At 59.8% G+C, this 49,355-nt stretch carries 48 protein-coding genes and 2 pseudogenes; 27 read left to right on the top strand and 23 right to left on the bottom strand.

Annotated features, from left to right (window positions below; translation table 11 throughout):
* Window positions 1-208: 208 nt before the first annotated feature.
* A pseudogene (locus FJ979_RS33245) lies at window positions 209-532 on the top strand (ISNCY family transposase); the annotation flags it as partial.
* Window positions 533-1,018: 486 nt separating this feature from the next.
* Here FJ979_RS33245 and FJ979_RS30705 read toward each other — a convergent pair.
* The gene (locus FJ979_RS30705) at window positions 1,019-3,643 is read right to left on the bottom strand and encodes an EAL domain-containing protein (RefSeq protein WP_140584553.1); all 2,625 of its coding nucleotides are present in this window, start codon (window positions 3,641-3,643) and stop codon (window positions 1,019-1,021) included.
* A 155-nt stretch (window positions 3,644-3,798) separates the two neighbouring features.
* Here FJ979_RS30705 and FJ979_RS33240 point away from each other — a divergent pair.
* Window positions 3,799-3,995, top strand: a pseudogene (locus tag FJ979_RS33240) (IS630 family transposase); the annotation flags it as partial.
* A gap of 370 nt (window positions 3,996-4,365) precedes the next feature.
* Here the strand turns inward: FJ979_RS33240 and FJ979_RS30695 are convergent.
* From FJ979_RS30695 to FJ979_RS30630, 14 genes are all read right to left on the bottom strand, one after another.
* Window positions 4,366-6,015 carry an efflux RND transporter periplasmic adaptor subunit gene (locus tag FJ979_RS30695; RefSeq protein ID WP_210241487.1) on the bottom strand — a complete coding sequence of 550 codons (1,650 nt, stop codon included), beginning with the start codon at window positions 6,013-6,015 and terminating at the stop codon, window positions 4,366-4,368.
* A gap of 515 nt (window positions 6,016-6,530) precedes the next feature.
* Complete coding sequence (locus FJ979_RS30690; protein WP_181181825.1) at window positions 6,531-7,334, bottom strand: HlyD family efflux transporter periplasmic adaptor subunit; 804 nt, start codon at window positions 7,332-7,334, stop codon at window positions 6,531-6,533.
* Between the two features lie 380 nt (window positions 7,335-7,714).
* Window positions 7,715-9,037, bottom strand: coding sequence for an IncP-type conjugal transfer protein TrbI (trbI, locus tag FJ979_RS30685; protein ID WP_140584543.1), 1,323 nt, complete (start codon window positions 9,035-9,037; stop codon window positions 7,715-7,717).
* 12 nt (window positions 9,038-9,049) lie between these two features.
* Window positions 9,050-9,514, bottom strand: a complete 465-nt coding sequence (gene trbH, locus FJ979_RS30680; RefSeq protein WP_140584552.1) for a conjugal transfer protein TrbH — start codon at window positions 9,512-9,514, stop codon at window positions 9,050-9,052.
* A gap of 2 nt (window positions 9,515-9,516) precedes the next feature.
* Window positions 9,517-10,347: a P-type conjugative transfer protein TrbG gene (gene trbG / locus FJ979_RS30675; protein WP_140584542.1), complete on the bottom strand. Its 831-nt coding sequence runs from the start codon at window positions 10,345-10,347 to the stop codon at window positions 9,517-9,519.
* Window positions 10,348-10,367: 20 nt separating this feature from the next.
* Window positions 10,368-11,030 carry a conjugal transfer protein TrbF gene (locus tag FJ979_RS30670; RefSeq protein WP_140584541.1) on the bottom strand — a complete coding sequence of 221 codons (663 nt, stop codon included), beginning with the start codon at window positions 11,028-11,030 and terminating at the stop codon, window positions 10,368-10,370.
* 30 nt (window positions 11,031-11,060) lie between these two features.
* On the bottom strand, window positions 11,061-12,251 hold the full coding sequence (gene trbL / locus FJ979_RS30665; protein ID WP_140584540.1) for a P-type conjugative transfer protein TrbL: 1,191 nt from the start codon (window positions 12,249-12,251) through the stop codon (window positions 11,061-11,063).
* A 7-nt stretch (window positions 12,252-12,258) separates the two neighbouring features.
* Window positions 12,259-12,456 carry a hypothetical protein gene (locus FJ979_RS30660; protein ID WP_140584539.1) on the bottom strand — a complete coding sequence of 66 codons (198 nt, stop codon included), beginning with the start codon at window positions 12,454-12,456 and terminating at the stop codon, window positions 12,259-12,261.
* 4 nt (window positions 12,457-12,460) lie between these two features.
* Window positions 12,461-13,294 carry a P-type conjugative transfer protein TrbJ gene (gene trbJ, locus FJ979_RS30655; protein WP_140584538.1) on the bottom strand — a complete coding sequence of 278 codons (834 nt, stop codon included), beginning with the start codon at window positions 13,292-13,294 and terminating at the stop codon, window positions 12,461-12,463.
* A complete protein-coding gene (locus tag FJ979_RS30650) occupies window positions 13,269-15,707 on the bottom strand; it encodes a conjugal transfer protein TrbE (RefSeq protein WP_140584551.1) in 2,439 nt (812 codons plus the stop codon). Before FJ979_RS30650 ends, trbJ begins: the two co-directional genes overlap by 26 nt.
* A 16-nt stretch (window positions 15,708-15,723) precedes the next feature.
* Window positions 15,724-16,023, bottom strand: a complete 300-nt coding sequence (locus FJ979_RS30645; RefSeq protein ID WP_140584537.1) for a conjugal transfer protein TrbD — start codon at window positions 16,021-16,023, stop codon at window positions 15,724-15,726.
* Window positions 16,016-16,393 carry a TrbC/VirB2 family protein gene (locus FJ979_RS30640; RefSeq protein ID WP_140584536.1) on the bottom strand — a complete coding sequence of 126 codons (378 nt, stop codon included), beginning with the start codon at window positions 16,391-16,393 and terminating at the stop codon, window positions 16,016-16,018. Before FJ979_RS30640 ends, FJ979_RS30645 begins: the two co-directional genes overlap by 8 nt.
* Window positions 16,383-17,354, bottom strand: a complete 972-nt coding sequence (trbB, locus tag FJ979_RS30635) for a P-type conjugative transfer ATPase TrbB (RefSeq protein ID WP_140584550.1) — start codon at window positions 17,352-17,354, stop codon at window positions 16,383-16,385. Before trbB ends, FJ979_RS30640 begins: the two co-directional genes overlap by 11 nt.
* Before the next feature lie 42 nt (window positions 17,355-17,396).
* A complete protein-coding gene (locus FJ979_RS30630; protein ID WP_140560153.1) occupies window positions 17,397-18,026 on the bottom strand; it encodes an acyl-homoserine-lactone synthase in 630 nt (209 codons plus the stop codon).
* A 205-nt stretch (window positions 18,027-18,231) separates the two neighbouring features.
* Between FJ979_RS30630 and FJ979_RS30625 the strand changes: the two genes are divergently transcribed.
* Entirely contained in the window at window positions 18,232-18,948 is a 717-nt protein-coding gene (locus FJ979_RS30625; RefSeq protein WP_140500821.1) for an autoinducer binding domain-containing protein, read from the top strand.
* A gap of 136 nt (window positions 18,949-19,084) precedes the next feature.
* Here the strand turns inward: FJ979_RS30625 and FJ979_RS30620 are convergent, their stop codons facing one another.
* Window positions 19,085-21,475 (bottom strand): 1-deoxy-D-xylulose-5-phosphate synthase N-terminal domain-containing protein, encoded by a 2,391-nt coding sequence (locus FJ979_RS30620; RefSeq protein ID WP_140584535.1) that lies wholly within the window; start codon window positions 21,473-21,475, stop codon window positions 19,085-19,087.
* 128 nt (window positions 21,476-21,603) lie between these two features.
* Between FJ979_RS30620 and FJ979_RS30615 the strand changes: the two genes are divergently transcribed.
* Window positions 21,604-22,077, top strand: coding sequence for an Lrp/AsnC family transcriptional regulator (locus tag FJ979_RS30615; protein WP_140500822.1), 474 nt, complete (start codon window positions 21,604-21,606; stop codon window positions 22,075-22,077).
* Window positions 22,078-23,194: 1,117 nt separating this feature from the next.
* A complete protein-coding gene (locus FJ979_RS30605) occupies window positions 23,195-23,602 on the top strand; it encodes a MucR family transcriptional regulator (protein WP_140584534.1) in 408 nt (135 codons plus the stop codon).
* 68 nt (window positions 23,603-23,670) lie between these two features.
* Here the strand turns inward: FJ979_RS30605 and FJ979_RS30600 are convergent, their stop codons facing one another.
* Together FJ979_RS30600 and FJ979_RS30590 are read right to left on the bottom strand one after the other, a co-directional pair.
* Complete coding sequence (locus FJ979_RS30600) at window positions 23,671-24,039, bottom strand: nuclear transport factor 2 family protein (RefSeq protein ID WP_140584533.1); 369 nt, start codon at window positions 24,037-24,039, stop codon at window positions 23,671-23,673.
* Window positions 24,040-24,803: 764 nt separating this feature from the next.
* On the bottom strand, window positions 24,804-25,049 hold the full coding sequence (locus FJ979_RS30590; RefSeq protein WP_140584531.1) for a hypothetical protein: 246 nt from the start codon (window positions 25,047-25,049) through the stop codon (window positions 24,804-24,806).
* 155 nt (window positions 25,050-25,204) lie between these two features.
* On the opposite strand from FJ979_RS30590, the gene FJ979_RS30585 reads away from it, so the two are divergent.
* From FJ979_RS30585 to FJ979_RS30555, 7 genes are all read left to right on the top strand, one after another.
* A complete protein-coding gene (locus FJ979_RS30585) occupies window positions 25,205-25,525 on the top strand; it encodes a hypothetical protein (protein WP_140584530.1) in 321 nt (106 codons plus the stop codon).
* 250 nt (window positions 25,526-25,775) lie between these two features.
* Complete coding sequence (locus tag FJ979_RS30580; protein WP_140584529.1) at window positions 25,776-26,090, top strand: hypothetical protein; 315 nt, start codon at window positions 25,776-25,778, stop codon at window positions 26,088-26,090.
* Between the two features lie 76 nt (window positions 26,091-26,166).
* Window positions 26,167-26,508: a hypothetical protein gene (locus tag FJ979_RS33235; protein WP_348640288.1), complete on the top strand. Its 342-nt coding sequence runs from the start codon at window positions 26,167-26,169 to the stop codon at window positions 26,506-26,508.
* 48 nt (window positions 26,509-26,556) lie between these two features.
* Window positions 26,557-26,847 (top strand): hypothetical protein, encoded by a 291-nt coding sequence (locus tag FJ979_RS33230; RefSeq protein ID WP_224706181.1) that lies wholly within the window; start codon window positions 26,557-26,559, stop codon window positions 26,845-26,847.
* A 653-nt stretch (window positions 26,848-27,500) separates the two neighbouring features.
* Window positions 27,501-27,722 (top strand): hypothetical protein, encoded by a 222-nt coding sequence (locus tag FJ979_RS30565; RefSeq protein ID WP_140584528.1) that lies wholly within the window; start codon window positions 27,501-27,503, stop codon window positions 27,720-27,722.
* 64 nt (window positions 27,723-27,786) lie between these two features.
* Window positions 27,787-28,443, top strand: coding sequence for a thermonuclease family protein (locus tag FJ979_RS30560; protein WP_246678973.1), 657 nt, complete (start codon window positions 27,787-27,789; stop codon window positions 28,441-28,443).
* A 282-nt stretch (window positions 28,444-28,725) separates the two neighbouring features.
* A complete protein-coding gene (locus FJ979_RS30555) occupies window positions 28,726-29,175 on the top strand; it encodes a hypothetical protein (protein ID WP_140584527.1) in 450 nt (149 codons plus the stop codon).
* Window positions 29,176-30,533: 1,358 nt separating this feature from the next.
* Here the strand turns inward: FJ979_RS30555 and FJ979_RS30550 are convergent.
* Window positions 30,534-31,457 carry a nucleotidyltransferase and HEPN domain-containing protein gene (locus FJ979_RS30550; protein WP_140584526.1) on the bottom strand — a complete coding sequence of 308 codons (924 nt, stop codon included), beginning with the start codon at window positions 31,455-31,457 and terminating at the stop codon, window positions 30,534-30,536.
* Between the two features lie 348 nt (window positions 31,458-31,805).
* On the opposite strand from FJ979_RS30550, the gene FJ979_RS30545 reads away from it, so the two are divergent.
* Together FJ979_RS30545 and FJ979_RS30540 are read left to right on the top strand one after the other, a co-directional pair.
* Window positions 31,806-32,339, top strand: a complete 534-nt coding sequence (locus FJ979_RS30545; protein WP_140499779.1) for a MucR family transcriptional regulator — start codon at window positions 31,806-31,808, stop codon at window positions 32,337-32,339.
* Between the two features lie 427 nt (window positions 32,340-32,766).
* Window positions 32,767-33,267, top strand: coding sequence for a thermonuclease family protein (locus FJ979_RS30540; protein WP_246679392.1), 501 nt, complete (start codon window positions 32,767-32,769; stop codon window positions 33,265-33,267).
* A 39-nt stretch (window positions 33,268-33,306) separates the two neighbouring features.
* Here the strand turns inward: FJ979_RS30540 and FJ979_RS30535 are convergent, their stop codons facing one another.
* Both FJ979_RS30535 and FJ979_RS30530 read right to left on the bottom strand, forming a co-directional pair.
* Window positions 33,307-33,768, bottom strand: a complete 462-nt coding sequence (locus FJ979_RS30535; protein WP_140584525.1) for a hypothetical protein — start codon at window positions 33,766-33,768, stop codon at window positions 33,307-33,309.
* Entirely contained in the window at window positions 33,765-33,977 is a 213-nt protein-coding gene (locus FJ979_RS30530) for a hypothetical protein (protein ID WP_140584524.1), read from the bottom strand. The genes FJ979_RS30535 and FJ979_RS30530 overlap by 4 nt, the downstream gene beginning before the upstream one ends.
* A gap of 121 nt (window positions 33,978-34,098) precedes the next feature.
* Here FJ979_RS30530 and FJ979_RS30525 point away from each other — a divergent pair, with 121 nt between their 5' ends.
* Together FJ979_RS30525 and FJ979_RS30520 are read left to right on the top strand one after the other, a co-directional pair.
* Window positions 34,099-34,686 (top strand): hypothetical protein, encoded by a 588-nt coding sequence (locus FJ979_RS30525; RefSeq protein WP_140584523.1) that lies wholly within the window; start codon window positions 34,099-34,101, stop codon window positions 34,684-34,686.
* A gap of 15 nt (window positions 34,687-34,701) precedes the next feature.
* Window positions 34,702-34,965, top strand: coding sequence for a hypothetical protein (locus FJ979_RS30520; RefSeq protein ID WP_140584522.1), 264 nt, complete (start codon window positions 34,702-34,704; stop codon window positions 34,963-34,965).
* 20 nt (window positions 34,966-34,985) lie between these two features.
* Here FJ979_RS30520 and FJ979_RS30515 read toward each other — a convergent pair whose 3' ends face one another.
* Window positions 34,986-35,579, bottom strand: a complete 594-nt coding sequence (locus FJ979_RS30515; protein ID WP_140584521.1) for an SOS response-associated peptidase — start codon at window positions 35,577-35,579, stop codon at window positions 34,986-34,988.
* A 736-nt stretch (window positions 35,580-36,315) separates the two neighbouring features.
* Between FJ979_RS30515 and FJ979_RS30505 the strand changes: the two genes are divergently transcribed.
* From FJ979_RS30505 to FJ979_RS30455, 11 genes are all read left to right on the top strand, one after another.
* Complete coding sequence (locus FJ979_RS30505; protein WP_181181028.1) at window positions 36,316-37,002, top strand: response regulator transcription factor; 687 nt, start codon at window positions 36,316-36,318, stop codon at window positions 37,000-37,002.
* A 225-nt stretch (window positions 37,003-37,227) separates the two neighbouring features.
* Complete coding sequence (locus FJ979_RS30500; RefSeq protein ID WP_140499766.1) at window positions 37,228-38,109, top strand: GHMP kinase; 882 nt, start codon at window positions 37,228-37,230, stop codon at window positions 38,107-38,109.
* Window positions 38,110-38,187: 78 nt separating this feature from the next.
* Window positions 38,188-39,198, top strand: a complete 1,011-nt coding sequence (locus FJ979_RS30495; RefSeq protein WP_210240542.1) for a pyridoxal-phosphate dependent enzyme — start codon at window positions 38,188-38,190, stop codon at window positions 39,196-39,198.
* A gap of 249 nt (window positions 39,199-39,447) precedes the next feature.
* Window positions 39,448-40,614 carry an MFS transporter gene (locus tag FJ979_RS30490; protein ID WP_181171897.1) on the top strand — a complete coding sequence of 389 codons (1,167 nt, stop codon included), beginning with the start codon at window positions 39,448-39,450 and terminating at the stop codon, window positions 40,612-40,614.
* Window positions 40,611-41,177, top strand: coding sequence for a GNAT family N-acetyltransferase (locus FJ979_RS30485; protein ID WP_181181824.1), 567 nt, complete (start codon window positions 40,611-40,613; stop codon window positions 41,175-41,177). The genes FJ979_RS30490 and FJ979_RS30485 overlap by 4 nt, the downstream gene beginning before the upstream one ends.
* A gap of 74 nt (window positions 41,178-41,251) precedes the next feature.
* Window positions 41,252-42,598, top strand: coding sequence for an MmgE/PrpD family protein (locus FJ979_RS30480; protein ID WP_140499760.1), 1,347 nt, complete (start codon window positions 41,252-41,254; stop codon window positions 42,596-42,598).
* Window positions 42,599-43,041: 443 nt separating this feature from the next.
* Window positions 43,042-43,476 carry a peptidylprolyl isomerase gene (locus FJ979_RS30475; protein ID WP_140499758.1) on the top strand — a complete coding sequence of 145 codons (435 nt, stop codon included), beginning with the start codon at window positions 43,042-43,044 and terminating at the stop codon, window positions 43,474-43,476.
* Between the two features lie 716 nt (window positions 43,477-44,192).
* Window positions 44,193-44,420: a hypothetical protein gene (locus FJ979_RS30470; RefSeq protein ID WP_140499756.1), complete on the top strand. Its 228-nt coding sequence runs from the start codon at window positions 44,193-44,195 to the stop codon at window positions 44,418-44,420.
* 63 nt (window positions 44,421-44,483) lie between these two features.
* A complete protein-coding gene (locus FJ979_RS30465) occupies window positions 44,484-44,675 on the top strand; it encodes a hypothetical protein (protein ID WP_140499755.1) in 192 nt (63 codons plus the stop codon).
* Window positions 44,676-45,188: 513 nt separating this feature from the next.
* Window positions 45,189-45,887 carry a DUF4142 domain-containing protein gene (locus FJ979_RS30460; protein ID WP_246679391.1) on the top strand — a complete coding sequence of 233 codons (699 nt, stop codon included), beginning with the start codon at window positions 45,189-45,191 and terminating at the stop codon, window positions 45,885-45,887.
* Between the two features lie 22 nt (window positions 45,888-45,909).
* Entirely contained in the window at window positions 45,910-46,506 is a 597-nt protein-coding gene (locus FJ979_RS30455) for a general stress protein (RefSeq protein WP_140560122.1), read from the top strand.
* A 273-nt stretch (window positions 46,507-46,779) separates the two neighbouring features.
* Here the strand turns inward: FJ979_RS30455 and FJ979_RS30450 are convergent, their stop codons facing one another.
* Complete coding sequence (locus FJ979_RS30450; RefSeq protein WP_140584517.1) at window positions 46,780-48,231, bottom strand: trehalose-6-phosphate synthase; 1,452 nt, start codon at window positions 48,229-48,231, stop codon at window positions 46,780-46,782.
* Window positions 48,232-49,355: the final 1,124 nt, after the last annotated feature.

Genomic DNA, 49,355 nt, shown 5'->3' with positions numbered 1-49,355 from the left:
TGCACCCTGCCCTTTGGAACGGCCAATGCGACATTTCTACTTTGCAGAACCGGCGACATTTCTACATCGCCGCCACATAAGCTGTAGCAGCTAAGTTAAAATGTCGGGACCTGGCAAAGTAGGAATGTCGCTCCTGCCTTGCCAATCCTGCCTGCGATCGGCAGATTGGGACTGGTTCTGATGAGCGAACGCGAGCAGGTGTGTCGAAGAGATCCGGCGGCTGTTGAAGACGTTGCAGGCGCATGGCGCTGCGGCTCTCCGGCACAAGGCGCGTGGCCGGCGCTCCAACAATCACATTGTCGATGGCGTTCGCGACTTCGTGCTGGAGCTGATCCGGGAAGACTACGTCGACTTTGGACCGACGCTTGCGCGCGAGAAGCTGGTCGAACGGCTCGCGGTCAGCAAGGAGATGCTGCGCAAATGGATGGCGGAGGCTGGGATTTGGACGTCGCGCCGTGAGCGCAAGCGCCGGTTGCATCAGCCACGGGGCCGGCGCCACCGCATCGGCGAGCTGGTCCAGATCGATGGCTCGCACCGTGAAGGAATTGCGTCTGCGCGGCATCAGCACGATCGAGGCATCCGATGCCTATGCGGCCGAGTTCCACCGCTGATTTCAAAGCTCGTTTCGGCAAGGAACCGCGCAGTTCCGAAGGACATGCATTCGTCCCCTCGCCGATCATGAGAACCTGGAAGAACCTACCCGGCCTGTCGTATCCGAAGTGAGCCGCGAGCCTTCGGTTCTGCTTCCTTCCCTTCCAGAAGCTTAAGGATGTGACCAATCTTCAAAAGCTTGCCAGTGACGCCAGCGGCTATCGCCTGCGTCATGCGGCGCGAGGCATCAGTGCGTCGCTCAATTGTAATACCTGAAATGGAGGCCACCCGGCTGGCGTGAGCCTCTGCCTTGTTAGAAAAGCCATTGGTCTGGCGCGTGAAATGGCGCTAGTACATCCGCTTGGTCATGCGCAGGGGCCGCAACGGGGGTTGGCGGGCGCCGATGCTCGTCGCGCGCGCGTTGATCTCACGATGCTGCGAGCATTCGCCGGTTGTTTAACAACTTCATGATGCCGTGTGCGGTCATTGGTCGGCTCAGCGCATAGCCTTGCAAGATGTCACAGCCCAAATTCTTGAGGACCTTGGCCTGCTGCATCGTCTCGACACCTTCGGCGATGACCTCCACGCCCAAGGACCGGCCAATCTGCACAATCGATCGTACGACCTCTCGCTGCTGGGCTGACCTGGCGATTGGACCAATTAGCTGGCGTGCAATTTTCAACCGTCGCGGTTGAAGCTTGAGCAAGCTGACAATCGACGCATGGCCGGTGCCGAAATCGTCAATTTCGATGTCGATTCCGAGTTCCTTGATCTGGTTGACGTTCCAGATCATAAGCTCATCGTTGTCGTCGAGGAAGATTGACTCTAGAAGTTCGAACGAAACGGTTCCTGGTTTTATCGAAAGTGACGTCAGGCTGTTGATCAGCTCCTCGTCCTGAAGCCGTCTCGCAGAGACGTTCACCGAAGCGCGCGGAACCAGGAGGCCGGCCCTCTGCCAGCGATCAAAGTCGCGGAGGGTTTGTTCCAGTACTAGTCGGTCAATAATTGAAACGACATTCAACTCTTCAGCAATCTTGAGGAACCCGGCTGGCGTCTGAAGTCCGTCGGCGGGATGGTTCCAGCGCGCCAGCGCCTCAACGCCCGCAACCTCCAGCGTTTTGGCATCGAACTGTAGCTGGTAATGTGGAACAAACTCGTTGCGTTCCAACCCTGCGAGGATCTCGTCGGCTACCCGTTTGGTCCGAATGATCTCAGACTGGAGGTCTTGGGTGAAGAACTCATATCGATTGCGTCCCCGACTCTTGGCCCGGTAAAGGGCTATATCCGCGTTGACCATCAGGCGTGGGCCGTCGATGGGACCGTCCGCATCGACTGCAATCCCGATGCTAACGCCGATACGGCATTGATGGTCCTTGTAGGGAATCGGCTGCCGCAATCTATGTATGATACGGTCGGCCAGCTGTTTAAGCTGATCAGTTGAGATATCGCGTCTGCAGACTACCACAAACTCATCGCCTCCGACTCGGGCAACGAAGTCTGATGAGCGAACAGTTGATGTCAGCTCCTTTGCGGTATGGATCAGCACGGCGTCGCCGATGGCATGGCCGAGCGTGCCATTTATCTGTTTGAAACGATCGAGATCAAGATGCAGAAGCGCGGCGCCGCTGCCAGGCGTTGAGCCTGTGGCGGCATAGCTATCGAGCATCGTGTCGAGGTGGCGGCGATTCGGAAGGCCGGTCAGTGAGTCGTGAAGCGCCGTATGCTCATTGCGCGCTGTCGCCGCCTCAAGCTCAGCACTCCTCGTTTCGGCGAGATCCTTTGCCCGTTCCAGTTCCCGTGTCTGGATCACATCCGCCGTCACGTCCCATTCCGCGCCAACCATTTTGTAGTCGGTGCCGTCCCTGTAAGTCTTGGCACGCACGCGGACGTGTCGGACAACTCCATTGGGAAGCACCACACGATATTGCGAAGAGTATATGCCGGTTGCGATCCCTTGCGCGAAATCCCGCTTAGCCTCGTCGAGATCGTCAGGGTGGATCGATCTTGACCACTCTTCGAAGGTCCTTGGTTCGCCATCTGCTGACTTGCCATAGATTTCGTTCAGGCGGTCGTCCCAGAATATAATGTCCGAGTCGAGATCCTGCTCCCAGACGCCAATTTGCGAGGCGTCAAGCGCAAGCTCCAGCCTCTCTGAAAGCTGTGCCAGTCGTCGTTCGCCGCGGCGCAGATCGGCGTAATGCTTATACCGCTGATCGAGAAGCCGCCCCGCCAAGACGATCGGAACCACGACCAGGGCGCCGCCGATGAGCATTGTTAGTCGCAAAATCCAGGCGTTGCGAGGCGTGGTGTTCCAGCCACCCTTGGGAATCGCAGAAATCTGCCAAGACCCTGTCGGCAACCGCACCTCGGAAGTGACGGGATCTTGTTCCGTCACGTACGCGGGACCGTAAAATCGCGCCCCGCTTCTCCCGAGAGCGTCCTTACCGATCAGAGCGATTTCGATTGGCAGGTTCTTGTCTAAAAGACCGCTGTCCGCGTACAGCTTCTGAACGTCGATCACGGCGGCCACTATGCCCCAGAAGGTCTCGCGAGGGCCGTCACGGTCAAGGAAGACAGGAAATCGCCCGATGAATGCCTGACCTCCTTGTTTGAGTTCTACCGGCCCGGCTAATACCAGTTGCTTGTTATCGCGTGCCCGAAGTACTGCCTCGCGCAGCCTTTCGTCTTCGCGGAAGTCCAGCCCTATCGCTTTTTCATTGCCTTCCCTCGGATACATCAACGAGACGACCAGGTCAGGGGCCCCGGCAATGTTTCTGATCTGTGTCTTCTCGCGAAAGAGGCTCTTTGCCAGTTTGGCAAAGCGAGCTTGGCTCATGTTCGGTTCAGTAACGATCGTCGCGACCAGACCACGCGCCAGTTGAAGGTCTCCGTTGACATTACCCTCAAGTTTGGCGCGAACGAGGTTCATCTCCTTCGCAACGTCAACGCGCAATGCCTGCTCGGTGACAATGCTATTTTGATGGTCGGCAAAAATTCCGGCAGTTAACAGCACCGCAAGGGCGATCACTGCCGGAAGACTGGTCCAGGACATCAAGGTGCGGAAGCGCTGATGAATAGCAAATGGCAAGATGGAATCTCGGTCGCCCTGATTTCCAGTTGGCGCAGGATATCGGAGCCGACTTAATCGAATCTCTTCGCCTCTACTCAAAATTTATAAAAGACACCTGGAAGACTAACGCGTATCTGGCGCGCGCTGGTCTCGCCAGCAGGCGCTTGCGTTTGCGATCCTCGCAGACCGGCCTCGATCCCCAGTCCCTGTTCGATGAGACGTGGATCAAGGCCAACATGGCTCGCTGCCATGTTGGCGGCCGAAGTGGCAGCGGCTGTGCGCCCTGGCTCCGCGCGGCCATTGCCGCACCCTGACCTTCCGTGGCGCGCTGCGCTGTATGGGTGCGCGGCTGCTCCACGAATATAAGGCGATCAGCGCTGCCGGCATGGACTAAGCGGCGCCCCGCAGCCAACGCCGGCGTGGTTTTTTCGGTTGTAGACAACGATGGATCTATTGCATCAACACGCTTTCGCTGGTCCGTCATTCATGGGCAACGATGTTGCATCGACGGGCTGACGTCTGCGGAAATGCCTCTCGGGCTCCGACGAACTCTTCGAACCCGTTGGGCACATATCGGCGCCGGCACGCAGCAGTTAGGAAACTAGACGCGGCGCCTGAACGCGGTTGTGTGCGTCAAGTTCTGCAAAAAGGCGCGGAGAGCTCAACGTGCGGGCGGTAGGCCGGACAGCTGCTGTTCGGCAAATTCAAAATCCGCTTTCGCGGATGATGACGCCGGCAATCTTGCGCCAAATCTGGCCGGCAATGGAGGCGCGGCGGGCTGCGACGATCGCGGTCCCCGTCATGATATGCTGGAGCGGGGCCGGCCCAGTCACACCCATGGTGACGCGATAGAGCGACATTTCCGGAACCAGCTTCGCGTTCGGTCCTTGCCGCGTTGCGATCGGACCACCGTGGGCGGAGGCGAGCTCCACATCGGGCAGTGTCTCTATTGCGGCGCTATCGATGGCGATCACGCGGGCCGTCAGACGCGGTGAGGCAAGGTCAATGGGAACAAATGAGCCGGCGCTGCCGACCTCGATGCGCTGGAGGTCGGCCTCCACGACATAGGCATGGACGCGAGCAGCCGAGCGATCCGCAACCAGACCGACGGATTCGCCGGCCTTGACCCATTCGCCGACTGCGAGGGGCTCCGCAAGCTGCACCACAATCCCTGACGCGGGCGCGAGGATAACGAGCCGTTTCCGCTCGAACTCGGCGGCGGCAAGCTCCGCTTTGGCTCCCTCCAATTCACGTTCCAGCAGCTGCGCATCGGAGCGCAGAGCCGGATCCTGCGCTGCCGCGCGGATTCTCTTTACCAGATCATCGACGTTCAGCTTGGCCTGCTCGACCTTGAAGTCGATTTCGGGCGAGGTGAATTCAACGAGGGGCTCGCCCTTTTCCACCTGGTCGCCGACCCTCACATGGATCACCGATACGCGTCCCGGCATTTGCGAGAACAGCTCGACCTGGGTAGAGGCTGCAAGGATCCCCGGTGAATGAACCGAGCCGCGCCAGGGAATGATCAGCGCAACGAAAATGCAGGCGAAGACGGTCGAAGTGAGAACGGTTCTGGCGTTCAACGGCCTGCTTCTGCGCCTTTTCCCCCATTCGACCAGCTCGCGGAAGATTGGACGTGCGAGGAACCACCACAGCTCCACAGCGAACAGCAGGATACCAAGCGCTTTGAAGAACATGTGGTAGACCACGAGCGCGATGCCGAGGAACAGAAAGAAGCGGTAGAGCCAGGTCGAGACAGCATAGATCGTAAGGATACGACGCATCCCTGCCGACCAGGCCTCGGGTGGCGGAGCGCCAAAGTCGAACAGCAACTCCCGAAGCTTGTGCCGGGCGAGCGCGAAGGAGCGTTCCTGCAAGTTGGGAACTTCTATCAGGTCCGAGAACAAGTAATAGCCGTCGAACCTCATGAAGGGTGACATGTTGACGAGCACCGTCAGCACCCATGCGGTGGTCGCCCAGACAAATACCACGCTGCGGATTATCCCGTCGGGAAGGAAGTTCCACAGCAGCAAAGCATAGGCCGCGAGGCAGCATTCGGCCGCCACACCGGCGCAGCCGATCGCGAGCCGCTGCCGGCGGTCCTTGAGCCGCCAGGCGGCGCTCGTGTCAGTATAGAGGACCGGCGCCATAACGAGGAGCGCCACACCCATGCTTGGAACGCGGCAGCCGTAGCGCTTGGCCGTGAGGCCATGGCCAAGCTCGTGAAGGGCCTTGGACGTGAGTAGCGCTGCTCCGGCCAAAGCCGCGCCTTCCAGCGAGAAGAACCAGGGCAAAGACGCCTTGAACATATCCCATTGCCGCACGGCGAGATATAGGCCCATCAGCCCGGCAAACATCGTGGTTGCGAAAAAACCATAGCTGTAGACCCATCCCAGTCGTGGCAGCAGGGCCTCGAGAATCCGGTCCGGCCGCAAGAGCGGAATGCGAATGAACAGATAGTGGTGGAGCAGCCAGGTGAGCCATCCGTGCTTCCTGGCCGCCTTGTGCTCGAGGAGACGCCACGTCCCTTCGGGCCTCGCCTCGCGCAGCAGGTGGGCGCTGGCAAGGAAACGGAAGAACTGCTCGACATCGGTTTTTGTGGGCCGAAGCGTTGTGTCGCGGCCGATCTGGTCAGCGATCTCTTGCATGTCGCCGAGGTGCCAGCGGCACAGCATTTCGAACTCCAGCCAGCCGAGGCGGTAGAAGCGGTTGGCGGCCGGATCGTAAAGCGTCCAGCTCGGCGCCCCGCCACTGACCCGGCCGGCCGGCTCCAGGACAAGCTCGTCGCGAAGTGGCGGAAGGTCGGACGGCGCGGTCGCGGCAGCAGCGCTGTTCGGCACTGGGCGCCTGGTTGGCGCGCCCCCGCCGAGGCTCAGAACCCCAGCCATTGCCGCGCTGCCGATATCGGTCGCCGGAATATCGCATAGGCCAGTGGCACTTGCTGACCATAGAGCTTTGCGGTGCCCTTGAGTCCGATCCGCGGCAATTGCTCGTCTCGGGCAAGCCGTGCCTTCACGCGATAGGCAAGCACCCCGTCGGCACCTTGCTGCGCCTTGTATGAGACGAAGGTCAGGACAGCATCCAGCGGCCGCCCGGGCTCGATGTTCAGGAAGAGCCAAACCGGTCCGCCGATTTCAAGGTCGATCGCATCGGCAACCGGAAGGCGCGCCTCGGCCTCGACCTTGTCCGGATCGGCAATCAGCATCATGCGCTCGCCAATGGCCACGGGCCGGCCGATCCAGTCGTTCGGGTCGTCGTACACCGCTATTCCGGAGCGTGACGATTTGATCTCGGTCTGGCCGAGCTGTTCGGTAAGATAGGCGACCTCGGCCTTCTGCTGGTCAAGCTTTCCCTGGAGCACCGGCAGTGAGGCGCGGACCTTCTGGTCAACGACCGCGAACTGCTTCGCCTGGCGCAGCTCGGCTTCCGCCGACTCCTCAGCGCGGGTCGCCACCTCGAGCTGGTTGCGCAGCTTTCTCGGATCGAGGGTGACAACGGTCTGCCCTTGCACCACGGTTTCGTTGGGCTTGACAAGGACGTTCTCGACGACGCCGTCGAGCGGCGCACGGACCATGAAGGATTCACGCGGAGCGATCTCGGCCTGCGCAAGCACCGACTGGCGAACCGGCAAAAAACCGATGCCGATGAGCAGCGCTAGCGCGAGGGCAGCGGCCACGCTGCGCCGGCCCCTTCGTGCGAATGTTATCTTTTCGCGAAGAGGCCGGCCTTTGAGCTGCGCCTTCCACGCATGGCCATAGGCATCCGCCATTAGTGCCAGCAGATTCCGCTCTCCCTCGTTCAGCGGTGTCTCCCGCGCCAGCACGAGCGCACCAAGCGGAGGCGCGAGTGGAATCCATACCAGGTAGGACGGCAGCCACTCCGACCAGTCGACTGCAATCGCCGGATCGATGTCGGCGGCAACGACTTCGCGTATTCCCTCGCGACTCTGCGCATCAAGATGGGAGCAGAGCCGGCCCGCCCACACGACATGAAGCAGTGAGCTGTGTGCTCCTCCCTTCGTTTGTCGTCTTCTCTGGTCGACCCGACGCTTATGGTTCAGGATGAATAAGCACGGGGGAAGACGATGTCCTGATCAACCAGAATGTTGAACTTATAGCCAGGCCGGATTTCGAGCGTCGGCTGCACGTCGATGTTCTTCGAAATCGCCCGCTCGGCAACGCGGCCAAAGGTTTCTGCGAAAGATCGTCTTGCCGAATTTTCGGCACTGTTTTCGGAGCCAAGTGCATTGCGATCTTCCGGTATCGCCATGTCTACGCCGGCACCGATCGCCGCGATCAGGATCGCAGACCCGAATGTCCTGAGATAGTGATTGTTCACTCTGTCCTTGAAGCCGCCGTGACCTTGGGCATCGGTGCCGGCCATGCCTTCGATCTGCAGGGTCGCACCGTTCGGGAAAATGACCTCGGTCCAGACGACGAGCACGCGGCGCTGGCCGAAGGTGACGCTCGAATCGTACCTGCCGAAGAGCTTCGCGCCTTGGGGAACGAGCAAATGGTGTCCAGTGGCGCTGTCGAAGACGTTTTGAGAGACCTGTGCTGTAATGCGGCCTGGCAGGTCAGAATTCACACCCGTTATCAGCGTCGCGGGAATGACCGACCCCCGTTTGAGTTCATACGGGGACAATTGGGGAACGACACGGTTCGGTAGGTAGCCGAGATCCTTGATATCCTGATTGAAGAAGCCGGCTTTATCGCCTTGCCGGTTCGCGTCGGATCCGGCCTGGCCGGCCAGTCCAGCGCGCATCGCTGCGGCGTAAAGGTCAGTTGCGCCGGCTCGCGATGCATTCGCGCTCACCGTATCGGGAGCGCTCCCTTTGTCGCCATCCAGCTTACGTTGATCGCCGATACCGACGCTGATCGGAGAATCGTACGCTGCGTCATTCGCCTGAAGCCGGGCCATCCGCTGGCGATGCCGCTCGCGCAGATATTGCTCTTCCTGTTCACGCTGGAGGCGCGCGCGCCAGATGCGTTCCGGCTCGACCGCCGGTTCCGGCACGGCGGTGGATTGACTTGTCGTGGGTGCCGGCTTGAACGGATTGGCTGGAAGCGGCGCGGCGGTCGCCGGTGGTGGTGACGGCCGAAACACGGAGGGTTCGACGGGCGCCTCGATGACGCCGTCCGACACGCCGCGCTTGAGTTGGTCGGCGAAGTCGCGCGCGGGCGGAGAGTTCGAAGCCGAGCCGATGCCGTCACCGCCGCGAAAATACAGGCCGCGTTGCGACAATCCGTAGATGATGACGCCGAAGAACAAGATCGCGAGCGCAATTGCTGCGATGACCGGCAACCTGTTGAGGCGGCGAATGCGGGGAGCGCCATCACCGTCGCCGGATGGCTTTGTTGAAATATCGAGTGAGGACATTCGCGCCTCCTCTCAGCCGCGCCGCATGATGGACAGCGGGCTCGAAGGGGTCGCGCCTGATTTCGTGACCGCATAAGCCCTGCCAAGATCAATGGTCGATGTCGACAGACGGGCGAGCACGCTGCCTTCGAAACTGTCAACGACATAGGCGAGATGGATCAGCTTGCTGCCGTGCGTCTTCTGATCTGCCATCGCCACTGCGTAGCCCGAGCTCTTCAAGGACAATTTCATGGCCTCGCCGAAGGGAGAACCATCGGACTTGAGGACAATGGTTCCGGTGCCAGGTCCGACGACGTCCGCGAGCTTGCTCACCATGTCACCGGCGATCGCATTGGCAGCCGTTGAAGAGAGCTCCGCCTTGTCGACGCTTGCCGTGAGATCGCCCTCGCCCGGGGTCTGGCAAGCAGTGGCGCAGGCGCACATTACGGAAACAGCCGTAATCCGGGCTAGTGGTGCTAACGATCGAAAGCTGGCCATGGTCACCCTCCCCTCTTGATGGTGATCTTCTCCTGCTTCCAGCCGACGCCGGAAACGAGAACCGCGCGGTCCACCATGTAGTCGACGATCATCATCGTGCCTTTCACCCGATAGTTGACGATCCGGTTCTCGCCACCCGAGACGACGAACAGGACCGGCGCGTCCTGCCCGGCAAAAGAAGACGGGAACTGGATGTAGGTCTTGGTTCCATCCGAATAGACGCGTGTCGGCTTCCAGCGAGCGCGGCCGCTCGTCCGATAGCCAAAGTTTAGATTTTCGGCGGGCACGCCGGCGCCCGGGATCGTGGTCGCTTCCATCCGCGCGTTAATCTCGGCGAACTTCTGATTGACCTCGTCCGGATATTCGAACCCGACGCGGGCCATGTATTGTGTTTGATGCGACTTGAGCTGGATATGATAGGTGCGCCGCGACGTCGTCACGACCATCGATGAGACGAGGTCGGGTTCAGATGGCTTGAGGATCAGATGGACCGCCTGGTCACCCACCGCGCCGGATGTGGCCGGCTCGACCTTCCAGCGAACGGTGTCGCCAACCAGCACGTCCCGAACGACCTCACCGGCCTGGAGTTCTACGTCACAGACTTGGAGCGGTGAGCAAACTATGGACGGCTGCACCTCGCCATAGAGGAAGACCACCTTGCCATCGGCGCCCTTGGTGATGAGACCTCGTGACCCTCGCCATTTCCCCGAAATGCTGGTTCCTTTCGTCTCATTGGCGCTCATCTCCTGGGCCGCCGCCGAGGCCCAGATCGATGCTGAGGCTAGAGCGAGCACCGCAACGCAGGCACTCGCTCGCATGGATAAGGGGATCATGGTGTAAAACCTCAAGGACATCATAGTTGCGCGGTCCAATCGAAATCGCGAAGATACAATCCGATCGGGTTCAAGCGGATGATTTCCTCATCCTGCGGCGGGGTAAGCGTGACGGTGGCAATGCCTCGAAAACGGCGGGTCGCCGTTTCCTTGCCTTTTCGATTACGCTCGAATTCCGTCCAGTCGATCTGGTAGCTCTGGTTCGACAAGGCGACGACGTTGTTCACTTCGGTCGCGACCGTTGCGGCCTTGGCTTTCTCGAACGGCGAATTGCCCCGAAACCAGCTATTGATCTTCTCGGTTGCGGGATCAGAGGTCCGAAGAAGCGCGTAGGTGCGATCGATATACTGCTTCTGGACGACCGCATCGGGCGTGACCGACCGGAAGGAAGTGATGAAGCCGCCCAGGGCTGCGCGAACCACGCGAGGATCGGCGTACTCGATCTGTTGCGGGAAGCCGGCAACAGCCGCGGCGCCCAGCTTGTCGACCTCGACGATGTAGGGCACCAGCTTCACCTGCGTACTCTGATAGAGTGCGTAGGAGAAGCCGATCACCGCTATGGTCATGCCAGTGATGCCAACGACGCGCCAAGCGCTCGCAGACTTCACATAGCTTCCATAGCGCTCGTTCCACTCCTGGCGAGCGGCGAGATAGGGGTTGTCGGGATGGTCTCGTCTTGCCATCTGCGCTGGTCTCGATTGACTGGGAGGACGTTATTTCTTGGGTGCTGAGCTGGTTTTGCCAGAACCGGAACGTTGTTTGGGGATGGAGCGGGGCGCGTCGAGCTTGGCGTTGGCCAGACCAAGAGTGGAGGTTCCGTAAGATCCCGGTGCGCCGATCGCCTGGTCCCTCGCGGCGGACGCCAGGGCACTGCCGGCCGATCCGACACCCGAGAAAGCCCCCTTCATCGCGGCAGATCCGAACGATGCGCCCGATTGCCGGGCTTCGGAGTAGGCGGAAATACCGACCCTTGTCCCTCCATAAGCAAGGGTGCCGGCGCCGAGGCCCGCCGAAATCGCTTGACCGCCGTGGCGGATCGCTTCCATGCCGCCGGTGACAGAGACGCCCTGGACGACACCCTGCACAATGGTCGGCACGTACATGGCAACCATGAAGATGATCACCGCAATTCCAGCTATTGCGGTCGTGGCGTAGGCTGATTCTTCGGTCATTGGATCGTCAGCAATCCCGACCAAGACATCTGATCCTATGTTGGCGATCATGACGAGTGCCATCAGCTTCATACCGACGCCGAAGGCGTAGATCAGGTATCGGATTGCGAGGTCCTTTGTGAAGGACGACCCACCGAAGCCCAACATGATCATGCCGGCAAGGAGGCCGACATACATCTCAGTGATCACAGCGATAAATATTGCGGTGACCAAGCCGAAACAGATAACCACAACAACCATTGAAAATACTGCCGCCGTCGCGAGGGCGTTATCTTCGAATAGGCCGAAAGACACCTTTTCGGAGAGCGACGCACCTACCTTGAGACCAGCGTCAAAGACGTCCGCGGGCGAAACCGAGCCTGAACCTCCGCCAATCTGAAACAGGCTGTTGACCACATCTTTGGCTAGCTGCGGGCCTGTGGTAAGCACAAACAAGAAGAAGCCAATGAACAGAATGCGCCTGGCCAGTTCACCGAACCAGGCTTCGAGAGTCGCGGAATTAATCGCAAGCCACACAGCACAAATACCGACCTCGATCAAAGCGAGCAGCCAGAACAATGAGGTTGCGGCCTGAAGGATCGTTGTCTCCCAGCTCTTGGCAGCGTTCGTGATCCGGTCTTGGATCGTATCAACAACGTTGTTGAACGATTGCGCGACCACGGGTTCGGTGGTGACGAGGCACGCGGAGGTCACGCCGATCAGAACCCAACAAGGTACGAGTTGCCTACTCATCCTATATTCAATCCCAATCCGGCTTGAACGCCTTGCCATCGTCGGTGCGTGGCTTTTCGGGAAGCGCGAGGAAATCGCGATCGTCGGTCGCTGAGGACGGCTCAATCTGAGCTTGTTCTTCGCGCGGGAGCATAATAACCAGCGTTGAGATCAAGGCCGCAAGAACAACGATTCCGGTGCCGGCAATAATCGCGAGGCGTTTCATTGTTTCACCAGTTCGGCCGGAACTGCTGACCATCAGTCGTGGAGGGACTTTCCGACCGCTTGAAGAACTCCGCGCGCCGCGCCTGAGCCAGATCGTCCTTTGCCTGCTCGGACTGATACCAAGTTCCCATCATGGTCGTCTGCTGAGCCAGCAGGCCGCGCAGTTTCTGGGTCTGGGCTACCTGCTGGGTGGCGATCTGATGCCCAACCTGAAGGGCCTTCATCTGTCCGTCCGCCGACTCCGACATAGAACGGAGCTGGCGCATGGTGGCCTCTTCGCTGGAGAATTGCTCCGCGGTCAGGTTCGCCGCTTTGAGTGTGCCGGCTACGGTGTCGCGGTTCGTATCGGACCAACTTTGCCATGCGCTTGCAAAGTCCTGCCCTTCGGGCAGTTTGGATTTGAAATCGGCATAGCTTTGGAACCGCTGCTTCAGGACATCGTCGATGTTGCCCATCGAGAAGGCGATCCCCTGTCCCTGGCTGACGATCTCCTGGAGCTTTCCGAGATCGCTCTCGACTTGACCCCAAACGTGGGAAGGAAGCTTTGCCGTATTTTGCAGCATGTTCTCGTAAATGCGCATCTGGTTCTGGATCTGCTCGGCAAGCTGGGTGATTTGCTTGACTTGGTTCTGAATTTGCTCGGCAGACTGGCCGACAAGGCCGACGAGTTCTGAGTTATTGAGCAACTGGGTCCATTCGGTCGCATTGCCCGTGGCAGCACCCGCGTTGGCAGGCGTCAGCGCAGCAGGCATCAACGCGCTCGTTGCCAGCGCCGTAATCAATGGAGCAAGTGAGCCTCGCCGGATGCCGCGACTACGATTGGAGGCCTGTGTCGGCATTGTTTATTCCTCTCTCCTTGAGCCAAGCTGCGGGCCAGCCCTGGCCGTGAACGTCTCGCAATTCCTGAATGCGCCTGAGGTCATCCTTGCCGGTAGCGCCGACGAAGGAGAGCGTTGCGGGTCCGAGCGCCATGTCGAACAGCCTGCGTCCCTCGGGCGAGACGACGTAGTATTCACGCTTGGGGAGCGCCGTCGCCACGATCTCGATCTGGCGTTCGTTGAAGCCGATCCGTTCGTAGAATTCGCGTGTGCCGGGCTCCCGGGCGGCTCCGTTCGGCAAGCAGATTTTCGTCGGACAGGATTCTTTCAGCACGTCGATGATGCCGGACTGCTCGGCGTCCGAGATCGACTGCGTTGCGAGGATAACCGCGCAGTTGGCCTTGCGCAGGACTTTGAGCCACTCTCTGATCTTGTCGCGGAACACGGGGTGCCCGAGCATCAGCCAGGCCTCGTCGAGGATGATAAGACTGGGCGATCCAGTGAGGCGCTTTTCAATACGGCGGAACAGGTAGAGCAGAACCGGAATGAGGGTTCGGTCACCCATATTCATCAGCTGCTCGATTTCGAACGTCTGGAAGGACGACAGCGTCAGACCGTCGGCTTCGGCGTCGAGCAGGTGCCCCATCGGACCGTCGACCGTGTAATGCTGGAGAGCCTCCTTTATCTCACGCAACTGCACGCCTGACACGAAGTCGGAGAGGGACTTCCCTTGGGACATCGCCATGAGGGCCAGCTGCCGGGCGATGGCGTTGCGATGGTCTGGCGTGATTTTCACGCCTTGGAGCGCGATCAGCGTCTCGATCCACTCAGCAGCCCAGGCCCTGTCGCCATCGGACCCAAGTTGGGAAAGCGGGCAGAAGGAAAGCCCCTCGCCTGCCCCGACATCATGATGATCGCCGCCGACACCAAGCGTCAGCGGTAGCATTGACAATCCCTTGTCGAAGGCGAAGAGCTGCGCGCCCTGGTATCTTCGGAACTGCGCTGCTATCAGGCCGAGAAGCGTCGACTTTCCAGAACCGGTCGGGCCGAAGATCAGGGTGTGACCGACATCGCCCGAATGAAGGTTGAGCCGGAATGGTGTCGAGCCGGACGCGACCTGGCAGAGCGGCGGGGAATTCTCCGGGTAGAACGGACACGGTGCAACAGCACTGCCCGACCACACCGCATTGAGCGGGATAAGATCCGCGAGATTTCGCGTGTTGATCAGCGGCTCGCGGACATTAGCGTACCAGTTGCCTGGTAGGCTGCCGAGAAAGGCCTCCGTCGCGTTGAGTGTCTCGATGCGGGCCCCGAAGCCTTCGGCCTGAACAAGCCGGCGCACAGCTTCAGCCTTGTCGCGAAGGCGCCGCTCGTCCTGGTCGAACATCACGATAGCCGGCGTGTAGTAGCCGTGGGCAACGAGCTGCGACGACGATTCCGCAATCGCATCCTCGGCCTCGGCCACCATCATGGCGGCGTCCTGGTCGATCGACCGGGAGTTCGTCTGAAAGAGTTGGTCGAAGAAGGGGCGAACTTTCTGCTGCCACTTCTTGCGGGTTCGTTCGAGCTTCTGACGCGCCTCGACGGCATCGAGAAACATGAAGCGCGACGACCAGCGGTAGGTGAGAGGCATCAGATCGAGAGAGTTAAGAATGCCCGGCCAGCTGTCGGCCGGAAAACCGTCGATCGCCACCACGGCGAGGTAACGGCTGTCGACGAGCGGCGAAAGACCGTGATGGAAATCGGCAGTTACCAGGAAATCGAGATACATCGGGATCGCTGGCAGCCTGATCGGATGGTTCTCGCCTACGATGCAGAAGCGGACGAACTGCAGAAGCTCGTCATACTTCGCCGTGCGTGTTCCGCCGCGCTCAACTGTTTCCCGCGTGACCATGCGCCGTATCGACAGCACGTTCGCCAAATACTGTTCGAACTCGCGGATTGCGTTCCGAAAATACTTCAACACCGTATCAGCGAAACGTTCGTTGCGGGAGGCGTCGTCGGAATAGACATATTTTGCCAGCGCCGATTTGTGCTTCTGGGCCGGACGGTAGGTGAGAAGGATTGCGTGCTGGCTCTCGAAATGGCCGCTTTCGGCCTCGAAATGCCTTCGGCGCTCATCGTCGATCGCAGCACTCACCGGGTCTGGAAAATGGCCGTCCTCACACGGGGGGTAGGCGGTGGTCGGTACACGCACCGCTTCCACCTGGATCATCCAGCCGCTGCCTAGACGAGCAAGGATCGCGTTGATCTGTCGCGAGACTTCGTTGCGCTCGAAATCGGTCGAGCTTTCGGAATCCGGGCCGGCAAAATACCATCCAGCGAGCAGTGATCCGTCCTTCAGCAGCAGGACGCCGTTGTCCACCAGCCCTGCATAAGGAAGCAGGTCGGAAAACGAGGGGTCGGCATGCCGGAATTTCTTGAGTGCGACCATCATCAGCCGTCCGTATTTAGTAGGCCCGCCAGGGCGTCGATGTCGGCCGGTAATGGGCTCTGTAACGGATGTGTCGCAGATACACCGTCCGCATCATCGGGTCGGTCTTTGCCATCAGCCTGAGCAACCCGACGATGACGACCCAAATCGCGATGCCAAGCAGCGCAGAGAACCAGGTCAGGACAACGAAAATCAGAACGACGCTTGCCAAGCCCGTCACGAGCACCAGTTCCCGATCCGCGCCAAACAGAAGGTTCGGCCGGGAAAGCGCGCGATGGATCCTGACGCTGTGAAGTTGGCTGGAACGCTCAGCCATCGATGAGAACCGCGGGAGATTGGGTCGCTCTGCCCTCGACGGCTGGCTCCGTGCCGATCGACGCTCCGCCGGCCCCGAACAGCCCCACGATCTGGGTTGCGCCGAGAAGGATGCCTGCAACCAGCACGACATAAACCAGTCGCCGTGCGAAATCGTTCAATTCACCGCCGAAAATCAGCATGCCACCGGCGATCGCCACGGCCGCCAGTGCGATTGTACCGGCGACCGGTCCGTTTATCGACTGCTGGATCTGTTGAAGCGGACCCTCCCAAGGCAATCCGCCCCCACCGCCGGCGGCTAGCGCCGAGTTGTTCGACAGGACAAGAGAGGCCGTCAATCCAACAGAAGTCCTGATCGCCCTATGCGACATGGCGGTGCCCCTCTTCGCTGCCGTGGGATTCGATGCGGTAACGGCCGTCGCGATAGCCCTCGACAACCAGCAGTTCACGAACGCGCCGACCTTTCGGCGTGCGTTCGATGGAGATGACCATGTCGACCGCCTCACCGATGATTTCGGGCATCGGGTTGGAACTGACTTCGGCCGTCAGCTGCTCGAGGCGGGTCAAGGCCGAGAGCGCGCTGTTTGCGTGGATCGTGGCGATACCGCCGGGATGGCCGGTGTTCCACGCTTTCAGCAGCGTGAGTGCGGCGCCGTCGCGAACCTCGCCGACGATGATCCGGTCGGGTCTCAGACGCATGGTGGATTTGAGCAGTCGGCTCATGTCCACCGCATCAGTCGTGTGGAGCGCGACGACATTTTCTGCCGCGCATTGGATCTCGCCCGTGTCTTCGAGAATAACCAGGCGGTGTTCCGGCATCAGGCTGACGATCTCGCCGATGACCGCGTTGGTGAGCGTTGTCTTGCCCGTCCCCGTGCCACCAGCGACGACGATGTTCATCCGGTTCTCGACAGCGTTGCGAATGACCGAAGCCTGGTATGGGGTCATGATCTTGTCGCGCACATAGCTGTCGAGCGGGAAGAGCCGCGTGGCGCGCTTGCGGATCGTGAAGACGGGTGCCGCGACCACCGGTGACAACAGGCCCTCGAACCGATGTCCGCCGATCGGCAGCTCGCCAGAGATGATGGGCCGGTTGAGGTTCACTTCCGTTCCGAGCGCGTGAGCGACTGTGCCAATGATCGTCTCGGCCGCCTGCGGCGCCAACCTGCCTGCCTGCGTGATCGGTTCGCCGATGCGTTCGACGAAGAGCTGCCCGTCTGGATTGAGCATGATCTCGACGACGAGCGCGTCGTCGAGCGTGTTGCAGATCGTGCTGCCCATGGCCTCGCGAAGTTTTCGCACGAGCCGATGGTGTGATTGCGAAGTGGGCATCATTTGAGGATCATCTTGGATGCATCTTGGATCAATCCGCCGTCACGCTGCGAGTGGGCGCGCGTCCAGGGAGAAGGGCTGATATCCGTTCGCCCGAACGCGAAGCGCATTTTGAAGGGTGGCTGGAACGATGCCGGCAACCGCGATCGTGTTGCCGATCGGATGGGGCGAGCCGAGGCGATTGAAAGGTAGCCCTGCCCTGCCAAGGATCTTCTCAAAACGGATGTCGGTGACGGTCGCTACTTCGCAATAGCCGTTGACCAATGACCATTCCAGGATGCCTGCGAACAGCGCCATCGTCGTCTTGTGGAGGCCTCTGGCCGCGTTCCTGGATCCAAGCTCCGTGTCCACGCAAAACCGGGAACTTTCGATCAAGCCTGAATGGCATGGCATGGGATCGCTACCGAGAAGGACCGGAAACGTCTGGCCCAGCATTGTCGGACCGGTGGCCGGAAGAAGGCGTGCGCAGCCAGCGACATTGCGTAAATCGTCGGTCACAGCGAGGAGATAGGTCGGATCGAGCGCATCGTATTCATCTGTTTCGCGCCCGGACTTGACCGTCACGTTCCAGCCGAGGCGGTCTCTGAACACCCGCGCGCGCAGCGCGTGCATTTGATCAATCAGCCCATCCCCTGCGCTGCTTTCTCCATTCCTGACCGCAACTATCTGCATGCCTTTTTCTCCGCGCTGTTTCGATAGTGCGAAAGAAACAGCGTTCGAGCAGGCGGACCATTACGGGTTTCCGAAGGTCGGCCAGGTAAATCCGAAGATTCACCCGTCTGCTAGCGATGGTTGCATTTTTGAGGTTGATCTCAACCGCCTGAACCTCAATATGAGACGCACCTTTTTGCGGCTGGGGCAGTAAGAAGGAGTGCCGATGAAGTCTCTGAAGCCACAGTTTGAAATGCTGCGGGACTGGTTGAAACTGGCGCCCGACAAGCCTGCCATCGATCAGGCCTTGCGCAGGTTCGCCAACGCGCAGGGGTTTGAATGGTTCACCTATCTCTCGGTACACGAGGCGGACGTGTATGGGATGTCGAACTATCCGGTGGCGTGGCAGAAGCACTATCTCGACAGCGGGCTGGCCAAGGTGGATCCTGTCGTTGAAGCGGTTTCTCCAAGACGCGGTGCCTACGCCTGGTGGGAGAGCGGCTTGCCCGTTCCAGCGAGAAAGCATCACCGGACGTTCTTCGGCGAAGCCCGGAATTTTGGCATCCGCTCGGGGATCTCTATCCCTATCTTCGATGGTTTTGGAAGGCGGGCTCTCTTCACCTTCTCGTCGCGCGAGCGCAAACCCGACACCACCATGTTGGCCGACCCCTATTCGGTTCTGACGCTTGGTGCCTTTGTCGATGGCTATCTGCAGAGCCGCGATGATCAGCAGCTGATGAGCGCAGCCGCCTCTCCTTTGACGAGCTATCAGCTCGAGTGCCTCGCATGGCTCCTTGCGGGCAAGACCAACGACGACATTGCGACGCTGCGCAACGTCAGCCGGCGAGCCGTCGAGTTTCAGCTGCAGAACATTCGCCGCAAACTCAACGTCCTAACCACCTATCAGGCCCTCGGCATCGCGATAAAGCGCAAGTGGATCTGAGCTTGCGGAAGGACCGCTCGCTGATTTGGTGTTCTGGCGGAGAGTGGATCGTTTCCCAGATATTCTGATGACCGAGACCCGACGGGCTCGCCAACGAAGAAAATGCTAAACCTGGCGGCGCCAGGCTGAGATAATATCACTCCAGCGCGCGCAAATGGCGCACCGGCCGGCTATTGATGATCCGGTCACCCGCTGTCGCTATCGAATTCGAGTCGATGCCGAAATGCCGGTAGAGATCATCGATGGTCCCCGATTGGCCGAAGTGTTCGACGCCAAGGCTGCGCGTTCGGTGGCCGGAGACCGAGCCAAGCCAGCCTAGTGCCGCCGGGTGGCCGTCGGTGACGGTAATGATCGCACAATGGGCTGGAAGGTCGGCAAGCAGCCTTTCGACATGGCTTCTTGCATGGATGAGGCCGCGCTCGCGTGCGCGGCTTGCCGCGGTCCAGCCGGCGTTCAACCGATCGGCTGATGTCACTGCCAGGAGACCGATATCGCGACGGTCCTCAGCCATCAAACCGACCGCTTCGATGGCTTCCGGTGCGACGGCGCCGGTGTAGGCGACGATCAGCTCGGCATTCGGGCCTGGACGTCTTAGCCAATAGGCGCCGTCGACGATGTCGCGTTCGAGTTCCGGCGTCATGACGCGCGCAATCTGCTCGACGGGACGTGTCGAAAGCCGCAGATAGACCGACCCGCCGGTCTCGTCGCGTAGCCAGGTACGCTCCGATTGCACCGCGTCCCCATCGCGTTGCATGTAATCGAGTGCGAAGCGCATAATGACGCTCAGCTCGTCGACAAAGGCCGGCTCGTAGGCGGCAAGCCCATCCTGCGCCATTCCGATCAGCTGGGTGGCGATCGACTGGTGCGCTCCGCCCTCCGGTGCCAGCGTAATGCCTGACGGCGTGGCCACGAGCAGGAATCGCGCATCCTGATAGCAGGCATAGTTGAGCGCATCGAGACCGCGCTGGATGAACGGATCATAAAGCGTGCCGATCGGCAGCAGCCGCTTGCCGAAGATCGAATGCGACAGTCCGAGCGCCGACAGCAGGATGAACAGATTATTCTCGGCGATGCCAAGCTCGATATGCTGGCCGGACGTGCCGAACTCCCATTTCTGCGCCGAGGCGATACGTTCGTTGCGGAATGTGTCCGCCAGCGATTCCCTGGCGAAGAGGCCGCGACGGTTCACCCATGGGCCGAGATTGGTCGAGACCGTGACGTCCGGAGATGTTGTGACAATCGCATCGGCAAGCGGCCCACCGGCGCGCGCGATCTCGTCCAGGATCCGGCCAAAACCGATCTGCGTGGAGACGATGCCTTTGGCCTCCGAGACAAGATGACCAGGAACGAGCATGCGCTGGGCGTGACGGCGCCGTTTGCCCTTCGCCGCGAATGGAACAGCATCGAGAAACCGTTGAAGATCCAGTTCGCCCATATCCAATCCTTCGAAGGCGTTCCACTCGCGCCCCTCGACGACCGACATCGACGCACGAAACGTTGCCATCTGGTCCTTGGTCATCAGGCCGGCATGATTGTCCTTGTGACCGGCAAGCGACAGCCCAAAACCTTTGATGGTGTAGGCGATGAAGCATGTCGGCCGCTCGTTGCCGCGCGCCGTGTCGAAGGCATCGAGTAGGGAGGGCAAATCATGACCGCCGAGATTGGTCATCAGCGCGGCCAGATCGGTATCGGAGCGGCGATCGAGCAGTGACGCGACTTCCGGCTCTTCGCCAATGTCGGCCAGCAGGCGTTTGCGCCAGGCGCCGCCGCCTTGAAAAGTCAGCGCCGAGTAGAGTTGGTTGGGGCAAGCATCGATCCAGTCGCGCAGCGCCCCGCCGCCTGGCTCGGTGAAGGCGGCATGCTGGAGGGACCCGTACTTCAGGATGACGACGTCCCAGCCGAAGTTGCGGAAGATGCTTTCGAAGCGCTCCCACAGCCCCTCGCGCAGGACGGCATCGAGGCTCTGGCGGTTGTAGTCAACGATCCACCAGCAATTGCGCAGGCCATGTTTCCAGCCCTCCAACAGCGCCTCGAAGATGTTGCCCTCATCCATCTCGGCGTCGCCGATCAGCGCCACCATGCGGCCCTGGGACATGCTTTGGTCACGGGCCAAGAGATAGTCCTGCACGAGCGAGGCGAACAGCGTCTGTGCAACACCCAGCCCCACCGAGCCCGTGGAGAAATCGACATCGTCGACGTCCTTGGTCCGCGATGGATAGCTTTGCGCTCCGCCAAAGGCGCGGAACTGCTCGAGTTTTTCCCTGGTCTGGTTGCCGAGAAGATACTGAATAGCGTGAAAGACAGGTGATGCATGCGGTTTGACCGCAACGCGATCTTCCGGCCGCAGCACTGAAAAATAGAGGGCCGTCATGATCGTCACCAGCGAGGCGGATGATGCCTGATGCCCGCCGACTTTCACTCCGTCAGTGCTTTCGCGAAGATGGTTGGCGTTGTGGATCGTCCACGTCGACAGCCACAGCACCTTTTTCTCCAGCGCCGAAAGCGCATCCAATTCCCGTTCGTCCAATTGCCCAGCCTCCTGGTGAACCGATCGAAATCATAGGCCGAGGTAAAAGCCAGTTGTCGCTAAACTTGCCTGATTATGGCGCCTAGTTTAGCTGCTTTGATCAAGATCGATGATAGGAGTGTTGATCTGTGCCAAAAATCCGACTGGACGATATCGACCGCAAGATCATCGCCGCGCTTCAAATCGATGGCAGAATGACGGCGCAGCAACTTGCCGATCAGGTCGGCCTCTCAGCCTCGCCCTGCGCGCGCCGCGTCCGCATGATGGAGGATAGGGGCGTTATCACGGGCTACGCCGCGCTCATCGACCAAGATCTCGTTGATCTACCAATCTCGGTGTTCGCCTCGATCAGGTTAGAGCGTCAGCGAGAGAACGAACTGGAGCGGTTCAATACGGCCATCGGCCGCTGGCCGGAGGTCGTCGACTGCTATCTGATGACCGGGCAGCGCGACTATCTGCTGCGCATCGTGGTGCGCGACCTGCAAGCCTATGACCGCTTCCTCAAGGAAAAGCTGACGCGGCTCGATGGCGTTGCCTCGATCGAATCCAGCTTTGCCCTTGCCCAGATCAAGCGGTCCAACCGGCTCCCGATCGACACGTGAGCCTATGGTCTGGCCAGGCAATGCTGAGTCTCAGGCATGGTCAGAGACGCGTTTGATCCCGCTGTTTGAATGCTGATCCGCTCGGTCCCTGCCACAACCGAGTTCCGAAAAAACTGTGCACCAGAAGCGGTAGTCGCCCGTGCGGCCATCGAAATGGGCTGTCAGCGCGCAATGTGCCGCGGCAGTCGACGCATTCGATCCATAAAGCTAGATAGCTGCCCGAGCCATGGCATCCGGGTCGGCCAGCTCCCAGAGCGTCAAGTCGCCAAAACCTGCACTGTCGCCACGGCGATCGGATTGAATTTTGGGCATAGCATAACCTCCCGCGGGTTGGGGTCCAGCGAGGGCAGCGGTGCGCTGCGAGGCCGGACGTTGGGAACCCACGTGGAGTGAGCCACGATCCAAGGGCGTTACGCCCAGGATATTCGTCGTGTCGTCCCTGGCCTACGGCATCTTCGCAAGGCGGTGGTAGCCACCCGCAGAAGGTTGCGCATGACAAATTTATTGCAGAGCGCTGTCTGGAAAACAATCTGTGTTGATGGGTGCGAGTATGATCAGTCTGTGCCCGCTGGTGATGATCGTACGGCGATCGCCGCCACTGGGCGGCGGCCTCGTCCAGAGGAATGGCGAGCTGGCGCTGATTGCCGACTGGCGTCGGCGATCGTCAGTGGGCGTGGACCATGCGTAAACGGCAGCGCAGCGGCAAACCAATTCGTCGAACGTTCGTATAAGCCTTCGACGACACGCTCATTGGACCTCGGGTTGATCCATGGACTTCCTGTGGTCCGTCCAGTCCATCATGGGTGCCACGGCCACTCCTTGGCCTTGATTCATCATTTTTCTTTAAAATCAAATCGTTAACCTGCCGAGTGCATACGAATTTTCGCCAGAATACCCCCCTTTTTCGCCACGTTTTGATCTCTCAGTGCACACGGAGCGCACACGAAAAAATGGCCAACTACACAGAACTCCCGTGCGGCTCCTAGCGTGTCCAAGTCCGTCGCAAATGTCGCTACGTCAGCGAGACTTTCCTGCGCCGAGACGACGCACATACCGATAAGCAATAGGAGTTCCAAAAATTGCCAGGGCAGATCAATAGCGCCCCGAGGTTGTTGAATTGGCCGCTGATGTTGTTGCCGCGTATGTCAGCAATAACCCGGTGCCAGTCAGCGAATTGCCAAGCCTCATTGTGTCGGTTCACCGGGCATTGTCTGACCTTAGCGGGCCTGTGGCAGCCGCTGCCGCAGAGCTATTACCCGCCGTCAATCCAACGAGGTCGGTCACGCCGGACTTCATCATCTGCGTTGACGACGGCAAGAAGTTCAAATCGCTGAAGCGCCACCTTCGTCAGCTTGGCATGACGGCCGATGAATATCGCCCTAAGAGGAACCTACCTGCCGACTATCCCATGGTGGCGCCGAACTATGCCGCGACGCGATCAGCACTGGCCAAGGCGTCGGGTCTTGGGCGCAAGCCGGTTCCGCAGAAGAAGGCTCCTGCGAAACGCACGGCCAAAGTCGCCTGACGCGAACTAATCCTGCCCTGTACTGGGCAGGCCACTGCCGGTATCACGATGTGGTCATCAGTTGTCGCTCACTCGCCAACATCGCTGCAATTGAGACTGCACATCCGGACCAACCAGCCTCCACCAGCCTGACGCTCAAAGACGCTGAGTGATGTTCCGTTTCCCGTCGCTTCACCTTCTGAGTAGGCCGCAAGACACCAGGCGAGGTCGCCAGAGCTCCCCGCCTCCGTTACGGCAAGCGTCTTGTTGGTGCCTGCGCCTTGTGTCCATACGGCGTGCAGCGACTCTATCGCCGCGCGGCCGCGGGCCGGGGGCGCATAAGGCGAATGGACTTCCCCGTCAGGTGCGAATATGGCTGCGCAACCGGCGGCGTCGTTCGATCGGTATGCAGCGACATAGATGTCCAAAAATTCCTGCAATTCATCGCGGATCGACATCTCTAGAGTTCTCCTTCGTTGCCAAGCTTACGCGGCAGTTCCGGCCGTAACTCATCTCTGAGAAGTTCGATTAGCCTTCCAGCATCACTCTCAGTTAGCTTCGGCAACTCCTCACACACACGATACCAAGGCAACTGAGTGTCCGTGTAGATATGCCTGGTGACCCTGGCCTCGGCCGGCCTGTCCAAGGTGCCCACCGTGATATTCGTCAACCAGTCATCCTTCCACCTGGATGCCTGCCATACGATCCGAGACCCGCAATGCCCACAAAACCCACGTTTCCCGTCATCCGACGAAATATAGTATTTTGGGCCATTTTTCAAATATCTGAGAGTGCCGGCCTTTACTAAGACCGTAATCTCAGCCGGGTGGCCTGTGCTGCGTTGGCAAATGGTGCAGTGGCAGATATAGCCGTTCTGAAGATAGACCTCTGCTTCATATCGAACGCTGCCACAAAGACATCCTCCAGTGACTTTCGTTGTTTCGTGCCTCACCTGTTGCCTCCTGTGAACGGGTCCCTGTGTTTCGCCGCAAAAGTCAGAGCGGCGGTCGCGCTCTAGAATATTAGCCACATCTTGATGAGCGGGCATCCACCTCAAAAACCCTTGGATGAGACAGGATCAGCCGCCGAAAGCCCGCGCCTCGGCGGAGGACGCGGGCCCGATCGGGGGGCCGATCTTCAGCAGGCGATGGAGGGCACCACCTGCCGCACACGTCAATCGTTAGCGATAGCTAATGTTCCGTCCGGACTGGGCTGGTCTTTGTCATCCCCGAAACCGCTCGGTGTGCCAGATGATCTTGCCATCAACCGTCATCGGCTTATGGATCACCAGGCGCTTCGGCAAATGCTCAGGATGCAGTTCCAGCAATGTGATCGTCACCTGCGGCTTGCACCGGCTGCAATCGAACTTCAGTGACAGCGGGTCGATGCCACCGCCGTAGACCATCATCGAGTCGGCTGAACGGCAGTAGCGGACGTTGCCGCAGCTGCATTCCGCCTTGACGAGCATTTTGTGCCGGGTCGCCTTGCCCAGTGTGTCACTCGTCAAGAGGCTCTTGACTCTAATGTTCTCTTTTTGTTCACTGCCGCAGGATAACCAAAGGAGCATGATGTGGACCTCGTTCTGTCAGTTCCGGGCGCGTCGCCCGAGGAATTTCGCCAGGTTTGGCGGCCGCAGAGGAAGCACTTGCGCGCGCTGGCTTCACCCCTGAGGAAGCCGCTTACGGCGCCTTCGCTGTTGAGGGTTGGGATATCAACGGTGCGCCCGAAGATGGTCCCGACCATTCGACGTCGCGCGCCGCAAGTGCTTGGGGGCAAGCCCATGCGGCAGCAATGGAGGCCTGTTGTGACGGCTGGCCGGAGAGCCGCAAGGCCATATCGATCAGCCTGGAGTTGCTGACCGATCCCGAGACGCATTCGCAGACCGTTCAACAGCGCTGGCAATGCTTCGCGAACATCTCCAGCAAGATGGCAAGGACACGTTGAACGGGGAGGACGCTATTCTGGGTTGGCGGGTTGCTGCCGAGGTTGTTGACCAGCTTTCAATGCGCGACCTGATTGGCGACTGTATATGGCTTTTACCGCCCTATCCCTTCCCCATCTCCGACCGGATGAGCCGACCGAACCGAAGCGCCGAGCTGTGCGCGACGCAATCAACGCGCTGGAGGCAGCAACCGAGAAGCCGACCTCACACTGATGCCGAAACGCAATCGCGTCACGCCGGCGCCATCGGTTATTGACCGGGATTGGCCGTCCCAAGGTAGCGTTGCCGGATGACATCTGCACCGACCGGAACCTGACTTTGATCACGCAGTTCTGCCAGGACGCCAACATCAAGCCACAGATCGGGCACGGGCAAGCGATATGGCCGAGCGGCAAATATGAGGACTATCACATCCACTGCTTCGCCGACCCCGCCGCGGCCAAGGCGTTCCTTGACCATTTTGGCGGCGAAATGTTCGATCCGAAACGCGATCGGGAGGGTGGAAAATCCGCGGTGTCTGGCGTCGCACGGGCGAATACAAACGCATCCTCGACCTTGGACCTTTGAGCGTTCCCGAGATCCTGCGCAACTCGGGGGGCAAAACATGTGCAAGCTCTAAAATCTCACCACCAGCCAAGAGGCCATACCCCAATGGACGCATGTCCTCCGGGACGTCCTCGGCAACCTGGAAGCGTCGATCGACATCTATCCGAACAGGCCTGGCCCGGTAGTTCGCAACGCGCAGGATGGTCAGCGCGAGTTGGCCAATCTCCTTTGGGGGATGCCGACGCCGGCCGAGCGCGTGAAAGGTGCCGCCGACTTCGGCACCACGAACATACGAAATCCGCAATATGGCCACTGGCAACAATATGTCAGGATCGAGCATCGCTGCGTGGTTCCCGTAACCAGCTTCGCCGAGCCCTCCCCGACCCCTGGCGACAAGGACCCCGAAACCGGCGTTCAGCGGAACTACTGGTCGCGCTGAACGAGGAACGTCCTTTGTTCTTCTTCGCAGGCCTATGGACGCCCTGGCATGGCGGAGCTTGTCGACACCCCGCCCGAGGGTGACGACTGGTTGCACGAGGTCAAATTCGACGGCTACCGCACAGGTTATCAAGGACGCCGGCGGCAGCTTTGCGCAACCGTGACCAAGCGATCCGACCTCGGCCCGCCCAAGTCCGGCCATCGGCATGGTGGCGATCCGGCTCGCCAAGAGGACAACTTCTATACCTGCAAAATCTGCGGCCAGAAGGTCGACATGCGCGACCTGCGCCAGGCCATGTGGCATGAACAGCCCGACCACGAGCCGCTTGAGATCGACTAGTCGAGACCAGCGCCGCCATCTCTCGCGCAGACGTTCCGCTATCGCGGAACATCGAATCTCAATTTTTGCTGATATTCTATTTGTGGCGGACCCCAACCGCCAGGCCGGCGTCTCACCAAGGCAGGTTACCCCACCCACCCCCCAAAGTAAGGCGCCGGCCACCTTGGCTCTGCACGACACCAAGTACGTCGTTGTACAAGCCGCAGCCCTATATCGAGCCTCTGTACTGGGTAGCCTCAACCCATAGTGCAATCGCGATCGCCGGCGACCGCCCCTTTACTTCCATATCGCGACCTCTATGGCCGCCAGCCGCGATCCATACCGTCTTTGAACGCTGATAGATTTTAACGCCCCGTGCGCTCGCCCAAGCGCCCAATGCTGCGCCATTTCGACCGAAAAGATGGGTCGATGCTGTTCCTTTGTAAGAACGCTGCATGTCCATAGTCCCCTGCTCATACTGTCCCACGGAATGAATAATCAGATTACTCCGTTACAGTTATGTGTCGGCGGAAGCGCGATCAGGTATCTATCATTAGAAGACCCGTCACTAAGAAGCAGTGACGGGCTTTGGTCGCGAACGACTGTCGGTAGGCGACGACCTGAGGTCGCCGCCATTGTTTGCCCTGCTGGCGAAATCGGTGCACGATGCTTGAATGGACGTCGAAAAGCTCGATCTGTTGGCCGGCCTTGAAGGTGAGTTGACGCTATGGGAACTTGCCGACACCAGACGCATGGCGCAGGCGGCCGTTGAGCTTTATGGGTCGAGCGCGGCGACTGCGGCAGCACACTGCGCGCTACATGCACATTTTGACGGTCGCGAAAGTGACTATCGCTTCTGGTGCAAAGTATCCCACGGATTAGCAGCGAATGCTTAGGCCCCGACAGGCGCTTCTGGACTCCAAGCCAAAATAGCCGCATCCTCTCATCGGGGAGTGGGGTTTGGACAAATATCGACACGACAATCGGCCTGCCCAATGGCGCAATCGGACCAGCGCCAAGCTGCGACGTGCCCGCCAATTGGCGGCCATTCCGAAGCGGCTGATCTTCGTGACCGTGGCTGCGATGGCAGCCTTCGTGGCGCAGTTCGTCATGCAGCACAGCGACCGCATGCCCGAGCTCAATTTCCCGAACTGGACCGGCCCGGGCCCGGGCCCGGCGTCGATCGCCGGCGTCGCTTCGGTCATCGATGGCGACACGATAGAGATCCACGGACGCCGCGTAGGCGTGAACGGCATTGACGCGCCTGAGTCAGCCCAACGATGCCATGACGCCAAGGGCTTTCGCTACCAGTGCGGCGCCAATGTCGCGGCAGCACTCGACGGATTCTTGGCCGCATCGAGGCCGGTCACATGCACTTTCGTGGCGTGGGACCGCTACAACCGCTTTGTAGCCAACTGCCAGCGTGCGGACGGACCGACGTCGCCGCATGGATGGTCGAACATGGCCAGGCGCTCGACTGGCCCAAATACAGCGACGGCACGTATGCAGGGCAGCAGGCAAAGGCCGAGGCGGCGAAGATCGGTCTGTGGGCCGGATCGTTTCAGGCGCCGTGGGAATGGCGCGCTGGGCCTGGAGATAATGCTCGGCAGGCTATGACCCAACCGCTAGGCATCACTAGCCGTCAACAAGTAGCGCAAAGCTATTCCTGTCAGCCGCGGCGGAAATGCTCTCAAATCAGCTCGTGCGACGAGGCTCGATGGTATCTCGGCAATTGTCCGTGGGGCGGCAAGCTGGACCGCGATGGGGATGGCCTGGCGTGTGAGACGCTTTGTTAGCGAATAACAGTACGCGGGGATTTCGCGGACCGGACTATTTCTGGGGGTGAGGGGCAAGACGATGGGATTGGGTCGACGAGCCGCAGTTTCGGCTGCGGCAGTCTTGGCGCTTGCAAGCGCCTCATGCACGACCTCGCAACAAACGCTCAGTAAGAATCCGAGTGCTGTCAGCGCTTCAGCTCTTTGCAGGACATTGGCATCAACGAAAGATGCCAAATTTCAGCAGGATCTCTACGCTGAACTGACGCGCCGATCGATGACCGTTAGCCAATGCGCCGACATGATTAGGAAGCAGAACCAGGCGATAGCGGCAGGCATTGCGATCGTGGCCGTAGGTGCCGCCGTGGCTGTCTGCGCGAACAACAACTGCCGAGGGGGCGGGTACGCCAGGCCGAACTACTACCAGGGCGCGGATTGGGACGAATTCTATAACCAGTATCGCCAACTTGTTTGGGCTTGCCGCGACATCGCTACCGGCCAGTTCGTCGACTACAGCAACTGCTACGGAAAAGCCCAGACGGATTGGCGCTGGCCTGCAAAATACGCGTACTGAAACAGATCGGCCGTCACGAGCTTGGAGAGAGGGATGGACTAGTACATTTATGAGAATTGGGCCCACGATCGAGGGCGCATCCATCGAGCCGATTGTGGTTTCTGCAACGGGGGTCATGGCACACAGGCAGGAGGAGGCTATAGGAATGGCCGATGGCACGGCCCATTTGACAGAGACACAGCAGTCGCAACAGCTACCCAACTCAATCGCGCTGATATGCGCGCATGCTCAATATGTGATCCGTAGGCAGTCGGCGGGCGGGCCACGTGCTTTCATTGGGGCGCCCCGCCGGGGGAGCGAATACTATCGGCCGCGGCGTCGCGTCGGTCATGGCATTCACTCCGGCCCGTTTGGCGAGCACCGCAGCAATTGCGGCGATGATGATCCCAAGCAACCCCCGACCTAACTCCTGGGCACTCCCCTCTCGGCACCGCAATCTGCGATGCAGTAGTGCCCTCCCTCGGGCCGACACATAACCGTCCAGCGCGACATGAGCACTCGTCCTGTACTTTTTAGTTTCCTCTCGAGCGCCTCGTTATGGATCCCTAATTTTGGTACGAGGGACCTGCCTACCGAGCGCCTTCACGGGTCAATCCCTCCTTTCAGTTCTTATTTAGAGTGGTTAGTCCGCGTCGAACCGGCGTCATTCGGTTTAGTTGTCGGAGTCTGGCAATGTTTATGAGCGCCACCATCCCTGCTGACATGCTTTCCAAATCACGTAGTCAACCGTCGAGACGCTGTCTCCGGCCAGTTTTGAGATCTGCGAGCACAATTCCCTGCGATCCGTTTGCCCAAGCCGATGTGAAGGCCCCGAAAAAGCTCCGACCGGTTCGACATCGCCAAGTTGATCGCTTTTCGCTTTCCTGGATGCCCGAAGCTTTTGCCAACCTCCCTGTCTCGACGAGAGACGGTTTCATTTGTGTCCAGATGTCCTTAGCTACCGTCCACCTCAGTCCACTGTTGAGAATCACGTATGAAACTCGGAGCGTAAAATCCGTTGCGTCGACAGGAGGGGATTTCGTCTCGACCTTCTTCATCGCATCGGGGTCGCGCTCGACGATCCTTTGCCGATAGGAGAGATACTCCTCAAGGGTCACCTATGGGGTTCCGTTCGTGTTTGATGCACACCTATGGTTCGTGGACCCCTCTCGTGTAAAAGTGACATTTCAGACTGATGGAACGATCGTCCGCCCTTCTGCTAGATCTACTGTCAGTCCTCCTCCCCTTCGAATGAGAAATTATCTCGTCCGGATCAATCCGGTAAGGAACTCTCAGATCGCGGAGCGGGCACCGTGCCCGCTGCAAAACTTTCATCGCGTCGGGTCAAACAACCGGATCGTCCTCGCGATCATGGGCAGCTACGGCCCGGCGGCTTCTCTCATGCGCCTCAAGTGCTGCAAACATACCAGTTCGGCGCATTTGTGGAGCTCCGCTGTCCGCTCACCCAACCAGACGAGCGCCTCCTCGCTGATTAGATAGTGGTTGGAATAGCGAGCCTTCACGTAAGCTTCATTCAATGTGTTGAACCAGGCGCGATGGCGCTGCTGTTCGCGTGGCCACGCCTCGGACAACCGTCGATCCTGGTCCTCGGCTAAGGCTCTCAGAAATGTGAGCTTGTGGGATGGCGGGCTGTAGTTGGTGAGCACCAAAAGGAGAGTTGCATAGATATGTTCGATGGATTGGTGGAGCGTAAATGCAGCGGCCTTCCTCCATCCGCCGTCGATGCGGGATCTATCTAGCTGAAACGCGAAAGTCTCTAGCCATTGTTTTACGCCGGGAAGCCTGTTTTGAAAGTTCTCTTCGGCGCGCTGATAAGCCGCTTGCGGTGTAAGCGCTTGGGGTTCTGCCAGCGGCTCACTGTCGAGCTCATAGAGGACAATGCCCTCGCGGCGGATGTCGGTGAAGAAGTACTGCCCCTGGTGGAGCGCCGTGTTGACGAAGCGGCGGCTGTGCACGATGAAACTGGTTGGCGTCTTGATCGCGCGATCGCGCTCGAGCCGGTCCTTGGCCTTGTACCAGTAGGCGAAGTCGGAAAGCTTGTTGTTGTTGACTACCACCAGCAGATCGAAGTCGCTGCGATAGCCCTTCATCGTCAGTGGTTCGTCGACCCAGTCGCCGCGGGCATAGGAACCAAACAGGATGATTTTCAGGATGCGGCCGCTCTTCTTCCAGTCGGCGCTGCTCTCGGCCAGCGCGTCCTCGAATTCGGCATGCAGGATCTCTATCACGCGGGCGAGCTCCGCCTGCTTGTGCTCCGGCAAATGATCGATGCTGGTCTTCATTTTGGTCAGTTCAGCTTGATGAACGCAGGCGCGTGTCGAAGTGCTCGTTATAGCAGGCTCGGATATATGCGAAAGGCTGCCGGCGCTGACCGGAGCAATCGATGCTGATGTGGAATGGTCAACAGAACGGCCTGGCAGTGCCAAGGCAGGGCAACCGGGCGGTTCGTCGACGATTACTGCTGCTCCATGCCTATGATCGACAAACTGCTTGGCCAGGTTGGAGCAGTATTTTTCGGCAGTTTCTGGGAAAAAGATGTGGCTTGTAGAGAGAAATGAACTATTTGTCTCACTGGCGGTATGGGAAGTCAAAGCTCGATCAATTCGTCCGATACGGTAAGAGGAAACTATATGACCACTGCTCTCGAACAAGACGGCCAACTGGATACTGTGTCGATAGCGGCCGACATCGTCGCCGCGTATGTCTCGAACAATCCGCTGCCGGTCGGCGAGTTGCCGAAGCTGATTGGCGATATTCATGCCGCTCTGAAAGGCATCGGCACGCCGGCGATAGAGCCTGTGGTTAAGCAGGAACCGGCAATATCGATCAGGAAGTCGGTGACGCCAGACTTTATTATCTGCCTTGAGGATGGGAAGAAGTTCAAGTCGCTCAAGCGTCATATTCGAGTTCACTACGATCTGACCCCTAATGAGTATCGCCTGAAGTGGAACCTTCCAGCTGACTATCCGATGGTGGCGCCGAACTATACGGCAACTCGCTCGGCATTGGCGAAATCAGCAGGCCTTGGACGAAAGGCGATGGCGCCCGCACCAGCCGCGAACGAGAAAACAAAAAAACCAGCGCGCTTTGCAGCCGCAAGAACACCTGCGGCGTCAATCAAGTCACCGCTGAAGAAGACGCGCAAGGCATCCGTCAAAGCCTGAGGGACTGCCCTGGCAAGGTGCCAGGCTGTAGCCGCCTGACCTTGGTGAAGCCCCGCCGCGTGGCGGGGCTCAGTTGTATGTCGGTTCAGTTTGCGGCGTAGCGGAACCAGATGAGGGAAGAACCGCCCCTACCAAGAAGGCGAAGAAGAGAACGTAAGACCTGGGTCTTGGATCACCGAGGTCGCTGGCAGAGAGCCGAAGTGTCGTGGGAGGCGCAGCATGTTTCGGATTATCGCCGCATTGGCGATCGGCGGCGTTTTCATGCCGGTGGATCCTGCGTCGGTCGTGCGGCGCCCACAGGCGCCGGTGCCCTGGTCGACGGTTCATGTCGAGGGATGTTGCAAGACTTGTTCGGCCGGTCAGGCATGTGGTGATAGCTGCATCCCGCGAGAGAAGCGATGCCACAAAGCGCCCGGCTGCGCGTGTGATGGCTGATATGCTGCGATTTCCCGCCCTTGGCATCTGCCGCTTGTCGGCCGCCTTGCTCTGCCTCACCTTGCCTTCCGTGGCCGAACCACTGGTGGGAATTCCGTCAGTCGTGGACGGCGACACGATCGAAATTCATGGACAGCGGATTCGCCTCAATGGCATGGACGCGCCGGAGAGTGCTCAGATCTGCGCCAGTGCCTCTGGCAAGAAGTACCGTTGCGGTCAGCAGGCGTCTCTGGTGTTGGCGGATTTCCTCGAGGCGCATCGCCCAACATCGTGCATTGGAGTCGACCGCGATCGCTACAGGCGCATGGTCGCTGTCTGCACCGCCGCAGGCGTCGATATCGGCGAATGGATGGTCAGGCAGGGCTATGCGCTTGATTGGCCGAAATACAGTGCCGGCTTCTACGTTGGAGCCGAGCAGGAAGCCAGGACCGCAAAGCGCGGCCTGTGGGCCGGCTCATTCGACAAGCCCTGGAATTGGCGCAGGCAACACTAGGACCTTCGCCGTTTCTTGTCCGATCCCTCAGGAGCCGGTTCAATTCCGCGGCAGCTTATGAATCTCCAGTCTCACCGGACCGCCTCGATCGCAGCTCGTGCAGACAAGCGCCCTCTCAACGGAGCTGAACAGCGCGTCCTTGCCGTACCGCCGAATAAGTGCGGCTGGCTTCACCTCTGCATAATGCGAGCAGCGTTTGCACCAAGCTCGCAACGCGTGCCATTCGCGCAGATCTCCAAGTGAAACGTCCAACCCCGCATGAATGCTGCCGTCGATAACAGTCTGCGGTGGAATCTTCACCTCGCCCGGAGTGATGATCTTCTCCATGACATGGCGGCTGTTGTAGTGGATCAGCAGCATTCCGGGCCGGCGCCGAATGGCTGCCTGCCAAGCTGCCTGGCTGACCACCGCGTCCGGAGATCGGCATACGGTTTCGAGATGGGTTTTCTCCTCTCGATCCCAGACTTCGATCCGGAAATTGTCTTCCGCCGTTTTCGTCATTGAACCCGCGCCTTATGCCAGCCGCGAGAATAGCCGTTCGAGACTGCGGCCCGGGACAAGCCCAGTTCCCGTTCAAGGTCGTTGTTCCTGGTAAGGACATTCAGCAACGCGACCAAGACATCGCCGCCGGCTGCGGCTATTGCCTGCTCAGCCAGGTTTTCCAGTTCGGACATAGCTTCGCTGGCCGGCGCGTTCTGGCGCTTTCCCATGGCTCTTTCCTGCTCAGATGCCATTCAGGAATAAGGAACATATTCCTTCCTCGTCAAGAGCAGTCTTGACTCAATGTTCTCTTTTCGTTCACTTTAGCTAAAACAGCTACAGGAGGCAGACATGGACCTGGTTTTGACGGTCCCAGACGCATCGCCTGAGGAGATTTCGCGCGGCATCGCGGCCGCCGAGGCGGCTTTGGAGCGCGCCGGTTTCACAGCCGAGGAAGCGGCACAAGGCGCCTTTGCACTCGAAGGCTGGGATATAAACGGCTTTCCGGAAGATGGGTTGGACCGCCGAGCCGGCGCTGGCGCACAAGCATGGGGCCAAGCCCATACCGCTGCCCTGGAGGCGTGCTGTGCCGGCTGGCCTGAAGAACGCAAGCCTCTAAACGTGGACCTGGAGCTACTGATCGATCCGGAAACCCAACTCGTCGACCGCGTCACCGCGTTGGCGATGCTTCGTGCAGATCTTGAGCGCGGCGGCAAAGACACGCTTAGCGGAAGGGATTCCATCTTGGCCTGGCGCATTGCGGCCGAGGTCAAAGATCGGTTCAAAATGCGAGACCTCATCGGTGACCTAACCGTCGCCTTCACCACTCTTTCGCTTTCTCATTTCCACCCTGACGAGCCGGTCGAACCCAAGCGCCAAGCCGTCTGTGATGCAATAAACGCGCTTGAAGCGGGGACGGAAAAGCCGGCCTTGCGCTGATGCGAAGGAGAGATGATGTCCGACCATGTCCTGCCTGGCCAGAAGAAGCCAAAGCTGATCGTCGTCATTGCCTTTGATCGCGGCAACGAGGGCGATCTGTTTGCCGCCTACGGCCCGGCGGATCAGCAAAGCGAGGAAAGAGCAGTTCGTACAGCCAAGGCGCTGGCTACCAGGCATGTCGGCGTCATCGCATGGAGCCGCGATGCCGATCCAGCGCTTGGAGACTACGGCCCGCCTACAACGCTTTTCGTCAGCGGTGACGTACCCGACATGGAATGATCGTCAGGATCGGCCTCGTGTTACGCGCTTTGCGGGCGCACCGTTTCCACTCTAAGCGACCCCGCCGGAAGCGGCCGCAAGAGTTCAGATTCGGGCTTCGTCAGGTTGATCCAGGCAGCCCAATTCTGCGGCTGAAGAACAACGACCTGCCGATTATGAAATGGTGCGACATCGGGCCCGGGATCAGTCGTCAGCATGGTGAAGGTAGGCGGCTTGTTGCCGGCGGCCTCACGCCAAAGCCCTGCGATGGCCATAAATGGAGAGCCGTTGAGCGTAAAGCGATGTTTCGCCTTCGGATATTTCGCACCAGTGAACTCGAAGAACCCGGAGGCCGGAATGAGGCATCGATTGCTGTTTGCGAATTGCCTCCCTTCGGAGCGAAAGTTGAACACCGGTCCCCCCTTTGGGCCCGCCGGCGGAAATCCGAACGTCATCGATGCCAATTCAATCGCATCGCCGGCGCCGCGCATTACTGGCGCCGGGTCATTAATGCGGATGTCATCCGCCTGCGGCAAATCGAGTTCGGTTTGGTGCGCCGGGATTTTGAGCGCCAGCGACGCCATCATCCGACAGTATTCAGACCACAGGACATGCTGTTCATAATCGTTGCACATGGAAGGCTCCGGGCGACCTTCTTAGAGTAAGCCTATCTGGCTCTCGATGAAAAGGCGGCTGCCGCTCAACTCAGCGGGCCCCATTTAGCCAGAATATCCCCTTCGTGCGGCCTCAATGAATAGCCTGCGGGCGTGATGGGCCTCTTTCAGCCCTTCGAGAACACGCGGTAAGGCTTTCCGGGCCGCAACATCTTTCGAACTGGTCATCGCCGGCCATCGGGCTCCCCCTGGGAGTAGATTAATGATCAGGCGATAGGTTCCGGTTCGCCGGCGAGATCCGTTGCGGCGGGATGCCGATGACAGATACCACGGCCTACCTCGACCATCGTGCAGTGTGCGGACCGCCTTGGCGGGGACAGTCAGTCCCGCGTCCAGGCTTTCAGCCGTCGCTATGCTGACGCTCCTTAGGCTGTCCCGTTCACCACCGCGGCCGAGGCGGAATTCCTCCATCCCACGCGCGAGGCTTGTCCGCCGTTGCGGACGCGCGCGGGATTTCGGTTTATACGCCCTCTGTCTTTTTTGGCGGCGGCCGCCGCTGGACTCGAATTTGCCGTAGAGGGAAGCACGGACCGGCCGCCGGCATGTTTGCTGCGACGCCAAGCTCGTTTTTGGGCTTTGTTGTTTTGGGTGGCTTGTTCTGGCATGCTGGCCTTTGGGAATGCGGGATTCGAATATAGCCAGCCCGTCTTGATGGCAGCTGAAAGATCCTAACGCTGCGCATATGAAGCCATTGATAGTGATCTGCTCGAAGGACGCGGAATTTTATCTGCTCCTCAGCCACATTCTCGAGGTCGACGGCTTCGCCAGTACGCTGGCCGGTTCCATCGATGAAGTGCTGGAGCTTGCAGCGGACATGCCGGTTCGGGCCGTGGTGCTGGATTGTCGACCGGACAATCAGCTGGGGGCCAAAAGTGCCGGGCTCAAGCAGGATGCTCGCACAGGCGCCCTCCCCTGTGTCGCTCTGGTGTCGCCCGGCGCGGAAGCTCAGCACATTCAGCTGCTGAGGTCTGGCATTGACGAATGCTTTGTCCGGCCGTTTGCCCCGGCCAAGCTGCTCGAATACCTGCGGGCCAGGCTGGCGGTGGGCCAAGCATCGGAACAGGGATCCCGGCGTGGCAAGTCGCTGGCATATAGCGATATCGAGATGCAGCTCGATACCCATCGCGTGCGCTGCGCCGGCAAGGAGATATCGCTCGGGCCAATCGAGTTCAAGTTGCTGCGCCACATGCTGGAAAATCCGGAAAAGGTGCTCAGCCGCGATGAGCTGATCGCCGTGGCCTGGACAAATAGCGCCAGTGTAAGCACGCGCGTGGTCGATGTTCACATAAGCCAGTTGCGAAAGTTACTCAGGCGGTCATCACGAAGCGTTGCCATTCGCACTGTAAGGCTCGCCGGATACGCGCTCGAAGACCAGTCGGCCTGATCATTCCCGCAGCACATATCGAGGAACGCCGGCAGCCGCCCCTGCCCGCCTGGTCGGGCTCTACATTTGTGACCAATATGTAAGAGGAAATAAATGCGCGTCATGTACTCGCAACGTTTTGGAATACAAAAGATTATCAACTTGGTTGTTGCTGTAGACGATCCGGCCTGCGAAAGTATTCACCGAGTAACTTAAGTGGTTGCTAAAGTATAGGGAGGAATGCCCATGTCTGAGGGCTCGGGATACGCTGAAGCCATTGGCCATCACGGGGAACTGGTTCAAGGCGTTTTCGAGGATGAGGGCGCACGGTTGCGACGCGCGCTGGTCTCGCTGCCCTGTCGTCATCTGAGGTCCAAAGCCAGGTTCAGCGCAAACGATAGCGATCACGTGACTGTCTGGCCAGCCTCGCGGGAGAAGGCTCGACGCGCGGCCGAGTTGACCATCAATGCATTCGGCCGGCCCGGCAGCGGCGGCCATCTCTCGATGGATAGCAACATCCCCATTGGCCGTGGCATGGGCTCCTCCACCGCCGACGTTCTGGCAAGCATCCTGGCGGTATTGAATTGGTTGGAGATCGATGCGGCGTCGGATGAGGTCATGCAGCTCGCGGTCAGCGCGGAAACGGCCTGTGACTCCACTTTGTTCAGGCAGCAAGCGGTGCTGTTTGCGCACCGGGACGGCATCGTGATGGAGGCATTCCGCAAGCCGCTGCCGCCGATCGACTTCATCAGCATCGATACCACCCCCCTGCTCACGGTCGATACGCTTGAATTCGAGCCGGCGCGTTACGATCACCTGGAGATCGAGACCTTTCGGCCGCTTCGAAGCCTGTTGCGAACAGCCATCAAGAATGCGGACGCCCGCATGCTGGGCAGGGTTGCGACGGCGAGCGCGCGGATCAACGAGCGGTTTCTTGCCAAACCACGGCTGAGAGAGATCGAAACCGTCGGTGACCGCTTCGGCGCCATTGGCGTTCAGGTCGCTCACAGCGGCACGGTCGTCGGACTGATGTTCGACGCTAGAGACCAGAATGCATCCGTAAACATCGATCGCGCGGCAGGCGCTCTGCGTCAGTCCAATTTCGAGCCGACGATCTTTCGCCATTGAACGCCTGGCACGCAGGAGTAACCCATGTCGACCCGTGCGCTGATGCGAAAGCTGGAAGATTTCGAGGGCCCGCGCCTTGTGGCGCTCGGCGGAGCTCTTTTCGGCGCCAGCTTCTTCCTGATGAAGCTGCTGCCAGCCCGGTTCATGCTCGAGCGGGCTGTGGAACGCGATCAATTGAAGCCTGAAGCCACGATCTGCGAATCCTCGTCGGGAACGTTTGGCCTCGCGCTTGCCATGCTGGCGGTTCAGCAGGGATACCGGCTGATCCTCGTCAGCGACTGGGCGCTCGATCGCCATCTTCATCGACGTCTGATCGAGCTCGGCGCCGATGTTACGATTGTCGATAGTCCGGCTGCCTCGGGCGGCCTTCAGCAGGCCCGGCTCGACCGACTGCACATTCATTTGCGCGACATTGCCGGTAGCTACTGGCCCTCGCAGTACGACAATCCCGACAATCCGATCTCTTACGCCAAGGTCGCCGAACAGTTCATAGATAGGCTCGGAAAGGTCGACTGCCTGGTTGGTCCTGTCGGATCGGGTGGCTCCGTGAGCGGCATATCCTGCTACCTGCGGACGTTGTTCGCCGACCTCTACGCGATCGGTGTCGACACACCGAACAGCGTCTTGTTCGGCCAGCCGAGCGGCAAACTCAACCTGAGCGGCCTTGGAGGCAACATTCTCCCGCGAAATGTCGATCACCGCCAGTTCGACGAGGTGCACTGGGTTACGCCGGCGGAGGCCTTTCATGCCACGCACGATCTTCATCGAAAGCATGGTCTTTTCATGGGGCCGACCAGTGGAGCTGCCTATCGGGTTGCTCGATGGTGGGCTGAGGCCAATCCCGGAAAGACGGTCGTGGCGCTGTTCCCCGACGAGGGACACAGATACGTCGAAACCGTCTACGACCACGAGTGGCTAAAGGCGGTCGCCGGATGGAGCAAACGACCGGCCGAAGGCCCAACAACAGTCAGCTCGCCCAGGTCGAGAATGGCTAGGTGGTCGCGGCTGCCCTGGGAGCGCAGAACGCTCCATGAGGTGTTGGCGCATGCTGGCGATGGGGATGATGCCGGACCGGCAGCTAAGTCGTAATCGGGCCGAGAGGCTTCCGCTCACGGCGGCCGGTCGGTCGGACAAACGAAAGCGCGAGGCCACGGCGTTGGTGCGCCGAGGATCGAGACCCAAGACGGGCAAATGCAGCGAGAAAACCCGGTGCTCGGCCCCAGCTTCCGCAACCAGCCCGCATAGCGGGCGAAGCAACGGTCATACTGTTTTGAAGGTTGGTGGCCAATGTTTCGGTATCCAGCGTTGGTGCACCAGCCGGTTAGCCCGATCTACGCGATGCTGTTCACGATGCAATGCGCGCGCAGCATGTACATCGTCCTGGTTTCCTGGTTTGCGCTGCAGATCAGTGGTGACATCGCTTCGGTCGGCAAGGTCCTGATCTGCTGGCAACTGCTGGCCTTCACCGTTGGTCCCTTCATCGGGCCACTGATAGATCGCTCCCGCCGGCGGACGATGTTTGCTACGGGAGAGATGATCCATGGCGCCGGTATCGGGCTTTTGGCGTTGATCGTCTGGTCGTGTTCTCCCGAACGCACGCCGATCTGTATCCTTTACGCCACGGCATGTTTTGTCTCGATCGGATCGCTATTTTCCTATCCGAGCAGCCAAGCGTTGCTGCAGCTGGCGGGCGCGCATTTTGTGACGCGGACCGTCTCGCTGGGCATTTTCTTCAGCCAGGTCGGAAATATCGTCGGCGCCGCGGCAGGCGGCCTCTGCCTGTCCTTATCGGGCTTGGCCAGCAGTCTCGTCGTCTGCGCGGCCTTTTCCTTCATGGCCGCTGCGCTCGCTGGTCTTCTCATAGAGGAAGATCACGCCTCCCCGGTGCAGCATAGTCCGCACATGCAGGACCTGATGGGGGGTCTTTTCGAGACTGTGAGAAACCCCCACCTCAGGGTTGCGGGGTGTGCGCTGTTGCTGGCCTATGCATCGGCGCATGCATCCAATGCTCTGCTGGCCGGCTTCGCACGTTACGAGCTCAAGCTGTCGCCCGGCCCCTATGGCTGGCTCGCTGCGACGTATTCGGGTGGGGGCTTGGTCGGAAGCATTACCTTGATGTGGCTCTCCGGTCTTGCGCAGGAAAGGATCCTTGTTGCCGTGGGAACTATCCTTCTCGCCGCGGCCACTGCTGCTTTGTCCACCTCTCAAACCACGGCGCAGGCCGTGTTCTGGCAAGGCCTGATAGGCCTGTCTTTCATGATGGTTCGGGCCGGGAGCGATGTGACGATTCTGAAGACCGTTTCAACTCGAATGGTCGGCCGTGTCAGAAGCAACATCGAGGCCGCCATCGGAGTGGTCGCTATCGGCGTCTACCTTCTTCCAACGCTCGCCTCGGGTGTTCCTGCCCGGCACATCTTCCTCGGTCTTGCCTGCGTGTTTGCTTGCGGCAGCGGTGCGATCTTATGGATGCAGCGGAGCGCGGCAATGCGAAGGATCGATCGATGAGGTCGCGATCGGGATCCGGCAAGGCGTCATGTCGGCAGCCGTTAGCGTTTCCAGACGCGGTCCGTCCAGATCCGATCAAGCTGCGACCAGTAACGGTCTTGGAGCGTGCCGCTATCAAGAAACTAATGCTCGATCCAGGACAGGAGCAGTTCGCCGGCTCGGTGGATGCGGTTTTCGCCGGTCTGGAAGCCAGCCGGTATCCTGACCAGGAACATGCCTTCGCGATTATCATCTCCAAAAAGACGGTAGGGTTCTTCATCTTGCGAGAGAAACAGGCTCTGCCAGAGTGGGCGCCGCGCGGCGCTGTGACACTGCACAGCTTCCGGATTTCTTCCGCGTGCCAAGGAAAAGGATTTAGTAGGGCGGGAGTGGTTCTGGCCATCTCCTGGGTACGGCGGAACCGGCCCGAGGTCAAGGAACTGATGCTTGCAGTCAACGCACGCAACCTGCCCGCCAAGTCGCTCTATCTCAAGGCGGGGTTCGTCGACACCGGATCGATCTTTCGCGGTGCCATCGGTGACCAGCACATCTTGACGTTCCACCGTCTGCAAAGCGACGGCTGAAAAGAAATTTCACGGCCAGCCTTTCCATGCCAGAAGACAAGGTATACTAGGTATATTTTTCTTTGGAGAGATCGATGCAGTTAATTGCCGAACAGCTGGCCGGCTTCGTCAGCAATGTGCGCTACGAGCACCTTTCAGACGAGGTCGTCGAAAAGAGCCAACGGGCCATCCTCGACACCCTCGCCGCGCTGATTGGCGGGGTGCCGACCGACAATGCCAGGCTCTCACGCATCGCCGCGAAGGCTTGTTTCGGGTCCGGCGGCGCACACGCTTGGTTCGCCGAAGGAGGGTTGCATTATCTTGGCGCCCTGTTTGCCAATTGCGCTGCAGCGAGCTCGCTTGATGTCGATGACGGCCATTGTCTTGCGGCAGGTCATCCGGGGGCTGGCATCATTCCAGCCGTCCTGATGGAAGCGGCAAAGCTTGGCAGTGACGGTCATGAGGTGCTTGCAGCGACGGCCATTGGATATGACGTCGCCTTGCGCATTGCGGCTGCGCGACGCTTTTCCGACACAATGAGCTTTGCCAGTGGTCAGTGGACCGGGTTTGGAGTGGCGGCCGCCATTGGATGGCTGCGCAAGATGCACACGGATCAGCTTGCCCATGCACTCGCGATAGCGGGTGCCGAGGCACCGCAAAATCTGCCGCAAGGCGATTGCCAGGCAAGCTCCGTCAAGGGCAGCAGTCCCTGGTCGACGGTTGCCGCGCTGTTCGCGGTCGAGCGCGCCAGCTGTGGGATGAGCGGCTCGATCGACATGCTAGACCGCGCTCATGCCTACAATGTCGGTGCAATCACCGCTGATTTGGGTAGCCGCTGGCTGATCAGCGAGACCTATCTCAAGCCCTATGCGTCTTGCCGCTATACACACCCCGTAATCGATGCCGTGCTCGCGCTGGTCGCAGGCCGCGGCACAGATGAACCGATAGGCCGCATTGCGGTCGACATCTTTCCCGAAGCACGCAAACTCCCTAACGAATACGCGCCAAAATCGCTCGAGGGGGGACAGTTCTCGGTTCCCTTTGCTGCTGCACTCGCAGCGTTGCGCGGCGCGGAGGCGTTTCGGCCGCTTCGCCCCCACTCCCTTTCAGATCCGCAGGTGGTGGAACTCGCTCAAAGAGTGGAGGTTCGCTACCCTGACGAATTTGCCGGCATATTCCCGCAAGGCACGCCGGCGCGAGTTACAATGGTTGTCGGTGGATACGAGCGAACCGCGGATGTGCCGCGTCCACTCGGCGACGCCAACAATCCGATGGACCAATCCGCCGTCGAGGAGAAGCTCCACGACCTCGGATGGGACATCCTTTCGCAAGCCGAACTCGACAAACTCATCCAATCGGTGGCCTTGCTCAAGATGGGGGAAATCGCACCGTTGCTCGCATGTCTTACGGCCAAGCCAGTTGCAATCAGTGCCGCTTCTTGACCCGACGACGTGGATAGCGGCCAAGCCGGGTAAGGATGCCGGGGATGGGATTCACTTGACCGCCGGGAATGCAAACCGCAGGAAAAAGATGGGAAGTTGGCTAAGTCATCTTCCGACGAGCAGGTCGCGCGACATCGCCAACCCGCTACTCGGATGCTGCATTTTGGCCAGAAGCCGACTTTAGGCTGTTGAAGGCAATCTGCACAAACTAGCCATACCGTGTCCGGCCTCAAGTCGGCCGCCAGGTCGCGCAAATCAATGTCGCCGAATAGGCGGCGGTGAACGCCAACGGGTGTCACATAGCTCAATCGGTGTTGTGGGTTTACATCGGCAGGCAAGCCCCTAGTTTTAGAGTTTCGCGCCGTGCATCTTAGTGCGCGGATGATCGAAAACGGGACCGTGAACGCTAGCCGGTCCGTTAAAAACCCCAAAGGATGACTGTCATGACGCAGGCCAAGAATGGCGACACCGTGCGCATCAACTATACTGGACGTCTAGCCGACGGCACTCAATTCGATGCTTCCGGTGGTGAGCCGCTGCAATTCACGCTAGGTGAAGGGCAAGTGATCCCCGGCCTTGAAACCCATGTCGAGGGTATGGAGGTGGGCGAGAAAAATACCGTCACCGTCCCCGCCGACGCCGCCTATGGTCCCCACCGTCCCGAAGCGGTCTTGAGCATCGAGCGCGTCCGTGTGCCGGATAACATCAACATCAATATCGGTACTCAGTTACAGGCCAGAACCCGCGAGGGGCGCCCTATGCAGGTAACGGTCGTTGGCGTGGACGACGCAAGAGTCAAACTCGACGGCAATCACCCGTTGGCCGGAAAGGATCTGATCTTCGACGTCGAACTGGTCGAGATTGTTCAGGCCGCCTAGGTACCCGTGCCTGCGAAGGCCACGACGCTATGATTTCTGGTGACGGATCTCCGCCGAACCTTCTGCGGCGCGTGGCCTGCCGCTTTGAGCCGCGAAGAGTCGTGCCCCCGATCCTTCGCTCAGAAATTCTATCAAATAATGCGGTCTTCTGCGCGCTTTAAGGCAGCGCGCCGTCGGCAGGCAGGTAGTGGGTTGCACAAGAAACGTCTCGTCTGCGGCCGGATCGGAGCGACAGCGCCGCGTGCGTTCGACGCCTGAAACAATGCGTGTGGCGTGCTCCGTATCGGAGTCGCACATCCTTTTTATGGTGATGGCGCGCAGCCTCTCGGAGGCTCTGGTAAAGAACTGCCTCTTCCACTTCTCCGCTCGCGAACAGTGCTATTGCGTACACGGCTCCGCTGCTGGGAGCGGTCACTACCCTCCAGAATACGATTCTTCAGCGCAAACCCGATCAAAGAGCTGCTTTAGAGCGTCAGGTCGCCTGGGTAGGCAATACTGTGTTCGGTCTTGGTGTTGGCCATGAGTCCTGCCGGTGGGGCGGAAGCGCGATGATCGCTCACAGCCGGCGATTCCCAAATGCAGTGTCGCCGATGCTGCACCATACGGCTGTCCGACGTCGGAGTCGATTTGATCTAACTTATATTAGATTTAGCTAATGGTTTCATTTCTCCCCTGCTGTCCCCATAGTGCCCGAGAGGGAGCTTGGGAGGTACCCAGTGGATCGCCTGTCGAAGTCCACCGAAGCGATCATTCAGAAAGCCATCGAGGAATCCCTTGAAGGCGACATTGTCTCCCTAAAAAAGACCGTCGGGCTGATCCGAGCAAAGCGTCCTGACCTTAAGGAGGAGCTAGACGAGATGGAGACGGATAACGAGCTATGTGAACAGGTAGTTCAGTTGGCCTCAGCGATTGGAAAGGTCGTCCTCTTCGACCTTCACGAGTAAGGAACCACATGAGCGTCCGGAAAGTTCGGCAGTTTCGTGCAAGCCGACCAAGGGACCTCTCGCATGGCACCGCAAAGATACGACCTCAAGATGGACCTGGACAAAACCTGGACCGTGTTTGACGTGTTCACCGGGTTGCCGGCCGACGCCTGGGGCGTACCGGCTGTCGGTCTCGACAAGGATTACGCCGACGATCTGGTAGCCCTCCTGAACAGCCTCGACGGGAAGCGTAGGGTCGCCCAAGGGGACGTCTGATGGCAACCCCAATGGTTCACCCCTTCGCTCGCCGTCAGTGCTGAGCAGTTCTGGATGGCGCCGGTATCACGATCATGGCGGGTGTGCGCGAGGCGCTGAAGGTGCTCGCCAATCAGAGCCTGGTAATCTTTGCGCCTAACCACGGCGACTGGGTCGCCCAGATTGGCACTTGCCGGCGAGCTCACCTGTGTCCGGGCCACCCGCACGAATCCAGGTACCCAGGCGATGCACGACGAGATCGTTGAATAGTACCGCTCCGGCGGCACCCTCGGCTATCTACGGCTCATCCATGAAGCTTTTTCGAGATCGCTGGCGACCGCCCTGAGCCACGCTCGACCAATTGTCCCGGACGACGGTGACCAAGGTCCGCGCCCCAACTGCACAACGGCGCGTAGATGGCAGCGTCCGGAACAAAGCCTCCGCCTGGACATTAGGGAGCATCGTCCTCTCTAATCAAGGAACCCATTCATGAAGAACAGTCTCCGCTGGGCATCGTTATCGGTCGCCACAGCAATGGTGTTTGCGCTGCCTGCGCTGGCCGCAGAAACGGCCCAAGATTTCGTAACCAAGGCAGCGATCGGCGGCATGTTCGAGGTGCAGTCGAGCAAGGTCGCCCAGGACAAGCTCCAGGATCAGAGCCTCAAGGATTTCGCTCAAAAAATGATCTCCGATCATGGGGCCGCCAATGCCAAACTCGAGAGTATTGCCGGTGAGCAAAAGTTGCAGGTCCCATCGGACCTGGATTCCCCGCACAAGGCCGATGTCGACAAGCTTCAGTCGGCTGCGGCGCCCGTCGATGCATCCTATGCGAAGATGCAGAAGGCGGCCCATGACGACGCTGTGAGCCTGTTCGAAGGATATGCAAAGGACGGCGACAACGCCGCTCTGAAATCGTTCGCAGCCGACACGTTGCCGACGCTCAAGATGCATCAGGAAATGATCGAAAAGGTCGCAGCTTCGGCGTCAGCTTCCGACAGCACCACCCCAGCCGTCACCAACACGGATGCCACTGATCCAGCGGCGCCGGTGCCGGGCGCCAACAGCTTCACCGAGGACCAGGCCAAGAGCGCCATTGAGAAGGCGGGTTACGCCGACGTCTCCGCACTGACGAAGGACGACAAGGGCATCTGGCGTGGTACCGCGAGCAAGGACGGCAAATCGACGCCTATCGCGCTTGACTACCAAGGCAACGTTGTTGCCGGCGCCAACTGATCAGAAACCAAGGACCATTCAAATGAAAACGATAACAGGACTCTTCGACAATTATGACGACGCCAGCGATGCCGTGGGGGAACTTGAGGCCACGGGTGTGCCCCGCTCGGACATCAGCATCGTAGCCAACAACGCGACAGGCTGGCACGAGGCTGAAGCTTCCGAAGCTGGGGAAGATGCCGCGACAGGAGCAGGCGTGGGCGCCGTAGTTGGCGGTGCCGGCGGACTGCTCACCGGGTTGGGCTTGATGGCTATCCCCGGGGTCGGGCCCGTGGTTGCCGCCGGATGGTTGGCTGCCACCGCTGTCGGCGCCGTGGGTGGTGCCGTCGTCGGGGGTGCTGCGGGCGGTATCATCGGCGCAATGACGGAAGCCGGCGTGCCGGAAAACGATGCTCACGTCTACGCGGAAGGCATTCGCCGCGGTGGAACGCTGGTCACTGCCAAGGTCGAGGACAATCTCGTTCCGAACGCGGAACAGATCCTCAGCCAATACAATTCGGTCGATATCGCCGGTCGGCGCAAGGAATACGAAGCCGGCGGCTGGACCGGATTCAATCCGGCGGCTGATGCCTATACGGGGGCTGATCTGGAGCGCGCCAGTGGAAGACGCGACCGCTGAGCTTAGCCGGGGGCGGCGAACAGCCGCCCTCGATTTCAGCCTGAGCGACGATCACGCAGCGCAGCGGAAGCCAGCTATCCGTCCCATCAAAATCAGATCGAGATGCTCTCCGCGGGGAAGGCAACGTTCGTCTCTACTGCCGACATCGGGCGGTCGCCGCTAGACAGCTTAGGCCGCAATACGACTCTGGCCGGTTGCGGGTGGGACCCGCAGGGACCGGTTCGGGAACAGTTGTGGCGCCGCGGGCGCTTCAGGCGGCAAATGCCTGGGACGCTAGTCCTCGTCCGCGAGCGTGGCGAGAAATGACCGCCGCCATTTTGCTGCGTCATTGCGTCTGATGCGCTTGAGCAATGCACCGTGCCTTGCAATCCTCTCGTCAAGTGGCATGGCGAGCGCGCTTGCGATCGCGTCAGCAACCTCGTCGATCACATACGGGTTCACGATCAAGGATTCCGCAAGCTCCTCAGCCGCGCCCGCGAAACGCGACAATACAAGCACTCCGGGATTGGCTTGGTCCTGAGCAGCAATGTATTCTTTTGCCACCAGGTTCATTCCATCACGCAAAGGCGTGACCAACCCGACCTGACTAGCGCGCAATAGGCCAGCTAGCCGTGAGCGTGGGACGGCTCGATGGATGTAGCGGATCGGTGTCCAAGCCAAATCCGCGTATCTTCCGTTCACCGAGCCAGAGGTTGCTTCGAGCTGTGCCCGTATGTCAGCATACGCGCTCACCTCCTCGCGTGTAGGCGAAGCAATCTGCAAATAGGTTACCGCCCGTTCGTGTTCGGGGTGCCTTTCCAGAAGCCGGGCGAAGGCCTGCATGCGGCCGGGCAGACCTTTGGAGTAGTCCAGCCTGTCCACACCGATGATTTGCTTAAGGCCCAAAATCTGGCGGCGCATGGAATCAATCTGGACATCCTCCGCCGCCTCGTTAGCCATGCGTGCGAAGGAATCAACGTCGATGCCAATCGGAAAGCACCGTGACAAGACTGTCCGGCCATTGGCCTCAGCCGCGCCATTGATATCAAAGGTGGTGGGACTGGTCGCCTGCACCGATCGCCGAAAATTCATCACGTCCGTCTCGGTCTGGAAACCCAGCACGTCATCCTCAAGCAGATCATCGATGAGTTCTTCGTGATCGGGTGCGGCGGCAAAAAGGTCAGGCGGCGGGAAGGGTATGTGAAGGAAAAAGCCGATCCGATTCCGGAATCCCAGCCGCCGCAACTCGGCCGCCAAGGGGATAAGATGGTAGTCGTGGACCCAAACCAGGTCGTCGTTCCCCAAGTGCAGTGCTGCGAGCGCCTTCGCGAAGCGTGCATTGATCTGCCTATAGGCGTGTAGATACTCTCCCCGGTGATTCACCAGGTCGAGCCGGTAGTGGAAAAGTGGCCATAGCGTACTGTTGGCATAGCCGTTGTAGTACAGCGAATACTCCTCGCGCGGCAGGGTGAGCGCAGCCGTCTCGATCCTCCCCACGCGTTCGAGTTGGATCAGAGGTTCGTCACTCGCGGCAGAGTCCTGATACAGGGCGCTTGCTCCTAGCCATAGACCTCCACGATCAGCCAACGCGTCCGCGACACCTACTGCCAGCCCGCCGGCTTGCGACAGGTCGCGAATGTTCCCGAGCCGGTTCGAAACGACAACCAGGTGCCGCGGGACGGCATCAATGGCAGATTGCTTGGCCTCACCCAATATGGCGTCGCCCTCAATTGAATCGCCAACCATTTGAGTGGCCTCGTTGGGGGGCTTATGTGATCGCTGCAACGAGCAAATTCTAGGTCGAAGATCGCTTTGGGCAACGGTCTGCGCATGCGATTGTTCCGCGCAATTCCAAGACTTTCGTGGCGCGCCAGACCGTTCAGGTCAGGTCTGCCATCACAGTTGCGCCGACTTAGGAACCATTTCCGGACAGGCAGCTTTGGAGTCCCGGGTATTGGGATAGCTGCCTCGCGCGGTGATCAACACGACCGGCGCCGATCCTCCTGGTCTGAGTGCGCTAGCCTACTGCGCCGACCTCGTGAGACTCCTCTGGACACAACGCGCGAGTTGGGAGAAGGCTTTCGCATGGATCGGCTTATCACCGTCGAGTACACGCGCCTCGCGGCGCCAGACCTTGGCCGTGGAGATGGCCAATCGCGGAAGCCGTTCGGCCTGGAGGGATTTCCTCGTCGCACTGGAGGCGCGGTCGCAGGGGCGTCGAGTCGGCTCTCCAACCACCATGCCAGCCTGATTCGCCGCAATCGGTGATCCCGGACGCCGCCGGGCAGCGCTGCTATGTGCGGTTCCTCAGGAATCGCTCGATCACCTGCCGCGCAAGCCTGACGACCATTGCCTGCCGGAACTCAGATGGTCCCACGACCGGCGCGATGTCGCTGAGGCTGGGCCGATCTTGCCGCATGGCTTTGGCAAATGGTCGGCCCCCTATCCGCGACTGACGAGCTGGGTCGAAGAGACCATCGAATGCACGCTGATCTTTCTTTTGCCTCCCGCTCCAGCACCAGATGCACCTTTGAGTCCACCAAAATGCTGGAACGCCAATGAGGAAATCCGGCCGCGCATCCATGCCGTGCGCATCTTTCTCAAACGCCGAACGCTCCCTGCGCCGGTCAGGGCGCTGGCGGTCGAAACCAACAAAACTGGATGGGGGCCAACCGCTGCATTTAGATGATGGGCGAGAGCACAAGAAGCGGCCAGTTGTGGAACATTCCCGCGCTAAAGAGCTTCGGCCTTGCACTGTTCCCATTCAGTGTATGTGTTCCCCAGACTCGCCCGGGTCGTGTCCCCACAGGTGGTGTAGCTCGGCGGTTACGAAGCCGCTCGCGAGCGCGCCGTTAGTCGCGCCGTAGCGA

Source organism: Mesorhizobium sp. B1-1-6, assembly GCF_006443035.1.
GTDB lineage: Bacteria > Pseudomonadota > Alphaproteobacteria > Rhizobiales > Rhizobiaceae > Mesorhizobium.
The sequence above is the reverse complement of the archived record's forward strand: the minus strand, read 5'-3'. Positions and strand labels throughout refer to the sequence as shown.

What these genes read in the sequence shown, in the direction of transcription:
- FJ979_RS30705 (WP_140584553.1), bottom strand. Translation starts at nt 3,643, where the DNA reads ATGTCCTGGACCAGTCTTCCGGCAGTGATCGCCCTTGCGGTGCTGTTA.
- FJ979_RS30695 (WP_210241487.1), bottom strand. Translation starts at nt 6,015, where the DNA reads ATGTTTGCCGGGCTGATGGGCCTATATCTCGCCGTGCGGCAATGGGAT.
- trbI (WP_140584543.1), bottom strand. Translation starts at nt 9,037, where the DNA reads ATGTCCTCACTCGATATTTCAACAAAGCCATCCGGCGACGGTGATGGC.
- trbH (WP_140584552.1), bottom strand. Translation starts at nt 9,514, where the DNA reads ATGGCCAGCTTTCGATCGTTAGCACCACTAGCCCGGATTACGGCTGTT.
- trbG (WP_140584542.1), bottom strand. Translation starts at nt 10,347, where the DNA reads ATGATCCCCTTATCCATGCGAGCGAGTGCCTGCGTTGCGGTGCTCGCT.
- FJ979_RS30670 (WP_140584541.1), bottom strand. Translation starts at nt 11,030, where the DNA reads ATGGCAAGACGAGACCATCCCGACAACCCCTATCTCGCCGCTCGCCAG.
- trbL (WP_140584540.1), bottom strand. Translation starts at nt 12,251, where the DNA reads ATGAGTAGGCAACTCGTACCTTGTTGGGTTCTGATCGGCGTGACCTCC.
- FJ979_RS30660 (WP_140584539.1), bottom strand. Translation starts at nt 12,456, where the DNA reads ATGAAACGCCTCGCGATTATTGCCGGCACCGGAATCGTTGTTCTTGCG.
- trbJ (WP_140584538.1), bottom strand. Translation starts at nt 13,294, where the DNA reads ATGCCGACACAGGCCTCCAATCGTAGTCGCGGCATCCGGCGAGGCTCA.
- FJ979_RS30650 (WP_140584551.1), bottom strand. Translation starts at nt 15,707, where the DNA reads ATGGTCGCACTCAAGAAATTCCGGCATGCCGACCCCTCGTTTTCCGAC.
- FJ979_RS30645 (WP_140584537.1), bottom strand. Translation starts at nt 16,023, where the DNA reads ATGGCTGAGCGTTCCAGCCAACTTCACAGCGTCAGGATCCATCGCGCG.
- FJ979_RS30640 (WP_140584536.1), bottom strand. Translation starts at nt 16,393, where the DNA reads ATGTCGCATAGGGCGATCAGGACTTCTGTTGGATTGACGGCCTCTCTT.
- trbB (WP_140584550.1), bottom strand. Translation starts at nt 17,354, where the DNA reads ATGCCCACTTCGCAATCACACCATCGGCTCGTGCGAAAACTTCGCGAG.
- FJ979_RS30630 (WP_140560153.1), bottom strand. Translation starts at nt 18,026, where the DNA reads ATGCAGATAGTTGCGGTCAGGAATGGAGAAAGCAGCGCAGGGGATGGG.
- FJ979_RS30625 (WP_140500821.1), top strand. Translation starts at nt 18,232, where the DNA reads ATGAAGTCTCTGAAGCCACAGTTTGAAATGCTGCGGGACTGGTTGAAA.
- FJ979_RS30600 (WP_140584533.1), bottom strand. Translation starts at nt 24,039, where the DNA reads ATGTCGATCCGCGATGAATTGCAGGAATTTTTGGACATCTATGTCGCT.
- FJ979_RS30590 (WP_140584531.1), bottom strand. Translation starts at nt 25,049, where the DNA reads ATGCTCGTCAAGGCGGAATGCAGCTGCGGCAACGTCCGCTACTGCCGT.
- FJ979_RS33230 (WP_224706181.1), top strand. Translation starts at nt 26,557, where the DNA reads ATGGCGGAGCTTGTCGACACCCCGCCCGAGGGTGACGACTGGTTGCAC.
- FJ979_RS30565 (WP_140584528.1), top strand. Translation starts at nt 27,501, where the DNA reads ATGGACGTCGAAAAGCTCGATCTGTTGGCCGGCCTTGAAGGTGAGTTG.
- FJ979_RS30550 (WP_140584526.1), bottom strand. Translation starts at nt 31,457, where the DNA reads ATGAAGACCAGCATCGATCATTTGCCGGAGCACAAGCAGGCGGAGCTC.
- FJ979_RS30545 (WP_140499779.1), top strand. Translation starts at nt 31,806, where the DNA reads ATGACCACTGCTCTCGAACAAGACGGCCAACTGGATACTGTGTCGATA.
- FJ979_RS30540 (WP_246679392.1), top strand. Translation starts at nt 32,767, where the DNA reads ATGGCTGATATGCTGCGATTTCCCGCCCTTGGCATCTGCCGCTTGTCG.
- FJ979_RS30535 (WP_140584525.1), bottom strand. Translation starts at nt 33,768, where the DNA reads ATGACGAAAACGGCGGAAGACAATTTCCGGATCGAAGTCTGGGATCGA.
- FJ979_RS30530 (WP_140584524.1), bottom strand. Translation starts at nt 33,977, where the DNA reads ATGGGAAAGCGCCAGAACGCGCCGGCCAGCGAAGCTATGTCCGAACTG.
- FJ979_RS30525 (WP_140584523.1), top strand. Translation starts at nt 34,099, where the DNA reads ATGGACCTGGTTTTGACGGTCCCAGACGCATCGCCTGAGGAGATTTCG.
- FJ979_RS30520 (WP_140584522.1), top strand. Translation starts at nt 34,702, where the DNA reads ATGTCCGACCATGTCCTGCCTGGCCAGAAGAAGCCAAAGCTGATCGTC.
- FJ979_RS30515 (WP_140584521.1), bottom strand. Translation starts at nt 35,579, where the DNA reads ATGTGCAACGATTATGAACAGCATGTCCTGTGGTCTGAATACTGTCGG.
- FJ979_RS30500 (WP_140499766.1), top strand. Translation starts at nt 37,228, where the DNA reads ATGTCTGAGGGCTCGGGATACGCTGAAGCCATTGGCCATCACGGGGAA.
- FJ979_RS30490 (WP_181171897.1), top strand. Translation starts at nt 39,448, where the DNA reads ATGCTGTTCACGATGCAATGCGCGCGCAGCATGTACATCGTCCTGGTT.
- FJ979_RS30485 (WP_181181824.1), top strand. Translation starts at nt 40,611, where the DNA reads ATGAGGTCGCGATCGGGATCCGGCAAGGCGTCATGTCGGCAGCCGTTA.
- FJ979_RS30480 (WP_140499760.1), top strand. Translation starts at nt 41,252, where the DNA reads ATGCAGTTAATTGCCGAACAGCTGGCCGGCTTCGTCAGCAATGTGCGC.
- FJ979_RS30475 (WP_140499758.1), top strand. Translation starts at nt 43,042, where the DNA reads ATGACGCAGGCCAAGAATGGCGACACCGTGCGCATCAACTATACTGGA.
- FJ979_RS30465 (WP_140499755.1), top strand. Translation starts at nt 44,484, where the DNA reads ATGGCACCGCAAAGATACGACCTCAAGATGGACCTGGACAAAACCTGG.
- FJ979_RS30460 (WP_246679391.1), top strand. Translation starts at nt 45,189, where the DNA reads ATGGTGTTTGCGCTGCCTGCGCTGGCCGCAGAAACGGCCCAAGATTTC.
- FJ979_RS30455 (WP_140560122.1), top strand. Translation starts at nt 45,910, where the DNA reads ATGAAAACGATAACAGGACTCTTCGACAATTATGACGACGCCAGCGAT.
- FJ979_RS30450 (WP_140584517.1), bottom strand. Translation starts at nt 48,231, where the DNA reads ATGGTTGGCGATTCAATTGAGGGCGACGCCATATTGGGTGAGGCCAAG.